Below are 57,671 nucleotides of genomic sequence, written 5' to 3'. Positions count from 1 at the left end.
CATTGAGAGTGGCAATGACAATAAAGGATGATACAACGTTCGGTAAAATATACTTTTTAATAATTCGATAATCACTCGCACCAATTGCTCGGGCCGATTTAACATAGTCTCTTTCTTTTATACTCAATGTTTCACTTCGGACCATTCTTGCATAAATAACCCAAGTTGTAACACCTAATACGATTATAATTGAAGTTAAACTTGGTCCTATAACTGCCAAAATAATTAACATAAATAAGATGTTCGGGATTGCTAAAAAAGAATCCACTAACCTCATAATGACTTGATCAATCCATTTTCCGTAATAACCAGAAACTAACCCTAAAAATAGACCAATTGCCCCAGCTACAATTACAGAAGCAATTCCCACTAGCAGTGACACCTTAGATCCAATAATAATACGACTTAATACATCTCTCCCTAAATTATCAGTTCCTAATATATAATTGAATGACCCACCTTCCATCCAAAATGGGGGTAGCAGTCTAGCTGATACATTCGTTTCTGTATGATCATAAGGAGCAATAATATCAGCAAATACAGCCATCAATATGACGCACAGTACAATAACTAGTCCAACCGTTCCTGTTTTGCTTTTCCATAATTGTTTGAATACCTTGCTTACTCTAGACTGTTCTTTATGATGTGGTTTGACATCCATGTTTTGTTCGACTTGTGTATTAGCATTCATTAGGTATCACCTCCTAATCCTCATATTTAATTCGAGGATCTAAGAATCTATAAGTTAAATCAGCTGTTAAATTACTAAGTATAACTAAAATCGCAATGATAAATGTTGCCGCCTGCACAACAGCCATATCTCTTGCATTCACTGCTTGAACTAATAATTGTCCCATACCTGGCCAAGAAAAGACCGTTTCTGTTATTAATGTTCCACCAATTAATGTAGCCGTTTGCAGGGCCATAATCGTCACAACTGGTATCAGAGCATTACGTAAAGCATGTTTATTGACAACAATTGTTTCTCTTAAACCTTTACTTCTAGCCGTTCGAATATACTCTGAACCTAGCACCTCTAACATACTTGAACGAATTAACCTCGTCATCTCAGCCGCAATAGCAGTTCCTAATGTAATAGATGGAAGAACGAGATGTGCAATCGTCCCTGACCCGGAAACCGGAAAAATACTAAATTGAACAGCAAGTATTAGTATTAACATAATTCCTAACCAAAAATTAGGCATGGCTTTTCCTAAAACTGAACTACCTGTAATAATTAAATCTGCAAATGTATTTCGTTTAATAGCAGAATATATTCCTGCTGGTACAGCAATAATTGTGGCGATGATCATGGATGAAATAGCTAACGTGAAACTAGCCGGCAACCTTTCTAAAACGATATCAATCGCTGGTTGATTATAACGGAAGGATTCACCAAAATCTCCTTGAATAACATCTGCCATATAGGTGAAATATTGTATGTAAATTGGATCATTTAACCCTAAAGATTGACGTAGGTCCTCTCGTTGTTGGTCAGTTGCTGTTTCTGGGAGCATGAGGGAAACAGGGTCACCAGTTAATCTCACCAAAAAAAACACAATAAAAGAAATCATCAATAAAACAGGAATAACTTTTAAAATACTTGATAAAAAATATCTCATATTCCCCGCTCCTCCTTAAAAACCAATTAAATAAGTTGAAAGCTGTCTGCAAGCTTTATTTACAGACAGCTTCTTGAGTTAATACTTAAAAAAGCTTAAGAAAAAACATTAATTTTTGGAAAGGTCATCAACATAAAACATTTCATCTAATCTTGGTTCAAAATCCACATTCTCTTGAAGGCCATAAACAGAATCCATTTGGAATAAGTAGATATGTGGGCGATCTTCGGCAATTAATTCTTGTGCTTTTTGATACTGTTTCACACGTTCTTCTTGATTCATATTACTTTCAGCTTCTGTTAAAAGCTGTTCAACTTCATCATTAATATAATCTGTTTCTCCTTCGTTTTGAGCTTGAGTTAATCGATCTAATGCTAATGCAGCATCAAACATGGAATTACCATATGCGATCATAAACATCTCTCCAAAACTTCTACTAGAATATTTATCTGTAAAAGTACTCCATTCGTTAAATTGAAGATCAACTGTAATTCCTACCTCTGATAGCATCGCTTGAATTAATTCCGCAGTTTCCCGATCTTTTAAGTAGCGCCCGCTTGGAGCATCAAATGAAATTTCAAGCCCATCACCATAACCCGCTTCTTCAAGAAGTTCAATAGCTCGTTCTGGGTCATAATTACTTTGTCCATATAAATCTTCATTTGCACCGTTATTACCTGGGGTAACTCTAGTACGAGTTGGAGTGGCTGCACCGTTATATAAGTTCTCAACAATTGCCTCATTATCGATCGCTAAATCAATCGCTTCCCTTACTTTAGGATCTCCAGTCACTTCATTTTCAGCTGTACGTAAAACTAACATCATGACCCGTTGCGATGGACTATCGGCAAGTTTCACGGCATCGTCACCTTCTATACGTTCCCAGTCTTCAGGCGGAATATTGGCTGCGATATCTACACCACCCGTTAATAATTCGGAAACACGGGTAGAATCTTCAGGGATCGATCTAAAAGTCACTTTATTCCACTTTGGAGCCTCTCCAAAGTAATCTTCATATGGTTCTAAAACAACTCTGTCATCTTTCACCCATTCAGTGAATTGATATGGTCCAGTTCCGACTGGTTCTTCTAAGAAAGTATCCCATCCTTCTTCATCTATATAATCAGAAGGAAGCATTCCTGAACCTAGACGAGACAATCGATTGAGTAACGCTGGCTCTGGATTTTCTGTAATTATTTCTAGTTCGTAATCATTAATCACGTTCACTTCAGCAATTTGATTATAATTACCATGTTCTAACAAGGTATCATCATTGGCCACTCTCTCTAGAGTGAATTTGACATCGTCTGCTGTAAATTCTTCTCCGTTATGGAAAGTGACACCTTCACGCAATTGAAACTTCCAAGTTCGTTCATCAATATTTTCCCATTCCTCTGCTAAGTCCCCAACAAATCCTCCGTTTCCATCAGCTTTAACTAAATAGTTAAATAAATTAACGTGGATAGCTTCAGTCGATGTGTTATTGTGATCATGAATATCAAAAGTAACCATATCTGAACCATTCGCTATAACTAATTCGTCATCTTCTGCTGTCTCTCCACTTGACTCTTCATCGCCCGTATCGACTTCCGAACTATCCGGGTTACATGCAACTAAGAAAAACATCATCATTAATGCAAAAATACTAAGTTTTAATTTCACTCATTTTTCCTCCTTCTAATTTGAATTTATATACTGTAGAGCAAATCGTGCTAGCATCGCAGATCCATAAGGCAATGCTTTTTCATCTATATCAAACATTGGATGATGCCCTGGATATCGAGTCATATATTCATTTCCGACTCCCAATCGAAAGAATATAGATGGAACTTTCTCTGAATAAAAGGCGAAATCTTCACCACCTAACCCCGATTTTTCACGAGTACAATGTCCTTCACCTAACACTATATCTGCAACTTCTTCCACCAGACTTCTTAACTCATAATCATTTAATATTGAGGGGAACTTGTATTCATAATTAAATTCATACTTCGCCCCAAACGCTGATGTAACACCAGATATGACTTGCTCCATTTTTTGAGGAATTTCATGACGAACATCAGGATTAAGTGTTCTTACCGTTCCAGACATTTTGACAGAAGGGGCGATTACATTACTGGCAGACCCACCTTCTATTGTTCCTACTGTAACAACAGCCGCATCATTAGGCGCCACTTGTCGACTAACAATTTGTTGTAAAGCAGATATGACTTCACTAGCGACTGTTATAGCATCGACAGTTTGATGTGGGTGAGCTGCATGTCCACCACTTCCTTTAATTTCAATATCAAAAAAATCTGCAGACCCACATCCTACCCGATCTCTCGTAACCGTTATATGTCCTGTGTCAATTCCTGTGTTTACGTGTAGACCTGCCATGATATCTACTTTTGGGTTCTCTAAACATCCTGCTTCAATCATTGCTGTAGCTCCACCACGACCTTCTTCTGCAGGTTGAAAAATAAATTTTATATTCCCTTTTCCTAGCCCTTGTTTTGTTAAGATCGTGGCAGCACCCATAAGAATGGTTGTATGAGCATCATGACCACAAGCATGCATCTTCCCTTCAATAATTGATTTATAAGGAGTATCTTTTAAATCTTGGATTGGCAAAGCATCCATATCCGCTCTCAATCCAACGGTAGGCCCAGGTCTATCACCTTCCAATAAAGCTATAACCCCAGTCCCAGCTACTTCGCGTTGAACTTCTAAACCTAAAGTTTCCATATAATTTGCTACAATGGTTGAGGTTCTGACTTCTTCAAAACCCAATTCAGGATGTTGGTGAAAATCACGTCGCCACTCTATTAATTTTTCTTGTATATTTTTGGCTTCAATAAGTAATTGATCTTCTTCGATTAATTGGTCCACAATATCCCCCCTAATGTTTTGCAAAGTCATCAATGACTCTAGCAATAATCTTAATTCCATCTATGAAATCTTTAATGTAAATATTTTCATTAGGTGCATGATTATTAGATGCAAAATTTCCAACACCAACAGAAACTGCCGGAATACCTAGCTTCTGACATAATTCATACATAGGTCCTGTCCCAGGTGACATTGGCATGACGGTTGGTTCCATTCCCATTACATTTTTAGTAGCAGATATAACACTTTTAGCGAGAGGGTCGTCAGGTTCAGTTCTTGCTGGATACTCCAGTCCCATTGGAGTAATATCAATATCCTCAAACCCATGATGATCTAAATGGGTTCTAAGTTGTTCAACAATTTTATAAGGGTCTTGATTAGGTACCAAGCGAAAGTCTATTTTAACTTTTGCCTCAGATGGGAGGACTGTTTTCGCACCTTCTCCTGTGTATCCACTTTCAAAACCACAAATATTACATGTAGGTGAAAAAATCAATTGTTTTTTTAGCTCTTCACCTTCAACACCATTAACGAATTGATTAATATCCAACTGCTCTTTCATTTCTTGCTCGCTATATATTAGTTCACTTATTAACTGTACATCTTGATGTGTCAGATCTAACACATCATCATAAAACCCCGGTATTTTCACTCGATTATTTTCACCCTTTATGGATTGAAGTGCCCAAATTAATCGCCATGCAGGATTCTCAATAACCGCTGCATTAGCTGAATGTAAATCCGTATTCGCCCCTTTACAAGTTAGTTCAACATAAGCCATTCCTTTTACCCCTAAGCTAACCTGTTGTCGTCCGTCAGCATTTTTATAACCGAATTCCCATATACACCCATCTGCTTTAATTAAGTCAGCATTCTTTTCCGCAAAACCTTCTAAATTAGGACTCCCTATTTCTTCTTCTCCTTCAACGATAAATTTAATATTGATTGGTAATTCACCATAAACTTGTTGATAGGCATGAACAGCAGCTATACGAGCAATTAAATTACCTTTGTTATCTGCCGATCCACGTGCTATTAATTTGCCATCTACTATTTCACTATCAAACGGAGGAGTATCCCATAGATCAACAGGATCTTCAGGTTGGACATCATAATGGTTATAAAAAGATAGCACTCGTTTACTTTTACCTTTTACTTCTCCAAAAACAACAGGATATCCGTCCGTATCAATGAGTTTAGTGTCGGCCTTATTATGTAAGTTCAGATGTTCTAAAACTTTTTGTGCAGCTTCTTCCATCCCTCGATTTTGAGCAGCCACACTCGGTATACGACATAAGTCTTGCAACCATTCTACATACTCGTTTTGATGTTCCTCGATATGCTTATACAGTTCTTCCAAACGACCACTCCTCAAAAAAATTAAATTATTTAAGGAAATTGGCTGAAAGTGTTCCTTAAATATGTTAGTATTTACTATAATTTAATCTAAATATTTTGTCAATTTAAAATTTTTAGATTAGTTTTGTCGTAAACAGAAAGGATGATTTTATGAGTAAAATTGAAAAGTATTTAGAAGAACACCATGAAGATATGTTAGATAGCTTACATACTTTAGTTAGTGCTGAATCACCATCAGATCAAAAAGAACTTGTAGATGAATGCGGTCTAACCTTACAAAATATTGCACGACAATTAATTGGAGGAAATCTTGAAGTCTATAAACAGTCTAAACGTGGTGATCATTTTAAAATTACCGTAGGAAATGGAACTAAACGTGTTTTAGTATGTGCGCATTTTGACACCGTTTGGGACGAAGGTCGACTCCCGATTAAAATAGTAGATAATAAGTTTTACGGGCCAGGCGCCATCGATATGAAAGGTGGGATTATTCAGTCACTGTGGGCTGTCAATGCTCTACAAGAAGAAAATGCATTTCCAAATATCGAACTAACCTTCCTATTCACTTCAGATGAAGAGCTTGGAAGTCAAACGTCTCAAGAATTAATTGAGCAAGAGGCTCAAAACAGCGATATTGTATTAATTACTGAGCCCCCTGTCGCTAAAACGGGGGATTTAAAAACGGCACGTAAAGGAGTTGGAATTTATAATTTAGAGATATACGGGAAAGCATCACATGCAGGGAATCATCATGAAGCAGGTCACAGTGCTGTAAATGAACTTGCTCATCAAATAATAAATATAGAGAAACTAACCAATTATGATATAGGGACAACCGTTAACGTTGGAGTCGTTCATGGTGGTACAAAAAGAAATGTCGTCCCTGACCATGCAGAAGCACTTATAGATTTTAGAGTTAAAACAGTTGAAGAAGCTGATCGGATTGTTCAAGCATTAGAAAGTTTAGAGCCAGTAACCAATCATGTGGAGATAAAAGTCACTGGAGAACTCAATCGTCCACCAATGGTTAAAAGCAAGGCAACCCAAGAACTGTTTAACAAGGCTCAAGAAGCAGGAAAAGAAGTAGGTTTAGATATCGGTGAGAAACTTGTTGGGGGTGGAAGTGACGGAAATTTCACTGCTATTTTAGGTGTCCCCACTTTAGATGGGCTTGGTGCTTTAGGTGATGGACCACACGCAGAACACGAACATATCATTATAGACGAACTTCCGAAAAGAGCTGCTATGTTTGCAAATTTACTTAAAAAAATATAGTAGTTGTTAATAACTTTCAGCTATAAAGAACGTTAACGGCCCCAACAGTCATAAAAAATATCTAGTTGGGGCCGTCTTTAATTTTATTTATGAATATGTGAATCATACAGTTAAAAATTAATTCGTTATTCTCTCATATTTCCAAAGTATAATTGCAGTGACGGTCATCCATAAGTACACCGAACCGTATAAAATACGTTGTAATAATCCTCCGGGAAGGTCAAAAAACGGCTGAAAGAATAGTAATAACAATGAGGTTGTACTTATAAATACACAAACATAAGTCCAAATTGATAATTTTGGCCATTTCGTTTTAACAGAATTTCCAATCATTATTAATGCTGGAATATGAACAACCATTCCTGGAAGGGCAGATAGTGTATGCCATTTAAAGTTGATATCTGCTGGAATGATGCCCGAAACAGAATAACTCAATCCAAATATAATAAGTAGTATTGTTGCAAGTTTTATCCTTCGATGATTTGGCCAAGATGGTTGTATAAGAATAGCGCCTACAAAAATGGCAATACCAGTAAGAGTAAACGTCCAGTTCATAAGTAAGTGATTGGGTGAACAAATCAAATAATTAGCTATATCATAAGTGTTTTTACCACATGTCGTTACGCCAAGGTCACTCATCGGTTGCTTATAAAAATTATAAGGAGCTTCCGTTGTCTTTATAACGATATATTCGACAATAAAATATAGACTTAATAGTATCCAAGTGATATAGCCAATTAGAGCTGATCGATTCTGTTTTCGTCTTATTATAAATGAAGCGAAGAATGTCATTATCGTAAAAATAATCATTAAAATATACCAAAAATTCATTTTTGATCTCCTTACTTAAATAGCTTTTTTATTGTGTTTTCATATACGAATATATTTGAATTAAAGTTTCATAATTAAATTAGTTGCATTTTACAAATAATTGGGGTATAAAGTAATTAAGAGGTGATATTTATGAGTCATGAGAATCTTAGATCCCTGTTTCAACTTGTTGTACGTCACTACGGTTTACTAAATGAACAGTGCTGTGATCAGTGTTGTGGGCAAGATGTTAGTGTTCAACAAAGTCATATTCTGTTTGAAGTTGGTCGTCAGCATCATCCATCCATGCGTGATATAGCCAATACTTTAGGTGTTGATATCACCACGTTTAGCCGCCAAGTCAAATCATTAATTAATAAAGGTTATATCACAAAGACTCCTCATCCTGATGATCAACGGATTCAAATTCTTCAGTTAACAGAAAAAGGCGCTCAACTTGAAAAAGATATAGACCAATATATGAATGAAAGTTTAGATCAAATCTTTAGTCAGCTAAATGAAGATGAGCGCCAAACTGTCACATATTCTATTGATTTATTAAACAAAGCGATGAGAAGTGTTTAACCTCCTCTATATTATTAGGAGGTTTTCAAACACTAAATAGTTGCATTTTACAACTATTTTACTTTGAGGTGATGATCATGTGGATTGATATCTTAAAAAGTTTTTTATTTATTGCACTAGAATTAACGGCATTATTCTTTACCGTTACGTTTGTAGTTCATTTGATTCAAGGGTTGATTCCTTATGAGAAGTTAGAAGAGCATCTCGTTCATGCTAACACTTCTGTAGGATCTCTTATTGCAGTTTTATTAGCCTTTATTACTCCATTTTGCTCTTGTTCTACCATCCCTATTGTGGCAACCATGCTTCAAAACAGGATGCGTTTTGGATTTGTCATGATTTTTTTATTCGCTTCACCAATACTTGACCCAACCATCTTGACATTAATGGGGGTCCTACTCGGATGGAAGGTAACCATTATTTACACGTTAGTTTCAACAATTCTATCGATTGTCATTGGCTTAAGTTTGGAGAAACTTGGTTTTGAAAATGCCGTCGAGCCTTTCGTTGTCAAGTCAACTACTGAACCTCCAAATAAATTTAATGTCAAAAATGCTTGGAATGAAACCAAAACTCTAATGAAGACGGTGTATCCTTACTTAATACTGGGCGCTTTCATAGGTTCGTTAATCCATGGAGTTGTCCCAACAGAGTGGATGACTAATGCATTTGGAGGGAATGAGTGGTGGTTAATTCCGATTGCTGCTTTAATCGGAATTCCATTGTACATTCGATTATCCACCATGATCCCAATCGCTAACATTATGATTATGAAAGGGATGGCACTGGGTCCAGTGATGGCCATTATGATTAGTTCAACTGGTGCGAGTCTACCTGAGGTGACGCTATTACACTCTATTTTTGAAAGAAAACTAGTCTTGGCATTTATCATTTCAGTATTATTCATGGCCACCATGTCAGGTACTTTATTTTATCTGATTTAAAGGAAGGTGAAAAATATGTTAAAACTACTGAATAATCTTAAACCTAATAAAAAGAAAAACTGTTGTTCTTCTTCTATCATAGTCGATGAACAACAAAAAACTTCATGCTGCGACTCTGATCAGGCATGTTGTAAGTAATCATAAGAGGGAGTGCTTCACTCCCTCCTATTTTTCAATTAACTCGACATGAAAGTCTCCAACCGCTCCTTCTTTATAAAGGTTAGTAAAGGACGTCCAATAATTTTGAATCGTGGCCTGAAATTCAATGTCTTCATTAGGGACTTTAACATCAAAATTATTCTCATATAACAAAGTAGTCACATCATGATACTCTTCATGAGTCACTTTAAAGTCTAAGATGATCAGTCTCTTCTCTTCGATATCATCCAATTTATAGCTATTTACTTCTATGGCATGTTGATTGATTAAAATTTCCATTATCATCACTCCTTAACTATTAAAGTTCTGGAAACTAACCGTATTTTAACTTAAACTTAAACTATGTGTGAAACTAAAGTACTTACTTATTCGTATTAACAATTAGATCAATAACTTTTTAATGGAGGTAAACATGGATTCACAAGACTTTTTCGAACAACTTAATAAAAAGCAGGCAGATAATATTAAGAAATTAACAAAGCGTCTAAAGTTTGTTTTTCTGATTATTTTACCAATCCTTATCCTTGGAATAATCGGATTCCAAATCCTAACCAATTATATTTGGATGGAGACACTTGATTTTCAAAATGTTTATACAACGATTATGGCTAGTAAAGTAGCGTTAGGCGTTATAGGATTTGTGTTGTTTTTAGTCATTGGTATTTTTACCCTAAGCTGGATACGCAAATCTTACTTATCTTACTTGAATCATAATGCCATACCTAATGCCATCATGAGTAAGAAAATCAGTCGAAATATTATATTAGTGGTTTCGATTATATTTGGTGTTTTAGGTACGATGTTAGTTCAAGGTTTAGGCTGGGAACCAGCATTAAAAGTTCTCAATTATGAACCATTCGGTACAACCGACCCACATTTTAATTTAGACATTTCATTTTATTTGTACATACTACCATTCTTAGAATTTGTTCTAGGTGTATTATTTAGTTTGGGCATCATAGTTTTATTAGCTGAAATTGGTGCTTACTCAGTATTTGAAATGTACCGTAAAAGCCGTCGTGCTCAATTACATTTAGGATTTACTTTAGGTTTTATTGGACTAATATTAGCAGCTCAGCACCTGTTAGAACCATACGGTACGTTATTAACTAATAGCGTCAATGCTTTTCAAGACAGTGTGGTTTATGGGTTAAGTTACACAGATGATGTTGTCAATATTCCAAAAGCGTATATTCTTGCGGCTACAGCGATTTTAGCAACCGTTTGGATGATTATCTCCTTAGTACGCGGGAGAATTAAGGGTGTTCTAATCCCCATCGCGACTTATATTGCCATCGTTATATTAGGTCAGCTCGCTTCAGTAGCTGTACAACAATTCGTCGTTTCACCTAATGAGTTCAATCAGGAAAAACCATATTTAGAACAAAATCTCGAGTATACTCGTGCAGCTTATGGATTAGATAATATAAATGAAATCCAACACCCTGGTGAAGATAGTTTAGATGAAGAGTTAATTGAGCGAAATGAGTTAACAATCAATAACGTACGTCTCAATGATTCACGACCACTAAAAGATGTTTATAATCAAAAACAAACGATTAGAAATTACTATAAATTTAATGATATAGATATTGACCGATACATGATTGATGGAGAATATAGTCAAGTCTTTATTGGTGCTCGTGAGTTAGATACATCTAATTTACCAGACCAAGCCAGAACATGGGTGAATGACAAGTTACGCTATACTCACGGTTATGGAGTAACGATGAGCCATGTTAATGAGGTTGATAGTCAAGGTCAGCCTAGATACTTGTTGCAAGATTTACCGACACAAGGAGCCTTAGAGGTTTCAAGACCGCAGCTATATTTTGGTGAAGAACAAGCAGGCAATGTCATCGTTAATACGAAAGTTGATGAATTCGACTATCCTCAAGGTGAATCCAATGCTTCAACTAGATATGAAGCAAATACCGGTGTTCCGCTTCAAGGTCTGAACAAACTGTTATTCTCAATTAAAGAAGGATCATTTAGAATGTTTGTTTCGGATCAATTAACAGAAGAAAGTCAGTTACTTGAAACAAGAAATATTAAAGATCGTGTTAACCGAATTGCACCTTTCTTTGATTATGATACAGATCCATACCTTGTCGTACGTGACGATGGAACGATGGTATGGATTATGGATGCCTATTTAACAGCTGAAAATTATCCATATGCTGAGCCATATCAAAAAGATCGTAACTATATTCGAAACTCTGTAAAGGTATCCATCGATGCTTATACAGGTGAAGTAAACTTCTATGTTGCTGATGAAAATGATCCATTATTACAAACGTACCAAAACATGTTTCCTGACCTCTTTACAACAGAGGTTCCAGAAGATATAAGAGCTCACTTTCGTTATCCTGAGAACTTATTCCAGGTGCAAGCAGATAAATGGGGAACATACCATATGTCAGATTTAGAAGTATTTTATAACCGAGAGGATACTTGGCAATTCCCTACAGAGAAATATTACAACCAGGACATTGTTATGGAACCATATTATATTACGATTACCTTACCGGATGAAGATATGGAAGAGTTTATCCTTTCGATTCCATTCACTCCTAAGAACAGGCAAAATATGATCGCTTGGATGGGAGTTAGAAATGATGGGGACAATTACGGGGAATTATTTGTGTACAGATTCCCTAAACAGAAAAATATATATGGACCACAACAAATCGAAAACCGAATCAACCAAGATAGTTATATATCACAACAATTAAACTTATGGTCTCAAGGTGGCTCAGAAGTCATCCGTGGTAATTTACTCACTTATCCAATCGAAGATACGGTTTTATACGTTGAACCAATTTACATTGAATCGTCTAATGAAACTTCATTACCAGAAGTGAAGCAGGTTATTGTCGCATATGAAGATTACATCGTTATGAAGCCAACCTTTAAAGAAGCATTAGATGAAATTGTTGCAATGGTTGAAGAAGGAGCGCCAGGAAACGCACCAGAACTTGAACCAGATCCAGACACGGACACTGATCCAGAAAATACTGAAGAAGAAGGTACAGAGACAGAGGATCAACCAATCTTAGATGCTGAGCAAACATTACGTGATGTTTCTCAATTATTCGATCAGTATCAAGATGCCCTATCAAACGGACAATGGGAACGTGCTGGTGAAATCATGAAGGAAATTGAAGATCGCCTAAACGAAACTCCTTAAAATAGCGAAAAAATAATACATCAAAACGAAGAGATTATACAACTTCTTAAAGAAAAGTAAAAGCAGATGGGCCGTTTAATTTGGCCCATCTGCTTTTTTAATGACGGATTAAGAAATATTTCTTTTTACCTCTTCTAATGACCGTGAATGCATCATCTAGTTTATCTTTCTGATCAATGACATATTGCATATCTTGTTCACGTTCACCATTAATATAGATAGCTCCATTTTTAATATCTTCTCTAGCTTGACGCTTGGATGATGAGATTCCTGCTTCAACTAATAAATCGACTAAGCCCTTCTCGTTTTCTTCTAATGTATGAGAAGGAACATCTTTAAACCCAGCTTCGATTTCTTCCTTATTTAATGCTTTAATATCCCCTTTAAATAAGGCATTTGAAATACGTATCGCTTGTTCTAAGGCCTCTTCGCTGTGAACCAACTTCGTCATTTCTTCTGCTAAACGTCGTTGAGCCGCACGTTGTTCAGGTCGTTCTTGGACTTCTTTTTCTAATTCTTCTACTTCATCTAATGATAAGAATGTGAAGTACTTAATGAATTTTATAACATCACGATCATCAACGTTTAACCAGAATTGGTAAAATTCATATGGAGTCGTTTTTTCAGGATCTAACCATACAGCTCCTCCTGCGGTTTTACCAAATTTTGTTCCATCTGCTTTAGTAATTAAAGGGAATGTTAAACCAAATGCCTTTGCCTCTTCCCCTTCCTCACTTGTACGGCGAATCAATTCTAAACCAGCTGTAATATTCCCCCACTGATCACTACCTCCGATTTGTAGGGTACAGTTTTGTTTTTGGTTTAACTTTTGAAAATCAAGAGACTGTAATAGCATGTATGAGAACTCTGTAAATGAAATTCCGTTCTCAATTCTTGATTCAACTGAATCCTTCGCTAACATATAGTTAACACTAAAATGCTTACCAACATCTCTTAGTAGTTCAATAACGGACATTTCTTTTAACCAATCAAGGTTATTAACCGCTACAGCTCCCTTCTTCTCATCATTAAAATCTAGGAGCTTGGCTAATTGTGACTTAATTCGATTACTGTAATGTTCCACAACACTCTCTTCATTTAATTGGCGCTCTTCATTACGACCACTAGGGTCACCGATCATACCGGTTCCTCCACCGACTAACGCAATCGGCTGGTGACCAGCTTCTTGGAAACGTTTTAATATAATAATCGGTAACAAATGCCCGATGTGCAAGCTATCTCCTGTTGGATCAAACCCACAATATAAAGAAACCCTCCCTTCACTTAAATGCTTTTCTAATCCTTCTTCATCTGTAACTTGATTAACAAGTCCTCGAGCTCTTAAATCTTCCAATATGTTCATTGTTTCTACACCTCCAAATTTTATAGAGACTAAGTCTTATTATGTGTGAACATAGTCTTAAAACACAAAAAAATCCATCGCCCAATAATAGGGACGAAGGATTCGCGTTACCACCCTAGTTGTAGTGTATTCACTACCACTTCATTGCAATATCGGCCAACTAACCGCTCTTAATAAGAGATGCTCCAAGTCGTAATTCGTCCTATGCCTTGTACTGATTCACACCAACCACCAGCTCTCTGAAACATTGGGCATATTCCTACTTCAACCGTTCATAGCGTTTTATATTCATTCATGTATGATATGAGATATTTTTACCATATCTTTTTAAAAAATGCAACAAAAAATCTACCATATCACGAATAGGATGATTGAATAGATTATGCTATAATAGATTCTGAATTTAGGAGGTTCGATCATGAATAAAAATAAATGGCTATCTGTCTTTCAAGAAGGTAGATTCGTTTCAACGACACGAATTACTTTAGACGTCATTTGGAATATTATATTATTCTTTCTTGTTTTAGGTTTTATTGTTGCTTTTTTCTTAGGTGGTCTAGGAGTCGGTTACTTTGCCTCACTTACCGAAGACCTAGAAGCATCTGATCGAGAAGAAATGGGTAAACAGATTTACAATTACGAAGAAACTTCTAATATATACTTCGCAAATAATGTACATATGGGTAAACTTCGTAGTGATTTACATCGTGAGGAAGTTAAGTTAGAAGAAGTTTCTGACCATTTAAAGGATGCAATCAAAGCAACAGAAGATGAATACTTTGAAACTCACAACGGGGTTGTCCCAAAGGCGATTTTCAGAGCACTCTTTCAGGAATTTTCAAATGCAGATATGCAATCCGGTGGTAGTACATTAACTCAACAGCTTATCAAATCTCAGATTCTAACAAATGAAGTTTCATTTGAACGTAAAGCAAAAGAAATCTTAGTAGCCTTACGTCTTGAGAGATTCTTTGAAAAAGATGAGATTTTTGAGGCGTACTTGAACATTGTACCATTTGGGCGTGACTCCTCTGGTCGAAACATTGCTGGTGTTCAAGCGGCAGCACAAGGATTATTTGATGTTGATGCGGATGAGCTTAATATTGCTCAAGCTGCCTTCATTGCAGGTTTACCTCAAAGTCCTTCTGTCTATACTCCTTTTGATAATGGAGGAAATTTAAAATCTGAAGAAGATTTGCAACCAGGTCTTGAGCGCCAACGTATTGTTTTATCCCGTATGCTAAGGGAAGAAATTATTGATGAAGAAACGTATGAAGAGGCATTAGATTACGACGTGATTGGTAATCTTACTGATAAAAAAGAATCCACTATCTCTGATTATCCATTCTTAACGTTTGAAATTGAAGATCGAGCAATTGAACAAATGACAAAAGTATTAGCTGAAGAAGACGGCTATACAATGGAAGAATTACAGGAAAATGATAAATTACTAGAACAATATGAAATAAGAGCAGAACGTGATTTACGTCAAAACGGTTATGAGATTCACACAACTATTGACAAGGATATTTATGACGCTTTCCAACAGGTGACAAGAGAATATCCTTACTTTGAACCTACAAGAACTGTATATCGTTATGACGAAGAAAATGATGAACAAATTGAAATTGAAATGCCAGTAGAAGCAGGTGCAATGTTAAAAGATAATCGTACGGGTGCCATCTTAGCTTTTACCGGTGGCCGTGATTTTGAGCGAAGTGAAATTAACCATTTCTCTTATCACCAACGACCAAACGGTAGTACGATGAAACCATTTTGGTATGCATCTGCTATAGACATGGGAATTGCTAGTCCAGGTTCTCCGCTTGCCGATGTGAAATTTGGTAATCAATTAGTAAATGAACTTGGTGGCTGGAGTCCTTCAAACTATATTTCAGGATCACAAAGTGGAATTGTAAGTGCTCGCGAGGCGCTAAAAGATTCAGATAACCTTCCAGCTTCAAGACTAGCTATAGATATGTTAAACCGAAAAGGAAGACACGAAGAACTGTCTAACTATCTAAATAATATGGGATTTGACGGTAATGAGTTTGCACCAAATCGCCTGTATGCGCCTGGAGTTCTTGGACCTGTATATGTCTCACTTGAGGAGACTACCAATGCCTTTTCAGTATTCGCAAATGGTGGTAAGTTTAAAGATTCTTATATGATCGAGAAGATTACTGATGGTGATGGAAACACAATCTATGAACATGAAACAAATGAACTTGATGTCTTCTCGCCACAGACAGCATACCTGACTCTAGATATTTTACGTGATGTACTGACTCAAGGTACTGCCACTTATGCTAGAGGTCAACTCTCTAACCCGTCCGTTGACTGGGCAGGTAAGACAGGAACTTCAAATGGATGGATGGACGCACTCTTTGTTGGTACGAATCCGAATGTTACACTAGGTACTTGGATTGGTTATGATGAGTACGATATTAATGGAGACGGACAGGTGTCTGAACACGAGAAAGAAGTAATGAATCTAAATAATTGTAGAAATTGTAGTTTAAGTTACAGCCAACGTAACTTAGGGTACTGGTCTAGTTTAGTTAACGCTGCAACCGAAGTTAATCCAGACTTAATGGCACCTCAAGAACGACATGAAAGTCCAGGAGGTATTGTATCAAGAAACTACTGTCAAATTTCTGGATTATTACCTAGTGAGGCTTGCCAAGAATTAGGCCTTGTTAAAACTGATTTATTTAACATCGATCACGTTCCTACAAAGAAAGATGATAGTGTAACAGAAGGCGAATACGTACAAATTGGTGATGAGTACTATGAGGCCATTGACAGCACACCTGAAGAGTTTGTCGAAGAAGGTTTCTTCCTCAGACCAGGATTCGTCGAAGAACAAGGCTGGGATGATATTGAGGATATTAGTCAATTATTACCTGATAATGAAGCTTGGGCTAATTTAGTCGTTCCTGAAGATGGACCTCCAGAAGATGATGGTTCACCATCTGCGCCAAAAGGTGTACAAATGAATGGTTCAAAATTAACTTGGAGTGAATTAGACGGAGATGTGATTGGATACAAAGTCTATATGAAAGAATCAGAAGATGATGATTTCGAATTGATAGACTCCACAAAAGAACCAGGTGTTGAAGTATCTAAAAACCGTATTTATGCCGTTAAAGCTGTCGACTTCTTTGGTAACGAATCTGACCACTCTTCTTCAGTCACTTATGGTGAAATTGAAGAACCGGAAGATGATGAGAAAGATGAAAAAGACAAAAAAGATAAGGATAAAGACAGGAAAGATAAACGCAAACGAGATAATGACGAAGATCAAGAAGATGATGAAGGCGGAGATGAAGAAGATGGAGAAGATGGTGAAGATGGAGAAGATGATGAAGGCGGAGATGGAGACAGTGGAAATGGTAACGGAAATGGCGACGAAGAAAGTAATGACGAAACGGCTTTTCTAAATCCGATAACCAACTCTAAATTTCTTTTATTCTAATGTAAACCATTATTAATTTCATCTAATACAGTGTTCAAAAGACAAATAGAGCATTTCAGCTCTATTTGTCTTTTTTATATTAATTCCATTTAGTCAATCATGTTATACTTAACATAGATGTATCATTAGGTTAATCAGGTGGTGACGATTTGGAACATCCGAAAAAATATCATAAACAGGTAATAAATAAAAACGGTCGCTCCGTCGTTGTTGAGGGTCCAGTTACAACTCAAGAGCTCGATCATTATTATTTTGATGAAGGTTTAAAAGCATTTAGACCACCTAAGAAACAATATGAGGCCATCAAATCTATTGCTGAGTTTCCAGAAGGTCGGATCATTATTGCACGCGATCAAGATAAAATAGTGGGATATGCGACGTTTTTACATCCTGACCCTTTAGAAAGATGGTCCACCATAAAGATGGATGATCTCTTAGAACTAGGAGCTATTGAGGTATCTCATGATTATCGTGGTTTAGGTATTGGCTCTACTATTCTAAAAGTTGCTATGATGGATGAACAAATGGAAAACTATATTATCATCACGACAGAATATTATTGGCATTGGGATATGAAATCAACAGGTTTAAATGTATGGGAATACAGAAAACTAATGGAAACAATGATGGGGTATGGAGGACTAGAACCTATGTCCACAGATGACCCAGAAATAATATCTCACCCTGCCAATTGTTTACTTGTTCGTATTGGTCAAAATGTTCCTGAAGAGTCCATCAAAACTTTTGATTCACTAAGATTTATGGGACGAAATGATTTATATATGTAAATGAGGTGAAACCATTGTTAGTTGAAGAAATCATGAAAAAGGATGTCATCACCTTAGAACCTCACCATACCATTAAACAAGCATTAGAACTATTAAACAAGTATCATATCAGACATATTCCGATCGTTAATGAACATCACAGTGTCGTTGGAATTATTTCAGATCGTGATATCCGAGATGCTGCTCCATCTACATTAGAAAAAAACCAAAACCAAGAAACACTAAATCACCAAGTTAGCTCCATCATGACAAGCCCAGTTATTACTGTTCATCCATTAGATTTCATCGAAGAAATAGCCTCTATTTTCTATGAGCACGAGATTGCATGTGTCCCTGTTACAAAAGATAATCAAATAGTCGGGATTGTTACCGAGAAAGACTTACTATACACCTTGATTCAATTAACAGGAATTCATGAGCAAAGTTCTCAAATTGAAATCAAAGTCCCTAACAAAGTAGGAATGCTTCCTGAAATTACACAAATTATTGGTGAAAGAAAAATTAACATATCATCCGTTTTTATTTATCCATACGATCAAGATCGAACGCAAAAAATTATTGTATTAAGAATTCAAACGATGAATCCTATGCCATTAATTGATCAATTGAAAAATAGAGGGTATGAAGTACTGTGGCCAAACATACCGGGGTTATCACCATGATTTGTCATTCAGCATTTGTTTACTCAAACGATTTCAATCAATATAAATTTCGAGAAGATCATCCTTTTGATCAATTACGAGTGACACTAACATATGAACTTCTTAAATCTGCAGGAACCTTAACAGACGACCAAGTGATTCCACCAAGAATGGCCACAGATGAAGAAATCAAAACCGTTCACCATCCCAACTATGTTGATGCAGTTAAGAGAGCTGGAATTAATCAATTAACCGAAAGTGAAGCGCTGGAATATGGCATAGGAACAGAAGATACACCGATTTTTCCTAAGATGCATGAGGCAGCGTCCTTATTAGTTGGAGGAACTTTAAGTGCTGTAGATGCCGTTTTAAAAAATGGTTTTAAGCATGCCGTTAATTTAGGTGGTGGCCTACATCATGGATTTGTTAGGAAAGCCTCTGGTTTTTGTGTATATAATGATGCAGCGATTGCTATAAAATATATTCGAGAACTAACAGATTATAAGGTTTTGTATATAGACACAGATGCCCACCACGGAGATGGGGTTCAATGGATCTTTTATGATGATCCAAATGTCTGTACTTTATCCATTCATGAGACAGGCCGATACTTATTCCCTGGAACTGGTACTACAAATGAGCGAGGTCGATTAGACGGCTATGGTTATTCATTTAATATTCCACTAGACGCTTTTACAGAAGACGAATCATTTTTAGAAGTTTATAAACGATCCATAAAAGAAATTGCCGAATATTTTAAACCAGATATAATCATTACGCAAAACGGTGCAGATGCCCATGCATACGACCCTCTTACCCATTTATGTAGTACGATGGAAACTTACGAGATTATACCAAAACTAGCACATGAAATAGCCCATACTTATTGTGACGGTCGTTGGATTGCCCTTGGCGGCGGAGGCTATGATATGTGGCGAGTAGTTCCTCGTGCATGGGGTCAAGTTTGGAATATTGCGGCTAAATCAGAAATATTAACAGGCGACTTGCCACAAGACTGGTTAAAGAAATGGCAAGAAAAAAGTCCCGTCACATTGCCTAACCAATGGCAAGACACGGATGGCATATATAAAGAAATTCCTCGTAAACCTGAAATTACAGAAAAAAATAGATTATCTCTTGAAAAGAGTTTGCAATTCATCACGAACCAACAAAAATACATGTAGCTTTCTTTTTCTCTTTGCCTACTATCTATGGTAGGCTTTTTTATTGTTTAAAAATAACGTTAACCTTTTGAGATTAACGCCTAATATGATGTATTAAAATATGATCTTTATTCCAAATCAACCTCATTGAATCAGTTAAAAAGCACTCGATTTTCTCGAGTGCTTTTTGTGATTAAAATTTTAGATCAAACCATTCAATTAGTCAGATTCCAATATAATAATTTCAACACGTCTATTCTTTTTCATATTTTCTGAAGAATCATTTGGAACAATCGGTCTCGTATCTGCAAAACCCGATATTTGAAACCTTTCTGCCTCCAAGTCCTCTTCTTCTGCAAAATATCGTACAACACTACTTGCTCTAGCACCACTCAGTTCCCAGTTTGAAGGAAAGCGATTGGTTCTAATAGGTCTCGGATCCGTGTGCCCTTCAACTTTCACTTGGTTAGGAATATTTTCCAATAACGTTGCTACTTTTTGTAATAGTGGTAACGCATCTCCAATTAATTCCGCTTCACCAGATTCAAACAGGACATTTTCTTGTAAAACTAATACAACACCTTGTTCTGTTCTCGTAGCTGAAATGACATCAGATAATCCTTCATTCCTTATGTATTCTTCTATTTGTTGAAGTAAACGTTCTAATTCATCTACTTGTTCTTCTAAATCATGTGGAGTTAATTCTTCTGTTTCTTCAATCTCTGTCATGCCTTCGAATTCATTTTCATCTTCATCATCTTCTAGGTTGCTAGCTTGATCTAATTCAACCGCAGATGGATAGTAATCAAGAATAACTCTCTGTTGATAGGATTCCGTAACGGTTTTTAGCTTTTCAGCATCAATTTGTGACATTGAAAACAATAATATAAAAAATACTAAAATGAGCGTAACCATATCAGAGTACGTGACCATCCAAAGTGGTGCTTCTTTTTTTGGCCGTTTTTTACGATTTCGATTAAGATTCATTGGCCGTCTCTCCGATGACTTCTTCTTCAACTTCATCTTCTTGCATACTTAGCTCTTCATTAGAAAGAAAAGCACTCAATTTCTCTTCTAGTATTTTAGGGTTTTGACCAGATTGAACCCCGATGACGCCTTCAATAATCACTTGTTTCATAAAAACTTCTTCTTCAGTCATATTGTATAACTTTCCTGATATAGGAATAAAAACGAGGTTAGCAAGTACCATCCCATAAAACGTCGTTAATAGGGCCACTGCCATACTTGGTCCAATCGTTTCAGGAGTAGTTAAATTATTTAGCATAAGGACTAAACCAATAAGTGTACCAATCATCCCCCATGACGGAGCATACTCCCCTGCTTTTTCAATAATTGCTCGACCTTTTCCATGTCTTTCTTCCATTGCGGTAATCTCAGCGTTCATGATGTCATTAATAACTTCTGGCTCAATACCATCAATGGCTAAATAAACGCCTTTTTTAATAAATTCATCGTCTAAATCTTCAAGCTCACTTTCTAAAGCTAGCAGTCCTTCACGTCGTGCTTTTTCCGATAAACGAATGAATAATTGAATTAACTCTCGTAAATTGTGATCCGATTTACTGAACGCTTCCTTAAATACTTTTCCAGTCAATTTCATTTCTTTTAAATTAAAGTTAATCAGTAAAGCTCCAGTTAATCCACCTAACACGATAATAAATGATGACAATTGGAGAAATGTTGAGAAGCCATCTAGCCCACTATTAAAATAAATCCCCATTAATATCATCGTTGCACCTATTCCGATTCCAATCGGTGTCAGTATGTCTCTTTTTTTCATTAGCCTCTCACCCTAATTGTACAAGTTTGTCTATATATTTATTATCGGTTGGGTTATTGAATTGTTGAGCTTCTTTTTATAATTCGATGAGGAAGAACGACTTGATCTTCACTCACTTCTTCATTTTTAAGTAATTTAGTTAATAATCTCATCGAGACGGCTCCAATATCGTACATTGGTTGTACAACTGTTGTGAGTTCAGGACGAACCATCACAGATAATCTTGTATTATCAAAGCCGACAACGGATAAATCTTCAGGAATTTGTACGCCTTTATCTTGAGCCCCATGAATCACACCTAACGCCATTTCATCAGAGGACGTCATAACCGCGGTTGGTACTTCATCAAGACCCAAGAAATATTCAGCGGCTTTTAACCCAGATTGATACGAATCATCGCCTTCATAAATTAAATGATTAGGGACATTTAATTTGTGTTGCTCTAATTTATCTTTAAAACCTTGTACTTTCGAAAGCTCTATACTGGAACCTGTGTTATTTGAAGCATACCCAATAGTCTGATGTCCACCTTCTTCAACTAAATGTTGAACGGCATCTTGAATAGCTAAATAATAGTCAATATTAACAGAAGCGATTTCATTGGATTCATCGACCGTCGCAGCTAATACGACTGGTACATTTGAATTTTTAAAGGCTTTAACATGCTCTTCCGATACAGAACCTCCAATAAAAATAACACCGTCTACCTGCTTTTCTAGCATGTTATCAAAAAGGTCTAATTCCTTATTTAAGTTTTGATCTGAACTACTTAAAATAATATGGTATTTATACATGGCTGCGATATCTTCAATTCCTCGTGCTAACTCAGCAAAAAACATATTTGAAATATCCGGTATAATAACCCCAACAGAGGTTGTTTTTCGACTTGCTAAACCACGTGCTACCGCATTCGGTCTAAAGCCGAGCTCCTCGATTGCTGCTAATACCTTTTTTCTAGTAGTTGGTTTTACGTTCGTATTTCCGTTAATGACTCGGGAAACCGTCGCCATTGAAACATTTGCTTTTTTTGCTACATCGTAAATTGTTACACTCATTTAAACCCCTCATTTCACACCGATATTCGTTTTAATATTGTTAGCATACGACATTCTAAAAATTCTATCAACAGATAATACCGCCTATAAACAACTATTTAATAAACCTTCACAAAATAAACAGAAATACTATGAAGATAGTATTCCTGTTATTGGCGTAACTCATTAATAAAAGATTGAAATGTTGGAATGTCCATTTGTTGTTGAGAATCGGATAATGCTGTTGCCGGATCAGGATGGACTTCTGCCATCACCCCATCTGCTCCAGTCGCAAATGCAGCTTTAGCAGCAGGCAATAATAAATCTCTTCGACCTGTAGAATGGGTTACATCGACAAACACAGGTAAGTGAGTTTCTTTCTTTAGTATTGGCACTGCCGTAATATCTAATGTATTTCTTGTTGCTGTCTCATAAGTACGAATTCCTCTTTCACATAAAATGATTTGTCCGTTACCTTGTGAAATAATGTATTCTGCAGCATTTATAAATTCATTAATAGTAGCTGCTAAACCGCGCTTTAGGAAAATTGGTTTACTAGCTCGTCCCGCTTCTTTAAGCAATTCAAAGTTATGCATATTACGAGCTCCAATTTGAATGACATCAACATAATCATGCGCTAATTCAATATCGTTAGGGTTTACAATTTCACTGACAGTTTTAAGCCCGTGCTTGTCACCGACTTCTTTTAAAATTTTTAATCCTTCAAGTCCTAAACCTTGAAAGTCATAAGGGGAGGTTCTCGGTTTGAAGGCTCCTCCTCTTAACATGCTTAATCCTTCTTCTTTTATCGCTTGAGCTACAGCGTCCACTTGCTCATACGATTCAACGGAACAAGGTCCAAACACAAACTCTTGATGTCCATTCCCGATTTGAATCTCTTCACCGATATTAACGACTGTGTCGGTCGGTTTCTTTTGTCTCGAGACTAATAAGGCGTTTAATTGATCCTCTTCAATTAACTCTTTTGCTGCCTTAAAAATTTCTTTAAACAAATGCTCAATCGTGGAATACTCGAATGGGCCTTCATGATTTTTCAAGATGAGATCCAACATTTCTCTTTCTCTAATAGGATCAAACACATTGATACCTTGTTCTGTTTTGATATCACCGATTTGTTTGATTAATTCACCTCTACGATTTATCAAATCTAATAAACGCAAATTGACCTGGTCAACTTCTTTTCTTAAGTCATCTAATCGGTTAGCGCTCATGTTGATTCCTCCCCTAGTTTATCGAAATCTATTTTTATGATACATTATGCTTAACTAAATATTCTTCCTAGTATTATAAATGACCAAACACTAGTTGTCATTCAATCCATCACAAAAGGGGCTTAATCAGATGAGCGAAAAACTATTTGCCTTGGATATAGGTACCAGAAGTGTCATAGGTTTAATTTTAGAACATAATCATTCACAATATAAAGTTCTAGATATGGTCACGGAAGAACATGAAGAACGCTCTATGTTAGACGGTCAAATACATAATATATTAAAAGTCTCTGACGTGATTCATAACGTAAAAAAACAACTAGAAACTAAGCACGGTCCACTATCAAAAGTATGTGTGGCAGCGGCAGGCAGAGCGTTAAAAACAAAACGAGCTTCTTATGAAATATCTATTTTAGAGCAACCTTTAATGACTGATGAAGATATCCTACATTTAGAGCTATCAGCCGTTCAACAAGCTCAATATCAATTAGCTGAAGAAGAACAGTCCAACCAAATGACGCATTATTATTGTGTCGGATACTCGGTATTGCACTATTTATTAGATGAATCGGAAATTGGTTCGTTAGTCGATCAACAAGGTGAAAAAGCTAAAGTCGACATTATAGCCACTTTCTTACCTAAAGTTGTCGTAGATTCACTATTATCTGCTTTAAAAAGAGCTGACTTAGAAATGGAAGCTTTAACGTTAGAACCAATTGCAGCGATCCAAGTCTTAATTCCTGAGTCGATGAGACGTTTAAATGTATCATTAGTTGATATCGGAGCCGGAACGAGTGATATCGCTATTACGAGTGAAGGAACCATTACGGCATATGGGATGGTACCAAAAGCTGGAGATGAAATCACCGAAGCTCTTAGTGAGACATTCCTTTTAGACTTTCACAAAGCGGAATTCGCGAAACGACAATTAACCAATCAACAAACAATTGAGTTTGAAGATATATTAGGAATTCAACATCAATATCAGTATGCTGAAGTTGTCAATGAAATTGATGATTCAATCTCAGACTTGGCAGCATCTATTAGTGAGGAAATTTTATTGTTAAACCAAAAATCACCTCAAGCTGTCATGTTAGTTGGAGGAGGAAGTTTAACACCGGAGTTACCTAGAAAAATAGCTAAAATCCTTAATTTACCTGAGAACCGCGTGGTCGTTCGTGGAATCGATGCAATTCAACCATTAACTAATAAAGAATGTTTACCAGATAGCCCAGAATACATTACACCAATTGGGATTGCTATTGCGGCTAAACAAAATCCTGTCAAATATATTAGTGTAACCGTAAATGAACGAACCATCCGATTATTTGATCTAAAGCAACTAACCATTGCAGATTCCTTATTAGCTGCTGGCATTCAAGTTAATAAATTATATGGAAAACCCGGAATGGCCATAATGGTTGAATTAAACGGTAAAAACATGACCTTGCCAGGCACACTTGGATCTGCCCCTATCATTAAAATAAATGGTCGCGAGGCATCCATTCAAGATCCTATCAAGCATAATGATCATATTGACGTTATAAAAGGAGAAGATGGCCGTACACCTATTTATACCGTTGAAGATGTTTTAGGAAATACTCCTAAAATGACGGTACATATCAATCAAGAGGTTTATCAATTGCCACTACCCGTTTTAGTGAATGGACACGAGGTTCCATTAGATTACACATTATCAGACAATGATCGTATTATCTGGCACTCTCATTATTCATTAGAACATGTTCTAAAACAATGTGGATTTGACCATGTATTATCCAAAATGCGTCCGTTTAAAATTACCTTAAACCATAAAAATATAAAGATTTTTGATTACATTATTCAAGTTCAAAAACAAGGGAAAGAGTTACAATTAACTGATAGAATCCATAACCATGATCAATTAACGATCAAGCAAAACGAATCTATTACTGTCGAAAAACTATTAGAACAAGTTGATAAAGAAAGTGACCATTCAATTCAAGTTTATTTTAATCAACAACCAGTAAAGTTGACCAAAAGACTTACAAAAGTATATCGAAATGGTGAAATAATTGACTTCAATACTATGATTCAACCAGACGATGTAATTATTTACGAAGATCAAACAGAAGAGCCTTTTATTTTCCAAAATATATTTCGCTATATTGATATTGACTTTGACCAAATTCAGGGTAATCGTTTTAAATTAATTAAGAATCATAAGGAAGTAGGATTCTTAGAAGAGATTCATGGTGGAGATCAACTATCAATTGAATTCGATAAAACATCAAACCCTAAGCTCCCTCAATAGGAGCTTAGGGTTTTTATTGCAATGCTTTCTCTACTTTTTTAGAGGTAATCTCCCAATGAGAAGCATGATAATCAACTTCACCATTTTTAATATAAAAAACTTGAGGTGATTCATGCTTAATACCAAAGTGCTCTTCTACAAAATTTGAAACATCACGATGATCTTGTATATGGATTATATAAGTAGGTACATCATGAAAGGACTGGAACTCCTCTATTTGTCCTTTCGTTTCACGACTAATTGGGCATGTTAAGCTATGTTTTAACAACACTAATTCGTCATGTTGCTCTATAGCTTTTTTAAAATCTTCTATTGAGGTTAATTGCTCCACCTTCTACACTCCTTAAATTTCAAAAAAAGTTGTTGGATATCCCCAACAACTTTTTCGACTAATTTTTATTAATGGTTTCTTCTAACGCTTGATCTGCTTCAAGACGTTCTAACTCTTCTGCAGCTTCTTCAATTGCTTCTGCAACCTCTAGTGCTTCTTTATTATCTTTATTTAGTTTCTCATCTTTAAATTGATTAACACGTTCTTGAAGTTCGTCAGTCTTATCTTTTACACGATCTGTTATTTCACGGCTTCTTTCTTGAATTTGTGATGACCACTCTGTTCCTTTTTCGTAAGCTACATCTTTCCATTCACTTGCACGTTCACGTACTTGTTGAGCTCCTGAATTTATATCTTCTCTCATTTCACGGCCAGATTTTGGTGCAAATAACAGTGCTACTGAAGCCCCTACAATACCACCGATTAAGCTTCCAATTAAAAAGTCCTTACTATTAATGTTTTCCTGATTATTTTTTGCTTCCTGTTCATTTGACATAAGAGATTCCTCCTCTAAAAATTATTTTTCTTTGTATTTTTTCCATAAATGAATCGCTGCCTCACCCCATTTAATGGTCTGAGAAGTTTTTTCAGCATGTTCATTTGCCTGATCTTGCAACTCTTCTGATAACTTCTGCAAAGAGTCATTAAAATCCTGCACTGTATACCCTATTCCTTTAACACCATCAAATAAAACATTCACTTTATCTGTTTTCTCAGAAATGTCTTCTGCTAAATGATTGGTCTTTTTTAACAATTCTGTTGTTTCATGGGTAATTCCTTGCATTTGCTTTTCAATACCCTCTACTGTGTTAGCCACATGATGAAAGGTTTTACGTACAGATATTAGCGTATAAGCAATATAAATGACGAGGATTAAAAAAGCGATTGCTGCAATCAGTGCTGAAATATGTAATAGATTCAACATTAACACAACCTTCCATGTACTATTACTTACTAATCTATACCCCATATTGCCCAATGTCAAACAAGTCTGAGTATAAACCGTTAAACTTACACCAAAATGTGATAAAATATTCATATAAATTCAAAAAAGGTGAGGTAGGGAATACATATGAGAGATCCACGAATCGATAAATTAGCAGATTTATTAGTGAATTATTCAGTACAACTTAAAGAAAATGAAAAATTACTTATTGAGAATACAGGCCTTCAACAAGAATTAGTATCTGCAATTATAGAAAAATCATACGAAGTTGGCGGTCAACCTTTTGTCACGCTTAAAGATCCAAAAGTCATGCGATCACTATTAATGGGAGCTAACGAAGAGCAGTTAAAAGCATGGGAAAAATATGAGGCAACAGTCATGGAAGATATGGATGCTTACATTGCCATTCGTTCTGGCGATAACATTAATGAACTATCGGATGTACCCAGCGCTAATAATAAACTATTTGGACAGACGGTTGGTCGAGTACACCGTAATATCCGCGTTCCTAAAACAAAGTGGTGTGTCCTGAGATACCCTAATGCTTCAATGGCTCAATTAGCCAATATGAGTACAGAGGCTTTTGAAGACTTCTATTTCGATGTATGTACGTTAGATTATGCGAAGATGGACAAAGCAATGGATGCTTTAGTTAATAAAATGGAACAAACCGATGAAGTTCATATTAAAGGGCCAGGAACAGATTTAAAATTCTCTATTAAAGATATTCCTAAAATTAAATGTGCTGGGAATATGAATATTCCAGACGGAGAAGTTTATACAGCACCGGTTAAAGAATCGGTTAATGGTACCCTAACTTATAACACGCCATCACCTTACCAAGGGTTCACATTTGAAAATGTAGAGCTAACGTTTAAGGATGGTAAAATCATTGATGCCAAAGCGAATGACAGTGACAGAATCAATGAAGTTCTTGATTCTGATGAAGGTGCTCGTTATATCGGTGAATTTGCCATCGGCATTAACCCTTACATTTTACACCCAATGAAAGACATTTTATTTGATGAGAAAATCGATGGCAGCTTCCACTTCACTCCTGGCCAAGCTTACGATAATGCTTATAATGGAAATAATTCCTCTATCCACTGGGATATGGTTGTCATCCAACGTGAAGATTACGGTGGAGGAGAAATGTATTTTGATGGTGAATTAGTCCGTAAAGACGGACGATTTGTCCTTCCTGAATTAGAAGGCTTAAACCCTGAGAATTTGAAATAAAACGTCAAAAAATAAAAGAGTATAATTAAAATTATTTAATATAAAATCCGAACCTTTTGATTAATTCTTAAATAGAATTCAAATCAAGGTTCGGATTTTATTTACGAAATATCATTTTGTCATTTGTTGCATTTACCTTAAAGGCAGCCAATCTACTTGCGGAAGATTTACTCTATTTCAATGTCGATATGAGCTTTCATTTCATTGGAAAGTACCTCTAACTGAATCCATCCATTTTTTAAAGCTGTTAACTCTCCATTCACTGGGTTAAATGTAGCAGTATATTTACCAGAACTTTTCGCACTTTCTAAAGCATCGCCTGTCCCAATAAATACATCCTCACTTCCTTCCCAAGAAACCGATGCAGGATAACTAAGTGGGAACGTTAGATTTCCAGCTTGATGTCCTTCGGCAGAGATAGTAGCCGTCTCACCGACTGAGATTGAACCTGGACCGTCGATCGAAATGTCTTCTAAAATTGGTCGAACTTCTGCTTGAACCCAATCTGAATTTTTATCTGATGACTCTGGTCCGAACATTTTCTCTGGCATTGGAGTAGGATCGACCCCAAACATCGTCCAAGCATAAAAGCCACCTTTAGCTGGTGATCCATAAGGAGATTTGCCTGCTGAACCTGTTACCATATAAGGAACCCCTTCGACACGCTCTAAATGAACCGTATGGGCATGGCCACTTAAATATATGGCCCCTTTTCCATTAGAAGTTTCTCGAAAGTCAGTTAACCAATTTTCAATCAACTCAGCTTCTTTCCGATCTGATAGCTGACTATTATTCGTCGGTAGAGGATCGCGTGTAGGATGATGTCCCAATACGACGACATTCTTAATCTTTGGATTGGTAGCTGCATCATTTAATGATTCCTTTAATTCAATTAATTGGTCAAAATCACTAGTCCGGAAGCTACCTGTTGAGGAATCAAGTAATATAAAACGTGTTCTTTTATGGTCAAAGGTATAACGATTTTCGCCAAATACCTCTAAGAAATTATCCAATGAGCCACTACCTACAATTTCGTGGTTACCTGGCGTATAGTAAATTGGAAAAGCATCCCCAACTTCTTCATCTAATACTTGTTTGGCAAATTCAAAATCTTCTTCCCATGCCGTATCCACAAGATCACCGTTAATTACAAGAAACTCAGGATCCTGTGCTACAATTTCACGTAAAGCTTTTCTAGCCATTTGAACTTGCTGACTATTCGGCGAATCGGCAACAAATTGAGAATCATTTAATACGGCAAACTTCCAACGATCCTTGCCAATGCCTTCATTTTCAACAATAAGTGAATCAGGTGTTACCTCTTCACTCTCCACCTCATCCACGGCAGGTGGGACTTTTACAGTTAAATCATCAAAAATTAATGAACCAGTATATTGACTATTTGGATCCGTTTCTACTGGATAAATGCGCCATAACTTCACTGGATATTGTATACCCTCTGGTAAATTCGTCTCCACATACTGCCAACCCGTCCAATCCACTTCATCTGCCAATGTCAATGTATATCGTGTACCTGATGCATCTTCTAAGACTGTTCTTAGCCACGCACCATTTCCATCACTATGCACCCAAAGTCCAAGCTGTTGAACATCTCCTGGGAGCTCCAACATCGGTGAACCTTGTAAGTAAGCTGCTCGAGTAGCTGTAGTGGTAGTAAAATCATAACTAAGTTGAATTCCGTTACCATTTCGACCTTCTACCAGCTCCATCGATGCTCCAACATCAGCCGGATACTTCGTAAATTCCCAACCATCTTCCGTTTCAAATTCAGAAATGTCCACAGTCTCCAATCCAATAGTTACTGGTAGTCGCACGACTTTATCCTGAACAGTTACCTCAATTGTTGTTGATTCTCCATTTTCTAGTGGAATAACTGTGAACTTGCCGTTTTCATTTTCTTCTACTTCAATCACCGTTTGATCATATTCTAAATTAACATCACGTGCTTCAATAGGTGCTGAATAACCATTTTTGTCAAAGCCATTTATAGAAAAGTCAGCATTTCGTCCAATTTCCATTCCTAGATAAGAGGAAGTTGTCTCAATCCGATCTAATTCACCAAGAACCCTGATTTCCTTAGTACCCTTAGTTGACCGAACTTGAGCTTGTGCCACAGCTTTACCAGACTTTCTAGCATAAAAGATGCCATCCTCATCAAAAGAACCGACATCCGCTGGGAGGGCCTTCCACTTGATTGAATCAACATTTACAGGAGAAAAATTTTCATCGTACCCTTTTCCAATAAAACTTCTTGTCAAACCAGGAAAAACACGATGACTATGTTCTTCCTCCATAACCGTTTCCACTGCAAAATGATTTAGTTCACCACTTCCATCTTCGACAAATATACCAATACCATTTGGCACCGAACGCTCCATCCCATCAGACGGGCTGTTCACTACTTCCACATCTGATTCACCCGGCATACGCGCAACCATGGTCGAAGATCCGCCACCATCAATATTTAGAGCTTGGTAAGAACCGAATTCTACCATTAATTCACCTAGTTCGTGTAAAGTCATCCCACGACTATCCGTTTGACGTCCGTCAACTACAACTAAAAACATCTTTTTCCCATTTTCTGATAAGCCTACTGCAGATCGAGGAGCTGTAGTACGATCATCTAATCCTGCTGTAACCTCACCATGATTAACTAAAATAGCATTTCCTCCAATCGCATAGTCCATAATCGAATCATTATCGACTTTTGGAGCGTACGAAACTGTTACCGATTCACCAACAGAAAGTTCTTGTAACTGTAGTGCACCCTCTTCTCGTCCAACTAGTACAAAGCTATCTTCATCGATCGGACCGCTACTCACTTGGTCGGAAACAGACTCGACTACGCCATCACGGACCAGTACTTCATAGACATGATCCGCACTTGGACGCTGTGCTTGTCCCCAAACAGAGGTATATAAGCCAATACCATCGGCAGGAATACTAGATTGATTCAATGCAGCCAATTCCACGCTGCTAGAAGGTAATTGTACGGTTCCTTCTAAAAAAATACGGGACAAATTCCCAAGGCCATTTTCATCAACACCAAACGTCAAAGTATGAGATCCTTGAGGGCCTTTTAACATCTCACCATCTTGAATCATTGTGCCTAACGGTGCATTCGTATTATTAATATCAAAGAAGTCTCCATTTACTCCGGCTACTGCTCCATGTTGTTTAGCTAATTCTGAGACGGGTTTTGTATCCGATATCTCTCCCGGGTACAATAAATCGGTTGAAACGGCTTCATTCTCCAGATCAATGGTCATCACTTCACCATTTAACCAACCACGTCCATCAAACCGTTCAAATGTAGTTAATTCTAATCCTGGGCCTATTTTTGTCGTTTCTTCGTTTGTGAGAATGGTTTTTCCACTCGGACCTACTGTGACAACCGGTTCAGATTTGTCGGATGAAGCGGACCGAGTATCTCCAATTGGGCTTGGCTCAGCCTGTACCACTGGACTAAATGTACAAAATATCAGTACTCCGACTAAGAAGCTCATCAATCCTTTTCGACTCAATATAAACCCTCCCTTGATTTTGACGAAAACTTGTCTTGCCAACTTAATTGTACTAATAGTCAGAAACTAGCAACACTAAGCAATAGAACTAACTTTTCTAGAAATTTCGACAAAATAAATCATTTATTACCATTCAAACTATGTATTTATAACCACTTTTCGATAAGATTTAATTTGTCATTATAATAAAAATAGTTCAGTTCAGAATACAAAATAAAATTGCATTCCAAACTGAACTACTAATCATTATCAATATTTTTTAAATTTAAGATTAAGCTAGTTGCTTAAACTCTTCTTCATATTTTTGAATATCCCCCGCACCCATGAATAGTAAAACACTATTCTGATGCTGTTGTAAAATATTTGTCTCGCCTTCTAAGAGCAGTTGAGCACCATCGATTTTTTCTTTTAAGTGGTCAATTGTTAAATTTCCCGATTTTTCACGAGCTGAAGCAAAAATATCACATAAATAAATATAGTCTGCTTGTGATAACGCTTCTGCAAACTCATCAATAAACTGCTTCGTTCGAGTAAATGTATGAGGTTGGAAAACAGCTACAATGTCTTTATTCGGATATTTCTTTCTAGCTGAATCAATCGTCGCTTCAATCTCTTTGGGATGATGGGCATAATCATCAATTAAAATTTGACCATTCTTCCATTCTGTTTCTGTAAAACGTCGTTTAACTCCTGGGAAGGTTTTCAAATCTCTAATCTGTTGAGCTTTAAAGCCTTCATATTGCATAAGAGCTATTACGCTTAAAGCGTTTAAAACACTATGGTTACCATAGGTTGGGATCGTAAATGTTTCATAATAAGTACTTCTTACATAGACATCAAAAGTAGTCCCCTCTTCTGACTCCTGGATATGTTTTGCTTGAAAATCATTGCCTTCTGTAAATCCGTAATAGACGACTGGCACTTTTGCTTGAATTTGTTGCAGATACTCATCGTCTCCACATGCAATAATACCTTTCTTAACATTTAAGGCCATGGATTGAAAAGCATCAAAAACATCTTCAACACTTCTAAAATAATCTGGGTGATCAAAGTCAATATTAGTCATAATCGCATAATCAGGCTTATATGCTAAGAAATGTCTGCGATACTCACATGCTTCAAAGACAAAATACTGACTTTCTGGGTGCCCATGTCCTGTTCCATCTCCAATTAAGTATGACGTTGGAACATTATTTTTTAACGTATGTGCTAATAGTCCGGTTGTTGAGGTTTTTCCGTGAGCGCCAGTTACTGCAACACTTGTATAACGGGTAGCCCACTCCCCTAAAAATTCATGATATCGATAAAATTCAAGACCTAATTCTTTCGCCTTCACAATTTCTTCGTGTTCATCATTAAACGCATTTCCAGCGATAATGGTTAAACCTTCTGTTATATTTCCTTTATCAAAAGGTAGTATACGAATATTTTTTTCTTTTAAAGCATCCTCAGTAAAAATATGTTTTTCTATATCTGAACCTTGTACGTTCTCTCCAGAATCATGTAAAATTTGTGCTAATGCACTCATTCCAGTTCCTTTAATTCCAATGAAATGGTAAGTCGGCATTAATCGAACCTCCGCTTATGTCTTCCTGTGTATAATATATGCATAATAAATTGATTTTGCTTTTATACATTATAGCAGAAAACCTTCATAAAAACATTAATCAAAATGTGGCTAATTTGTTTTTTAATTAATCCTTAATTGAAACGTAATTTTTTCTGATTGTCGTGTTGCTTACTTAATTCTTTTTAAACAAAACAAAATTGATTGCCCATGGACAATCAATTTTTGTTTACAGGGTAATCTACCTTTTCAAGACGTGGATTATAATTAAATCGACGACCTTCTTTTGCTTCATTTTTACCGTTTAGTTTTACATTATCACCTGTAAAACCAATGTTTACCTTCAACAGGTTACTCCCGACACCGTACATATCAACTGGGACACCCATTGATTCGAAGCGTTTTATTTTATCTTCAGTAAAGCCACCACTTGCCATGATTTTAACATGATGGAATCCTTCTTGATCTAATGCGTCACGTAAGGCAAAAATCAATTGTGGATTCACACCGCGTGGATCAAAGGCCCCCATAATTTGTGGGTTGCGGAAGAAATAATGATCCACCATATTTTTAGATGTATCAATTCTAACACCTTTTAATTCGTCCCCAAACTCACGCGCAACCTTTAGTGAATCGATAATTACATCATTATTGTAATCAACTAATGCGATTAAATCATCATCAGGAAAAGTATCTTTATAAGCTTGAGCTGCTTTAACTATATCACCATTAAACATTTGGATAAGAGCATGTGGCATCGTGCCCATTCCTTGTTTACCCCACCATTCGTTCATGGCATGTGTTGCTTGAGCTGTCGAGCCACCGATATAAGCTGCATAACCATCACCAGCTTGCTGAGTATAGTGGTCATCACGGTCTCCCATAAAAATGACAGGCTTGTCTGAACCGTTGGACTTTGCAGCTTTAACCACTTTATAAACATTAGTCGCAACAGATGTACGTCTAGAGAGAATTCCGTCAATAATTCCTTCTAAATAACCAAAGTTTTGGTAAGGTCCTGTGACCGTTAAGACAGATTCATAAGGGCTTACTTTATCTCCATCTTGTAACGAATATATCTCTAAATCTTCTGGATGATCAGCAAACGTATGTAAGAGTGCGATTGCTTCATCTGTTCCGCATAATACGGCATCTTTCTTTTGAAAAAACTGCATCGTAACAACGTTATCTCTTAAGTGTTCTTCTACGATTTTTTTCGTTTTTAAAAAATAAACAGCTGAAAACCAACCTTCTCCAACACGCTTATCAAATTTAAATGTTTTATTTGTCAGGCGTTTAATCTCACCTTGTTGTTTTAATGTAAATTCTTTCATCGTATATCCCTCACATTTTATGAGATTAGCCCGCCTAGAGAACGGGCAATATTGATCATTTATGAATAGAAGTTAAATGGAGACCCTACTTCGTAATCAGCATCTAATACTAGAATACCTTTTTGCTCACTGGCATTCGGTAAGTTTAACTCTTTTGCAGAGCAAATCATTCCGCTTGATTCGACTCCTCTTAAGCTCGAGTCTTTAATTAACATTCCGTTTGGCATCATCGCTCCAACTTTTGCGACAACGACTTTTTGTCCTGTATCAACGTTGGGTGCTCCACAAACAATTTGTAATTGCTCGTCTCCTACATCGACTTGGCAAACACTAAGTTTCGATGCATTTTCATGAGGAGCTTTTTCCTTAACATAACCAACTACGAATTTAGGTGTCAAATCTAAATCTAATGAATCTTCAACTCCATTTTTCTTAAATATATCTTTGACTTGATTGACCAAAACTTCATCAACCTGCAGGGGGCCATTGCCATTCATATAAATGTACTCAGACACATTAAAGATATTATAACCTACAATTTGACCGGATTCATCCAATATTTTTACAACATCTCCGTGATTCTCATATGTCACATTCGACTCTGTTTGATTTAAGGTAATGATTAATACATCGCCAATTCCTTTTGAGTTATACACAAATTGCATGGTTCACTACTCCTTATCTTTTGGTTTGTTTTGAGCTAATATAAAAATAGGCTCTAACTTTTTATCTTCATATAGAAATGGTAATGACGTAATCGGAATTTGACCTTCCGCAAAGAATTGCATCATCATTTGAGCTAAAATGTCATAGCCCGTTTTATTTTTCACGTCAACAAAAATCAATACATCTTGATGTGGGACGCCGACCGCTAGCTCGCCTTCAACTTTACCTGCCATTTCTTCTAAAAGCGCCTCATTTAATATTCGACTCGCATCGTAACCATCTTTCGTCGATAAGAAATAAAACGTGTTCCCAGCGACCTCTTCAGATTTCATTTCAGTTGAGCGACTACGGATGTTAAACATAGCCACTTCCTTGACACGCTCTTCTTCCCAGTTTTCTTGTTTCAACATTTTAGCATCTATTAATCGATAAGATTTACCTAAGTCTAGTGCGTAATAAATACGAGTTTCGGCTGTATGGTCCGTATAAATTAAACGTTCTCCACTTTTAGACTCTGTAGGGAAAGAGCCAGATCGAATCACAGGAAATATATTAGCTTCTTTACCTTCTAAATTCTGTTCTTCATTCATAATCTTTAAAGCTTCTTTAATATGATTCTCGATTTCGTCTAAAGCTTCTTCTTTTCGATCTTCCCATTTAGAAATAACACCGGGTAACGAAATCGTTACACCTTGTTTACTCTCTTTCCACTCGATTCGGAATGTATCTTGATCGCGGTCAAAATGGGTTTGCCACTCTTCCCGGTTAAATCGTTCTTCTAGTTTTCTTTTCATTTTTATAGAAGTCATTTTCATTTAATTTCGCCTCCTTTACGAAAGCCACACTAGTCATTATTTTACCATTTTATCAAAAAAGAAAAAAGCATGACCCCCTTATATAGGTCATGCCATATGCTATACGTCCAATTTCATATCTCCGAATTTAATCAATCCTTTTTTCCGAAGCCATTCTGAAATTATTAAGCTAATTAGAGCTGGAGCAATAAAGTATAATATGATGACAATCATCAATATTTCTTGATTAAATCCCATCGTCTCAAGTGTCATAATCGGACCAACTAGCCCGCTCGTTCCCATACCAGCACCATAGGCATTGTTTTCAAGCTGTAACCATACGGTTGCCAAGGGGGCTAAAACAGCTCCAGCGACCGTAGGGGGAATCAGGATCATAGGATTTCTCATAATATTAGCCACTTGCAACATAGAAGTTCCTAGACCTTGCGAAATAACACCACTAAATTTATTTTCTCGATAACTACTAACTGCAAAACCAATCATCTGAGCTGCACACCCAACTGTTGCAGCACCTGCAGCTAACCCTTCTAACTCTAACATAATTGCGATCGCAACACTTGAAATCGGTGCAGTTAAGGCTATACCCATTAATACCGCTACGATGATTCCCATGAGAAACGGCCTTAATTGGATGGCCCATTCTATGACATCACCAAACGTCGTTAAGAATTCTGCAATGGGCACACCAACTAAATTAGCAACAAAATACCCTACCATAATGGTAACGAATGGTGTGACAATAATATCAATTTTAGTTTCTTTACTAACTAATTTCCCAATCTCAATGGCAACTAACGCAGCTATAAAACTTCCCGCAGGACCTGAATTAATAAAATCAGGGTGAGCTGCAAAAGAACCTGCAAATAAAGCACTAAACATGACTAACGGCGGAGCTTTTAAACCGTATGCCACAGCTACACCAATCGCACCACCATATACACCACCTTGAGTCGCATATCCCCCTGCTTCAACTAAAAATGCTGGCATATAAGGAATCTCAGTACCTATGGTTTGAATAATAACTCCAATGATGAGCGAAGAAAATAACCCTAAAGCCATGTAACTTAAGGCGGTTATGGCATAAGCTTGAAAACTTACCTCTACTCCCTTACGTTTCAAAAACTCCTTCATGTTAATACTCCTTAATCACATCTATTTCTTTTCAATTGATTTAACCATTTTCATCATTTCTTGGACATCTTCTTTAAGGTCACTAATGTTTGTTAGTGTAGCCATTTTCACGCCACCAATCCCTACTTGAACCTCAAATTGATCGTCTTCTTTTTCTTCTGCACTAAAATATGCAAATTCATCATCCGTTTCAAAGGTTCTAAGGTGTAGTTCATCATCTTTCTCTTGTAACTCATTATAGTACCATTTACTATTTGGCGCTTCTAATTCATTAATAAATAGAATAAATGGTTGACTATTTTCATAGAAAATTAGATTTTGGTCACGTGCCTCTGAAAATTCAAGTGAGTCCGGTTTATACATCTCTAAACGATTTAATTCGAAATTTTTGTCTAAAACTTCATCTGAAAGAAATACATCTTTCACCAAAGTATTAGACTCTTCTAATACATCTTCTTCTGAATCTAAACAACCCGTCAACAATATAAAAAGTGGCAGGGTTAGGAACACTAACAAAACTTTTTTATCAATCACTTTCTCTCTCCCCTATATGAATAATTTGACAAATTTTTCTGTTCATAAGATGATAATAGAAAAACAAGTCTTGGAGGTATCTTAAACTATGAGTCTATCTATTTATTTAGCTGGGCAAATCCATGATGATTGGCGTCAACAGCTTAAGCAAAAAGCTGCTGAAAAGAATTTAGACATTGAATTTACAGGACCTCAAGAGAATCATGGCTTATCAGATGACATTGGTGAACATATTCTTGGTGAACAACCTAACCAAAAATATCGTGATGACACTGGAGCTAGTGTGAATAATTTCAGAACCGATATTTTAATGAATAAAGCAGATGCTGTTATCGCATTATTCGGTGAGTCCTATAAACAATGGAATACCGCTATGGATGCTGGAATCGCTATTGGATTAAATAAACCATTAATATTAGTTCGACCTGAATCTTTAATTCATCCTTTAAAAGAACTATCTAATAAGTCAACTGTAACGGTTGAAACCATTGAACAGGCATTAGAAGTCCTAGACTATTATTTTAAATAAGCACTATTAGAGAGATGACTACATTTGTCATCTCTCTTTTTTGATAGCCTAACCATTTTCTCTAATCGAATCAACCGTAGATTGATCGACTGATTTAACTAGATTAACTAATAATTCCTTAGCTGCTGCATAGTCATCTACATGAACGATTGATGAGCTTGTATGAATATAACGTGAACATACACCAATAACGGCTGAAGGAACCCCTTCATTCGAAATATGAACACGTCCTGCGTCTGTACCACCTTGAGAGATGAAATACTGATATGGAATATTTTTTGTTTCAGCCGTATCAAGAACAAAGTCTCTCATACCTCGATGTGTGACCATAGAACGGTCGAAAATTCGTACAAGAGCACCTTTTCCTAAATGACCAAATTCCTTATCCTTACCTTCCATATCGTTAGCTGGTGAAGCATCTAAAGCAAAAAATAAATCAGGATTAATCATATTCGCCGCTGCTTGAGCGCCTCTTAAACCAACTTCTTCTTGAACTGTCGCTCCTGAATAAAGTTCATGATTCAATGTTTCACCTTGTAATTCTTTTAAGAGCTCGATGGATAGCCCACAACCGTAACGGTTATCCCATGCTTTAGCCATAATTTTCTTTTCATTAGCCATAGGTGTAAATGGACAAACAGGCAAAATCGGTTGACCTGGTTTAACACCAATTCTTTGCACATCTTCTTCATCGTCTGCACCAATATCAATTAACATATTTTTAATCTCCATCGGTTTTTTACGTTGTTCTGGTGTTAAGTTATGTGGTGGAATGGAGCCAATCACTCCATCAACTGGTCCTTGATCTGTGATCACTTGGACACGTTGAGCCAATAGCACTTGGTTCCACCATCCACCTAATGGTTGAAACCTTAACATACCATTTTTCGTCACTTGCGTAACCATAAACCCTACTTCATCCATGTGACCTGCAACCATGACTTTAGGCCCATTCCCTCGACGAACTCCAAACACACCACCTAGACGATCTTGGATGACCTCATCTGAGTATTTTTCTAGCTCTTGCTTCATATAGTGACGGACTTGATGCTCATTCCCTGGCGCACCAGGCAATTCAGTTAACGTTTTAAACATTTGTAACGTTTCTTGATTCATATGTATCACTCCGATCCTATTATGTTTCCTTTTCTATTTTATCGAAAAAGCAAGAATTATTCCAATCTCTATTAAAGATATTTTAAAGTATGAAAAAGAATCGTATAATATCCATAACATTATAATATTGGAGAGGATTAAATGAAGTGGTATAAATTAATCGCCCCCGCTGCGATTGGGATTACAGTTGGCTCTATTATTGGAAAGAAAGTTAAACAACAATGGTTGTTTCCAGAAATTGCATTAAAGAAAGTTAAGAAACAGTTTGAGGAAAAAGGTCCTATTACAGGTTCTTGGATTTTAATGAAACTAGAAGAAATAGAAATTAGACAAGAAACCTACAAAGTATACAGAGGCGGGATCACACAAGAAATTAACGGGCAGAACATCCAAACTAACTTCTACATTGATGCTTCTAACGGAGAAATATTAAAAACTGAATCATAATCAAGGTTAGAAACTTACCAAGCTATTATCTGGTAAGTTTCTTTTTTATTACATAAATTAACCAAATACGACATAAAATAACGGTACATTTAGGATAAGGAGGTTAAAAACAAGATGAGTGAGGAAGAAAAACATAAAACAGATGAATCCCGCCGCCAATTTTTAAAGAATAGTGGTTATTTTGCTGGTGGTTTAGTCGGTGGTGGGATTATCGGTTCGGTAATCGGCTGGCAAATTGACGATACAAATGAAACCAAGAATCAAAACGAACAAGCCAATCAAGGAAATGGGCCGAATTTCAACCGAGCCTTAAAATTTTTCAAAAACCGAGGAGTATTTGAACGATTAGCCGTCGCGACCGAACGTATTTTTCCCGAGGATGATCATGGTCCTGGGGCTATTGATTTAGGTGTTCCATACTTTATTGACCATGAATTGGCGGGTGATTATGGCAATAATGAACGTATATATATGTCTGGGCCATTTCATGAGGGGACTCCTTATCAAGGATTTCAAAGTCGCTTGAGACGAAAAGAAATTTTTATGGAAGGTTTAAGAGTGATTGAAAGTGAGAGTCAAAAAGAGTTTGATGATTCATTTGTTAATTTAGAAGGAGAGCAACAAGACGAAATCCTAGCGAAATTTGCAAATGATGAAGTAAACCTACGTGGGGTTCAAGCTTCAACGTTCTTTGGACTTTTAAGAGAAGCAACGCTAGCAGGCGCCTTTAGTGATCCATTATACGGTGGAAATACCAATATGGAAGGTTGGCGCATGAAAGAGTTCCCTGGTAGTCAAATGAGTTATATGAACGAAATTGAGAATGAAGATTTTGTAGAGATGGAACCACGTGCACTTTATGATCACTTACACTAAGGAGGATACACATGGCAACGACAAAAGATAAAGTTGATGTTGTAACCATTGGCGTTGGTTGGACTGGCGGTATTATCGCTGCAGAATTATCCAAAGCTGGTTACAATGTCGTAGGACTTGAACGAGGTGAAGATCGTTCGACAGAAGATTTTCAAATGATGCACGATGAGTATCGTTATGACTTGAGACATGGCCTTATGCAAGATACGTCAAAGGAAACTATTACTTTTCGGAATAACCTTGATGAATTAGCTCTACCAATGAGACAACAAGGATCATTTTTACTCGGTTCAGGTGTAGGAGGAGCTGGTGTTCATTGGAACGGTCAGACGTGGCGCTTTTTACCTTATGATTTAGAAATCAAATCGATGACAGAAGAAAAATACGGAAACAAATTAGGTGATGAGTATACATTACAAGATTGGGGAATCACCTACGATGAATTAGAACCTTATTTTTATCAATTTGAACAAGTCGCGGGAATTAGTGGTGAAGATAATCCAAAAGGGGCTCCCCGTAACAATGATTATCCGACACCACCTATGAAAAGCACTCCAATTTTAGATCTTTTTAAAGAGGCTACCAAAAATATGGGGTTACACCCTTTCCAAATGCCATCAGGTAACCTATCAGAAAACTATGAGAACCCTGATGGTGAAACCATTGCTCAATGTCAATATTGTGGTTTTTGTGAACGATTTGGCTGTGAGTATGGAGCTAAGTCATCACCTAACGTCACGGTCATTCCAACAGCTAAAAAAACTGGAAACTTTGAACTCAGAACGCACTCTAATGTTGTTGAAATCATTCAAGAAGGTGGTAAAGCAACGGGTGTAAGATACGTTGATGTGTTATCAGGTGAAGAGTTTATTCAGCCAGCAGATGTCGTCGTATTAACGAGTTATGTTTTAAATAATACTCGACTACTTCTTCAATCAAACATTGGACAACCTTACAATCCTGAAACAGGTGAAGGAGTAATTGGTAAAAACTATTGTTATCAAATTCTACCTGGGGCAGCTGGCTTTTTTGAAGAAAAGAAGTTTAATACATTCATGGGAGCTGGTTCGTTAGGGGCAACAGTAGATGATTATAATGGTGATAACTTTGACCATTCAGATCTAGACTTTATTCACGGCGGTTCTATCTCCATTACTCAAACAGGAAGAAGACCAATCGCTTCTAACGTCACGCCTTCTGGAACTCCTTCATGGGGGGCTGAGTTTAAGAAAAACGCTATAAAATATCATAACAGAACCTTAAATGTAACATCACAAGGGGCTTCCATGCCTCACAGAAATAACTATATGGACTTAGACCCAACCTATAAAGACTACTATGGGAATCCTCTATTAAGATTAACATACGATTTTACTGAACAAGACCGTAAACTTCATGAGTATATTACTCAGGTTTGTGCGGAAATTATGGGTGAAATGGGCGCTGATATTATAGAAGAAGCTGAGATGTCTGAGCATTATGATATTGTTCCTTACCAAACCACTCACAACACTGGTGGTGTCATAATGGGGGCAGATTCTCAAACATCAGCTGTCAACAACTACTTACAAATGTGGGATTCCGAAAGTTTATTTGTGGTTGGAGCATCTGCTTTTGCACATAACGGCGGATACAACCCAACAGGTACAGTTGGAGCACTGGCATACCGTGCAGCTGAAGGGATTCAGAAATACCTGGAGAATGGTGGCGGACAACTCGTTAAGAGTAAAAGCAAAAGCCGCTTAACTTAATGGAAAGGAGGAGATCCTCCATGGGAATTTCCACTATAGGGATACCCGGATTAATTCTTATCCTAATTATTACTCTAATCGTTTTCGGACCAAAGAAATTACCCGAAATCGGTTCAGCAATCGGCCAAACATTATCAGAATTCAAAAAATCAGCTAATACTTTGATTGAAGAACCATCAAACAAGGAGGATTCGAGTAAGGATTAGTTTATAGTTAATCCTGAACTGTAATTACAACAGACCAAAAAATAAAAGGCTTGGGTTGAGACCCAAGCCTTCCTTATGAATATTCATAATGTGGTCGTTTAATAGCTTCATCAATCTCTTTATTTTCATTAAACTTAATGGCACGATAATAGGCATCATGATAAAAGACGAACCAACGATTTTTTTCATAAGATTCATCTTGTAGTTTTTTCTTTTCATGAACACTGGTTACGGGATAATCGTCATAAGCGAGTACCCACAATGGATTTTGGTGCGCGTGTGTCGGCATTAAATCGGCCATATGAATAAACGATTCTTCATCATCTTCAAATTTAATGACGGAATGCCCATCACTATGACCGCCTGTGTGATGCATCGTTAATCCTGGCACCACTTCAATAGATGTTTCAAACGTCTTAACTTGATGCTGAATAGGTTTCCAGTTTTCTTCCCAATACGTGTTCTTTGAACGCATATTAGGATTTCTCATTTCGTCCCATTCAACTTTTGAGGTGAAAATAATTGCGTTTGGAAAGGCACTGACTAACTCACCATTATCAGGTTTGGTTAGCCCATTAGCATGATCGAAATGCAGGTGAGTCATCAAGACATAGTCAATATCCTCAACAGTTAAACCTAGCTCATTTAGCGACTCATCAACTTTTGACTCTTCAAGCACCCCAAAATTACGCTTCTGTTTATCGTTTAACTTGGATCGTCCAATTCCAGAATCAATTATCATGTTTTTGCCATCCAATTGAACTAAAATGACGTCACATCTTAATTCAATCTGGTTTTTATCATTGTGTGGATATTTTTTGCTCCACAATGGATAAGGAACAACGCCAAACATAGCACCTCCATCCATATGAGTGACGCCCCCATTTAACCATGTCAACTTCGCACGTCCAACAGTTAGTGTTTCCATTGAATCCACTCCCTTTAACCATTACTGAAATGTAGCTATGCAGCGATAAATAGGTTGTCCTTTACTAGAAAACTTCTCCTCATACTCTGTCATCACGTTGGATTCATCTTCTAAGGCATGTAGATCTAGTGAGACATCTTCCAGCTTCATTCCATATTGGGAGAAGCTAGTAAGTGAGTATTCAAATAGTCCACGATTATCTGTTTTTAAAACAATTTTACCGCCGTCTTTTAATACATTCTCATATTGCTCTAAAAATGACTTATAAGTTAAACGGCGTTTCTCATGCCTAGTCTTCGGCCATGGATCTGAGAAATTCAAGAAAATGGTATCCACTTCATTCTCTGCAAACATGTCCCTCAGATCTTCCGCATTTTCATGCACAAGATGAACATTTGATGCCTCAACCTCTTTCACCTTTTGAATGGCTGTCACAACAATACTTTCAGCTTTTTCAATTCCTATAAAATTCATCTCAGGGTGCTGTTTTGCCATATTCGCAACGAATTGACCTTTCCCAGTTCCAATCTCAAGTCCAATCGGCTGTGCACGTTCAAACAGCGTCTGCCAATTCCCCTTTTGTTCAAATGGTTCTAGTACCATTAGGCCTTCATGTTCTTTGATATAATCTGCTGCCCATGGTTTATGTCTTAAACGCATGTTGTCACTCCTAGTTAGTCTTATTAATTCTTTATTATACTAAAAAAAATCTATATCCAAAAGGTCACCTTTCGGATATAGATTACGAATTTTATGAATATATGGCTAATTTATGCTCCATTAATCGTTCTTTCCATTTATTCGAGTAGTCGAGATTGCCTTTTTGTAAATACCAAATATAAAATGAGAGCGACGAGGCAATCATATACCATTGTATTCTTAAAAATAAATTATCATCAAATTCTACACCGTATAACTTCAACCAATCTGACCATTCATCTTGAGGTACATATTGATAAAGTAACATACATAAATCTAAAGCTGGATCAGCTATCACTGCTTGATCCCAGTCGATTAAATATAAATGATCATCCTCACCCTGTAACCAGTTTTCATGATTAATATCAGAATGACAAACGACCATCTCTTGTGTTCTTACCGCATCTAAATGTTTATGTAAAAACTCTAACGCGTGCGCGATTAGTGCTTGATCGACATGTTGATTTCCGCGATATTGATTGATTAATCGTACTAATAGATTAGAAGGTTCTAGTGGTTGTTTTCCCATTCTCATAAATAAATGCAAGATTTCTGATGAGTGGTGAATTTTACTTAATAATTTAGCAACTTTTTCTTCCTTCATCTCTTCTTTTGAAAGAACTCGACCTTCTAACCATTTCTGTGCAGTAATGACATCACCATTCTCTAAGCGTTTCGTCCAAACAAGCTTTGGAACAATTCCCTCTGCCGACAATACAGCAAGAAAAGGTGAAGAATTACGTTTCAAAAACAGTTTTTGATTATTCTCATTTTGTGCCAAGAAAGCTTCTCCTGAGGTACCACCTGCTGGAGAAATTGACCAGTCGGAACCTAATATATGTTCCAATTCACTCACCCACTTTTTGCACATGATGTTTTAGTTCAAGATAAAAGGAGACTAAATTAGATTAACCTATAAACCTATTATTTTTCAAGGGGAAACTATAAAATTTCCTATTTTTTTCTTTTTACAAATCTAGGAGTTGTCTCTTTATGAACGCTACAATGATAGCACTGACCCGTGTATCCATCTGCATGATAAGTCAACTTCTCTTGTGAATTAATCATAAGATGTGACGCCCTGAAGGTTTCAACTTCTTTAAGTTTTGTATGCTGACCAAAGAATACCGTCATAAACAATAACAATAATTTCCATCTGGATATTTGATGGACAATCGTCACGTAAAAAGTATGTTTATTTATTGTAGCATTAGGAGCTATTTTCATGCCACCACCAAAATAAGGATGATTCGAAATTGTTAGCATCCAAATTTGATCCAAAACCCGCTCTTGCCCGTCCACGACTAAAGTTAACTGTTTTGGTTTAAATTTAAAAATAGTTATAATGAGTCCTAATACATACACCAAAACAGACAAGTGTAGACGATTAAACCATTGTTTCCAATTTGATTCATTCGAACGTTCTGCAACTTCTGCATCAAAGCCAAACCCTAGACTAGAAGCAAACAAACTTTCTAATCTAGGGGGTTTATGATCTGTCAAATAAGCTCCGGCCCAATATGGTTGAAATGAATTATCTTTAAAGATCTGATTCAGACAATCCTTCGGGTTTAAAGGCATATCGCAGCCACGAGCAAAATCATTCCCAGAACCAACTGGTACAAATGCTAGTGGTAGTTGATTAAAATTCTTGGCTCCATTTAACACTTCATAAAAGGTCCCATCCCCGCCAACAACGATTAACATTGTTATTTTATCTTTATTTAAGGATGCAATTTGTTTCGTCAATTCGATCGCATGTCCCGGGTAATCCGTGTAATAGGTTTTATAGTTTTTCTTAGAAACATTATTTTCTCGTAAAAAATGCTTAACGACTTGAACGCCTTTTCCTTTACCAGCTACTGGGTTAATCATAAACACATACATCTTATGAACCCTCATCTACTGGGCTCTCGTCCTCTACCCAAACTGGCCTTTTCACATAAGTTCTTTGTGTGTGTTCTAATAATTTCTCACCTACTTTTAGTTGTTGCGCTTTAATAGGATAAGTAGACTGTCTTTGTTTTTGAAACCATGACTCGTAATCATCTTGATCAATAAATTCAGTCTGATATGGAACCGATTGATGAGCAATTTGATTACTCTTAGCAAATAAATATTTTTTGACTGGAAAATCTAACTCATAGTAATCTAATATACTCTTAAGCAGTCTTTCCATCCGTTTCAAATCTATCACTGGATTCACGATTGTTTTCTCTTGTCCACCTTCAATGGCTAGCCATTTCCTATCATCAATTGGTTTAAAAGTGGTATTAGAATAACGTCGATCTAGAATGGATATACACATCAACTCAGTTGGAGTTAAAATAATAACTTCACCTTCAATAGTCGCTTTCTTCAATTTAAAAATAGGTTGATAGAATACGAGATATGTATCAGGAAAACGTTGTAAAAAATATTTTAGCCAAGGGTCACGCTCGTACGATTGATCAAAATAAGAAACCTCTTGAAGAGTACTAGACGCCCATTTAAGTTGTGTAGAAAAGACCTCATCCAAAAAATAATATTTCAAGTCTTGTTCATTCTCAGGAAGGTTGGTCTGCTCTTCCTCATCATCCCAAACATCGATCACTTTTTTTCGATTAAAAAGACGGTTAAAGAAAGATTTTTTATCTTCTTCTAAATCCGTAGAAATCGATTCTTGAGAATCTATTTCGTGTTTTTCTTGTTCCCAACGATAAATTAACTTATCATATTGCTCTTTTTTCATTCTAATAAATTGTCCCGGATAGCGGAACATACCCGTTTCATACCTAGATATATAGTCTTTTAATTTTATTAGTTGAGCCATAACAACACCTTACTTTAAGTCATAGGATTCTATAATGTGATACTTCTGTTCACGGTCAGGATGGACGCGATACAAATTGAATTGATGAACGTCTAAATTAAATATTTTTTGTCCTTCTATTTTATGTTCTAATGCCTCTTTGGAAAGGTGTAACTTACCTTTCGCCCATTTTTTAGCCAGCGTTATATGAGGTCGGTAAGGACGCTTTTCTCGTTCGATATCCAAGGCTGACAAATGTTCATCTATCTCCGTTTTGAACTCTAATATTTTTTCATCTCGCTCAATTTCAGCATACATAACACGAGGTTGATCTTCTTTTCCGAAGAAGTTAAGACCATTTACTTTCAAATGAAGTGGTGTGCCTTTGATCGAGTCAAGTTCTTCTTTGATACGGTCAAGTTTCTCAGGAGGAACTCCACCTAAAAAACGTAACGTGATATGAAAATCATTTTGATGAACCCACTTTCGATAATCCACAAATGATTTTAATGTTTCTTGCCACTTGACTAACCATTCACGATATTCCTCTTGTATAGGAATGCCAATAAAATAATGGGCGTCGTCAGACATTTTACTCGTCACTTCTCTTTCTTTTTAAAATTTTTTGATTTTTTTATTTATTTTATAGTACAATATTTTTAAATCAATCATATCATGTGTTCAAAAAATTTCCAGAGGTGGTTTTTTTGAGTTACCCTTCAGAAACGATGTTAAACCGGATTAAAGACATCTATCTGTATTTGAATGAAAAAGGGACCGCTACGACCAAGGAACTATCAGAACAATTTGGTTTATCAGATCGTACCATTCAACGTGACATTAACATCTTACAATATAACGGTTTAGTCGAAAGTTATAAAAAAGGTGAATGGACAACAACTGATAAAAAGGTCAAACTTCCAAAGTAGATTAGTGTGCTTGTAAATGTTTCAACTCATCCTCTGTCAATTCACGGTACTCACCAAGATCTAAAGCACCATCTAATACCAAACTTCCCATTTGTAACCGCTTTAATTCTTCAACTTTATGGCCTAATGCAGAAAACATCCTACGAATTTGATGAAACTTTCCTTCAGTAATATTTATTCGAACGTACGACACATCATTAGCATCTAATATCGTTAATTGAGCTGGCTTCGTTACATAACCATCATCCAGTGTAATCCCTTCTTTAAAAGCCTGTACATCTTGTTCGGTAACCAAACCTTTTATTTCGGCTTCATAAATTTTTTCAACATGATGTTGTGGAGATAATAAACGATGAGCAAGTTCACCGTCATTGGTTAACATTAATAGTCCCACCGTATCTTTATCTAATCGTCCCACTGGAAAGAGTGAAAAAGGCTGATACTCTTCATCCAGCAAATCGGTCACACACGTTTCAACTCGATCATGAGTGGCTGAAATGACACCTTTAGGCTTGTTCATCATTAAATAGATATAATCACGATAATTTAAAACCTTTCCATTTACTATTATTTCTGATTCATTTGGATTAACATGGAAAGACGAATCTTTGATCGCCTTTCCATCCACTTGTACCTTCCCTTTTTTAATCAACTTCTTGACATCTTTTCGAGATCCAAACCCTTGATTGGCTAAAACTTTATCTAATCTCATACGAACCACCTTTCGCGTTTATGGAAATAACTTAGATAAACGCTTCACTCGGTCTCCTAGTAATCTTTCTAATAACGTTGTCTTATATGCAAGCCATAGGTATACATACGCACCAATTGGGATTGTTACAAGCAGCTGCACTAAAAACTTTGTTTTACTCGCTTCTATTCCAAATGGTAAACCGACTAACCATCTTACAATCAGAACGACCACTGCCATAATAAATGTTAATATCGCTATTAATAACGATTTTCTATATAAAGGTCTTATTTTAAAATGCGTCACCTGGTGTATTTTATAAAAGTTCAGTATAGAAGCAACCAAAACAGCAATACCCGTTGCAAAGACAGCCCCATTCTCTTCAAATATAAAAATCAATGGGAAGTTTAAGATGACTTTTAGTAATAAGCCAACACCTAAACTTACGACAGCAAAATTTTGACGATTAATCCCTTGTAACACGGCAGCACTCACCGTAAACATAGCAAAAAATAACGACACTGGGGCATAATAACCTAAAAGAGAACCCCCGTAATTCACGGCTTTTTCCACATCATATAACGTTCCGTAAGCCTGTTCCGATAAAATGGATAAACCTACCGCTGCTGGTAAAACTAATAACACAACAATTAAAATCGCTTGATTAATATAATGTTTGTAAAGCCGAGTGTTATCTTCCGTATAGGCTTTGGTTATAGCAGGTAAAACAGCCATCGCTAGTCCAATAGCCAATGTCACTGGAATGATGACTAATTTATGGCCATAAACCAGAATGACTGATAATAAATCCTCTGATACTTCAGCTTTACCAATCCAAGACATAATTCTATTGAATGTAAACTGATCGATCATTTGATACATCGGGGTTGCGACCCCTACTAGGATGAATGGTCCTGCATATGATAAAAGTTCTTGATATTTATCTCGCTTAGGGAAAGTTAACGTTCCTTGACTTGCTTCTAATTCATGTTCCATCTTAGGTTTATGTTTTCGGTAAAATGCAAGTAATACTAAAGCAGATGCAACGGCACCAATGAACGCCGCAAAAGCAGCTACTCCAACAGCTTGTCTAATCGTCCCATTTAGTACTTTAATCACAATAAATGCTCCGGCTAATAAGAACGCAATCCGGACGATCTGTTCAACCACAATCGAAACAGCACTCGGTTCCATTGATTGATGGCCTTGGAAATATCCTCTGATTAAACTCATAGGAGCTACTATGATTAATGAAAAGCTCACCATTTTAATCACAAACGCTGCATCTTCTACGGAATTGGTTAAATCATCATCCGGAAGGAAAAGTTTAGCTAACCATTCAGCACTAAAAAACATAGTTAAAAAGGTTACTAACCCCATTAACATCATAACCATCATACCTGACTTAAACATCGATTGCTTAGTCGCATGGTCTTCTAAAGCATCATATTTAGCAACGAATTTAGCCATTGCCATAGGTATTCCTAATGAAGATAAGGTTAAAAATATTTGATACGGATTATAAGCATATGAGTAAAGCGTACCACCTGCTTCACCAACTAATGCATAAAAAGGGATGACGTATAACATCCCTAGTACTTTTGAAGTATAATTAGCACCTGTTAATAGCATCGTGCCTCGTAGCATAGAGTTTGACATGGTTTCACCTACAATTGTTGTTCAATCTAACCATTATATTTTATCATATAATAGACTCAGATAAAGAAATAGAAAGGCTTGAAACTAAATTGAAATATGATGTCGTTGTAATAGGTGGAGGCCCCTCTGGATTAATGGCTGCAATTACAGCCGGTCGAAATGGTGCTAACACCCTACTCATTGAAAAAGGAAATAAACTAGGTAGAAAACTCGCGATAAGCGGTGGCGGACGTTGTAATGTTACAAATGTTTTACCAGATGAAGAGCTCATCGCTCATATTCCTGGAAACGGTAAATTCTTATATAGTGCCTTCTCGATCTTCAATAATTACTCCATCATCGAATACTTCGAATCTCTTGGAGTGAAATTAAAGGAAGAAGATAAAGGGCGCATGTTTCCGGTCAGTGACAGTGCAAAAACCGTCGTAAACACGTTAGTAAAACAATTAGACGTATATGGAGTGGATAAACGTTTAAACACAAAAGTAGAAGCTGTTCATTACGGTGATGAGACACATGAAATCATTTTAGAAAATGAAAAAATCCCTACATCATGCGTGGTCATTGCAGTCGGAGGAAAGTCGGTGCCAAACACTGGGAGTGAAGGCCAAGGCTACGCATGGGCGAAGAAAGCCGGACATACGATTACAGAGCTTTACCCAACAGAAGTGCCTCTTACATCAAACGAACCGTTCATTAAAAATAAAACATTACAAGGCTTATCACTTTATGACGTTGAAGTCACAGCTTTAAAACCAAACGGAAAACCCATTCAATCACATAGATGGGATCTACTATTCACTCATCAAGGATTGTCTGGCCCTGCTGCATTAAGACTGAGCCAATTCATAGTCAAAGCTTTGAAAAAATTTAAGGTCGATACAATTGACATTGCCATTGACTGCTTTCCAGATGAAGGCGAACAAAATTTAGTGAACCGACTCATGAAACAAGCAAAAGAACATCCAAATAAATCCATCAAACAAGTTTGGAAAGGATTGGTTCCTGAGCGTTATTTACTTTTTTTAATGGAACAAATCAATCTTGACCCAACTACGACCTATCATCACTTAAAGAAAAAAGAAGTACTCGATCTCGCTCACGCGATGAAGAACTTTAAATTAAAGGTTAACGGAACTTTATCGATTGAAAAAGCCTTCATTACTGGCGGAGGTGTGTCACTTAAAGAAATTGTTCCAAACGAAATGGCTTCTAAAATGATGGAACGTCTTTATTTTTGTGGTGAAATATTAGACATCCATGGTTACACAGGTGGATTTAATATCACAGCGGCGTTTTCAACTGGTTTTGTTGCCGGCCTTCATGCTGCTCAGAGGGCTAGTGAAGCTAAATATTAGATTAACATGACAAAAAGCTTGTGATACTTAAAAAATGGACTTAGCTTCGTCTAAGTCCATTTTTCTTATGGAAATCTGTATGAGTAAATTTTTTTCTATTAACTATGACTAGGTAAACCACAATCCCTATAGTCATTAAACAAAACGTAATATTTTGGGCCGTACCGATCATATTATTCCAACTACTTGCACCATTTACAAACAGTTGTAGGATTAAACCTAATAGTACGATGAATAATACATTGGGCGATTTTCTATATAAATAACCGGTGCCTCCCCCTAAACAACCCCCGATAATGGATGCACCATACCAAATTAAGTATACTTTGATCTGATGAAAAATTGATACTTGGATCAGAGAATCTATAAAATAATGCCCAATTAAGAAGTAAAATGTTATAGCTGTAACTGTATAGATAGCCCCTTTCAACATACCTTCTTTAATATTATTTCCAAATAAATAACCAACCACCATGGAAGCGATAAACCACACAGGCAAAGAATTGATCATGATGGATATATAAGCTATAACCATTTCAACAATAGAGAGGGTACCATCCTCACCAACATATAATAGATGGTCCGATTTAACAGAAAATACACCAACCATTAAGCCAATGATAATAGTGAATAGACTAAAAATTTTCCAATTACTTTGATAACCATGATTAATCTCCACAATGCGCCTCCTCCCATTAAATATCATGTTTTAAAGAGAGTCCACTATCTTTTTTAGTTAAAATAAACACGTGAATTCAATATCAGAATTCACGTGTATCTAGCATGAACTTTTTATTATTCAAATCTCATATCATCAAATCGAACATTTTCCATGTCGATTCCATCATTCGAAGAGATCTCACCTTCATAAACCGTTTCACCTGATTCAACATCGATGACTTTTAGACTATTGTTTTCAAGGGTATATAATAATTGGTCTCTAACTTCATATATCGTTGGTCTCAATTGTTCTACATGTTGTGACTGATCTAATTCATTCTCATTCTCAATCTTATGTTGAACAATTTCAATTTCTTCCTGAAACTCTTCTTTTTCTAGGTCATATGGACGGATCGAAATAGTATTTTCATCATTTGGTTGTTCAAAATAAATATATTGTCCGTCATACCGATCTGCATAACCATAATCTTCTACCGGTAAATCTAACTCAGTGATTTCTCCTGTTTTGAGTTCATATTGAAATAATTTTTCTTCTCTACCCACTTCTCGTAATCCTTCTTCAAACTCTTCCATCTCAACTTCTTCAGCTCTAAAAATTAAGCTCTCCATTGGTTGATAAGGAACGGATTCGTATAACTTATTTATCTGAGAATAATCGACCTCATTCTCATTGGATCCTTCACTTTTTAATATTTCTTTTTCACTAATCAATTGTTTAGATTCAACATCATACACATACTCCATTAGAACTCGCTCATTTGAATTCGCGTGGTCAGAGAAAACAAATATTTCTCCATCTACATATTGAACTTCAATAACATTTGCATAGTTCCCATCTTCTAAATCAATCGTAAACTTTTGTTCTTCTTCTGTTTCCTTATTTAAATAAGAAACTTTTAAATCCGTTTCCATCTGATTATAACGATGGTTCCAATCCTCTTCCACGATGACTAAAGCATCGTCCCCGTCATAATAATTTTGGTATAGATAAGGAGCTCCTCGCATAAAATCCCGATATTCATCAATTAACCTTTCTTTTACAGGGTCATAGCCACCTATCATATCTTCAAAAAAAGTTGAATCACTGCGATAGTTTGTGTCTTCACCATCAAAATCAAATGCGTTATGATATTTGTCATCTATATACACACCTGCAACACTCATTGAATCAACTAAGCTTTCATCTCCGCTTTTATGTTCAAGTTCAAATCTAGGTAACTCACTGGCTAGCAATGCCGAATGTATCAAATAGGAACTTAACCCTATAATGATAAAAGATAATACAACAACTGACTTCCAATATTTCTTCATCATGACTCCCCCCTACACTCTAATTCGATCGTTTAATAATTTTCGACTAATCAAAATGGACACAAGTCCAATCACTATTGCTATTGCACCTGAAATAGCTATTACTTCAATTTCATATAAATACGCATTAGGTAATAATTCAAAATTGATCACGCCTGGTGCAACCACTAATACGATACTAGCGATGGCATATAAAACCCCTAACACTATTCCTTTCATTCGATAGCTTCTCTCGAGCAATATGATCGTAAAAATCAACGCCACTGATATGGCTCCTGCCCCGTATATAATGAAAAATCCATCAATACTTTTTGGAAGAATCAAATAGGTTAATGGGAAGTTTTCTAGTAAGATGGTTAATAAGGTATCCACTCTAAATTCTTCAGGCAACATCATCTTGAATACCGCTCGCTCAAGTAAAAGTGCAACAAACTGAAATGCAACAAGACATAATGTAGACATTAAAATTGTGGCTAATTTAGAAAAATAAATATTTAGCCTTTCAGTTGGTAACATGAGTAGTCGATAAATAAACGTGTTTTTACCCAACCAATCTCGATACCAAATTAAAAAGATATAAAACAGAATGGCTCCCACACTGATAAAGACTGGACCAAGAAAAAACATGTTGTACATAATCGTATCAAAGGATAGCTGACCTATAGAATTAATCGCTTGCTCTTGCGTCATGTGAGCTTCTGTTATTAACTGATTGATCCGACTTTTATAGCTCAATACTTCATAAAATACACCTATCATTTGAACCAAAAAGACAAACCCCATTAATACAAACAACAACTTACTCATACGGTTAAATTCAAAATTCGTTAACTTTAGAAAATTCTTCATCCGCGATACACCTCCCGCATAACGTCAATCACTGATTTACCTTCATTTTCGCGAATTTCTTCTGTATTAAATTCTTTATAAATTTTCCCTTCATCTAATAACACAGCTTTATCAATTAAATGCTCAATATCATTGATTTCATGAGTGGTAATAATCACGCCACGATCTTCAATTAAATGGGTCGTAAACACCTCTGCAATCTGTTCTCGGCTAAAAATGTCAATGCCAGAGAACGGCTCATCCATTAAGACATAATCCACATCTAATGCAAGACCTAATAATAAGTTTGTCTTGGCCGTATTACCTTTTGAAAGACTTGAGATTTTGTCTTTCTGATTTAAATTAAAAAACTTCAGTAATTCATCTGCACGTTTTTGATTCCATACTTTATAAAAGTCATTCATGAAATCCATGGCCTCTTCTATTGTTAGATTTGGCAACATCGTGGTTGCATCAGGAATAAATGTCACTTTTTCGAACGTTTCTTTTGTTACCTTTTCATCATCTACTAAAATTTCACCGGATTGAATCGGTGTTAACTTCATAATGGCATTCAAAATAGTGGTTTTACCAACACCATTCACCCCTATTAGGCATGTAATTTCACCTTTACTCGCTGTGAAGCTAACCCCTTTTAAAACTTCTTTACGCCCGTATTTCTTCACAACGTCTTTTAATTCAATCATCTGAATCCCCCTTTTCACCTTCATATTTTTGCTTGACTAACGTTAACGCATCATCTAACGGTACGTTAATGGATTTGACCGATGTCACAAATTCATTGACCGCTTGTATAATTAATTCATCTCGTAAATCCTGTAATATAGATTCATTAGACGTGACTCGACTCGGCTGATTCTTCTCTGTCTTAATCAAACCCTCTTCCTCCATTTCCTTATAAGCCCGCTGTGCCGTATTAGGGTTAATTTTTAACTGATTCGCCAGCTCTCTCCTTGAGGGAATAGCCTGACCCGGTTGTAAAAAACCCTTCGCAATTTGATTCTTAAAGTGACGAACCACTTGCACATAGACGGGATCTCGGTTATTGAATTGTATGTTCATTTAATACACTCCCGTTTTATAAGTAAGCTTACTGTTTATAGTGTATTAATACCTTAATACACCTTGCGCAAAAAAATATGTATTAAGTGCTTAATACACCGATAACTGTATTATATGGTTAATACAGTCTGGAAGTCAACTCTTTTTTAAAAATAATTTTTATATATGGTAAAATAATGGTCATAAATAGAGAGGAGACTACAGCTATGAAGCTAATATCTTGGAATGTCAATGGACTTCGTGCGGCCATTAAAAAAGGATTTTTAGATTACTTTAATGAAGTTGATGCGGACATATTTGCTGTACAAGAAATCAAATTACAAGAAGGACAAATAGATTTAGAACTTGATGGATATGAACAATATTGGAACTATGCCGAGAAAAAAGGATACTCAGGAACCGCTGTCTTCACAAAGAAAACACCTATTAGCGTATCATATGGAATGAATAACGATTCCCATCCAGAAGGCCGAATTCTTACGCTTGAATTCGAAAACTATTACTTTGTCACAGTCTATACGCCTAACGCCCAACGCTCCTTAGCAAGGCTACCTTTACGACTTGAATGGGAAGATGAATTCTATCAATATATTCATCAACTTGATCAGGACAAGCCTGTGATCTTATGTGGTGATATGAATGTGGCACATCAACCGATTGATGTAAAAAATGATCAATCCAATCGAGGAAATTCAGGATTTACTGAGGAAGAACGTGGCAAGATGACACGTCTATTAAATAGTGGGTTCATCGATACATTAAGATACTTCCACCCTGACCGTGATGACATTTTTACTTGGTGGTCGTATATGAAGACTGTGAGAGAACGAAACATCGGATGGAGAATTGATTATTTCATCGTGTCTGAACGATTAAAAGACAAGCTGATAAATTCACAGGCTCACACAAAAGTTATGGGAAGCGACCATTGCCCGATCTATTTAGAAATAAATTTATAATAAAAGCTACACGGGATCTTGAACTGTACCCTCAAAAGTGGACAGTTTTAAAAAAACTAGGCAGCTAAAAGATGATCTCGATATTGATTCGGGGTCATCTTTTTTAGTGTCCA

At 36.5% G+C, this 57,671-nt stretch carries 54 protein-coding genes and 1 other annotated feature (1 of these 55 running past the window's edge); of the genes, 18 read left to right on the top strand and 36 right to left on the bottom strand.

The genetic code is table 11. The annotated features are described in order from the left end of the window. The 5 genes from BMY57_RS07585 to BMY57_RS07565 form a co-directional block, all read right to left on the bottom strand. On the bottom strand, positions 1 to 661 hold the 5' portion of the coding sequence (locus BMY57_RS07585; protein WP_439895792.1) for an ABC transporter permease. 224 nt of this gene lie to the left of the window's left edge; only the first 661 of its 885 coding nucleotides appear in the window; the start codon lies at positions 659 to 661; its stop codon lies off the left edge, out of view. A 43-nt stretch (positions 662 to 704) separates the two neighbouring features. Next, entirely contained in the window at positions 705 to 1,622 is a 918-nt protein-coding gene (locus BMY57_RS07580) for an ABC transporter permease (protein ID WP_091773418.1), read from the bottom strand. Positions 1,623 to 1,730: 108 nt separating this feature from the next. Continuing rightward, the gene (locus BMY57_RS07575; RefSeq protein ID WP_369678855.1) at positions 1,731 to 3,284 is read right to left on the bottom strand and encodes an ABC transporter substrate-binding protein; all 1,554 of its coding nucleotides are present in this window, start codon (positions 3,282 to 3,284) and stop codon (positions 1,731 to 1,733) included. Between the two features lie 15 nt (positions 3,285 to 3,299). Continuing rightward, positions 3,300 to 4,493 carry a M20 metallopeptidase family protein gene (locus BMY57_RS07570; RefSeq protein ID WP_369678854.1) on the bottom strand — a complete coding sequence of 398 codons (1,194 nt, stop codon included), beginning with the start codon at positions 4,491 to 4,493 and terminating at the stop codon, positions 3,300 to 3,302. A 10-nt stretch (positions 4,494 to 4,503) separates the two neighbouring features. Continuing rightward, entirely contained in the window at positions 4,504 to 5,853 is a 1,350-nt protein-coding gene (locus BMY57_RS07565; RefSeq protein WP_091773416.1) for a M20/M25/M40 family metallo-hydrolase, read from the bottom strand. A 149-nt stretch (positions 5,854 to 6,002) separates the two neighbouring features. On the opposite strand from BMY57_RS07565, the gene BMY57_RS07560 reads away from it, so the two are divergent. Further along, positions 6,003 to 7,127, top strand: a complete 1,125-nt coding sequence (locus BMY57_RS07560; protein WP_091773415.1) for a M20 family metallopeptidase — start codon at positions 6,003 to 6,005, stop codon at positions 7,125 to 7,127. A 117-nt stretch (positions 7,128 to 7,244) separates the two neighbouring features. Here BMY57_RS07560 and BMY57_RS07555 read toward each other — a convergent pair whose 3' ends face one another. Then, positions 7,245 to 7,958, bottom strand: coding sequence for a DUF998 domain-containing protein (locus BMY57_RS07555; RefSeq protein WP_091773414.1), 714 nt, complete (start codon positions 7,956 to 7,958; stop codon positions 7,245 to 7,247). Positions 7,959 to 8,090: 132 nt separating this feature from the next. On the opposite strand from BMY57_RS07555, the gene BMY57_RS07550 reads away from it, so the two are divergent. After that, positions 8,091 to 8,522, top strand: coding sequence for a MarR family winged helix-turn-helix transcriptional regulator (locus tag BMY57_RS07550; protein ID WP_091773413.1), 432 nt, complete (start codon positions 8,091 to 8,093; stop codon positions 8,520 to 8,522). Positions 8,523 to 8,599: 77 nt separating this feature from the next. Beyond that, entirely contained in the window at positions 8,600 to 9,466 is an 867-nt protein-coding gene (locus tag BMY57_RS07545) for a permease (protein WP_091773412.1), read from the top strand. 165 nt (positions 9,467 to 9,631) lie between these two features. Here BMY57_RS07545 and BMY57_RS07540 read toward each other — a convergent pair whose 3' ends face one another. Then, positions 9,632 to 9,904, bottom strand: coding sequence for a DUF3219 family protein (locus BMY57_RS07540; RefSeq protein WP_246247472.1), 273 nt, complete (start codon positions 9,902 to 9,904; stop codon positions 9,632 to 9,634). A gap of 133 nt (positions 9,905 to 10,037) precedes the next feature. On the opposite strand from BMY57_RS07540, the gene BMY57_RS07535 reads away from it, so the two are divergent. Continuing rightward, positions 10,038 to 12,815 carry a UPF0182 family membrane protein gene (locus BMY57_RS07535; protein ID WP_091773410.1) on the top strand — a complete coding sequence of 926 codons (2,778 nt, stop codon included), beginning with the start codon at positions 10,038 to 10,040 and terminating at the stop codon, positions 12,813 to 12,815. Positions 12,816 to 12,912: 97 nt separating this feature from the next. Here the strand turns inward: BMY57_RS07535 and tyrS are convergent, their stop codons facing one another. Continuing rightward, complete coding sequence (gene tyrS, locus BMY57_RS07530; protein ID WP_091773409.1) at positions 12,913 to 14,178, bottom strand: tyrosine--tRNA ligase; 1,266 nt, start codon at positions 14,176 to 14,178, stop codon at positions 12,913 to 12,915. An 86-nt stretch (positions 14,179 to 14,264) separates the two neighbouring features. Next, positions 14,265 to 14,463: a binding site (T-box leader), on the bottom strand. 133 nt (positions 14,464 to 14,596) lie between these two features. On the opposite strand from tyrS, the gene BMY57_RS07525 reads away from it, so the two are divergent. The 4 genes from BMY57_RS07525 (at position 14,597) to BMY57_RS07510 (ending at position 20,269) form a co-directional block, all read left to right on the top strand. Further along, on the top strand, positions 14,597 to 17,656 hold the full coding sequence (locus tag BMY57_RS07525) for a transglycosylase domain-containing protein (protein ID WP_091773408.1): 3,060 nt from the start codon (positions 14,597 to 14,599) through the stop codon (positions 17,654 to 17,656). A 149-nt stretch (positions 17,657 to 17,805) separates the two neighbouring features. Beyond that, positions 17,806 to 18,444 carry a GNAT family N-acetyltransferase gene (locus BMY57_RS07520; protein ID WP_091773407.1) on the top strand — a complete coding sequence of 213 codons (639 nt, stop codon included), beginning with the start codon at positions 17,806 to 17,808 and terminating at the stop codon, positions 18,442 to 18,444. A 14-nt stretch (positions 18,445 to 18,458) separates the two neighbouring features. Then, positions 18,459 to 19,106, top strand: a complete 648-nt coding sequence (locus tag BMY57_RS07515; RefSeq protein WP_091773406.1) for an acetoin utilization AcuB family protein — start codon at positions 18,459 to 18,461, stop codon at positions 19,104 to 19,106. Further along, positions 19,076 to 20,269, top strand: a complete 1,194-nt coding sequence (locus BMY57_RS07510; RefSeq protein ID WP_305728828.1) for an acetoin utilization protein AcuC — start codon at positions 19,076 to 19,078, stop codon at positions 20,267 to 20,269. Before BMY57_RS07515 ends, BMY57_RS07510 begins: the two co-directional genes overlap by 31 nt. A gap of 198 nt (positions 20,270 to 20,467) precedes the next feature. Here the strand turns inward: BMY57_RS07510 and motS are convergent, their stop codons facing one another. The 4 genes from motS to BMY57_RS07490 all read right to left on the bottom strand — a co-directional run bounded on the left by motS (position 20,468) and on the right by BMY57_RS07490 (position 24,315). After that, complete coding sequence (motS, locus tag BMY57_RS07505; RefSeq protein ID WP_091773404.1) at positions 20,468 to 21,235, bottom strand: flagellar motor protein MotS; 768 nt, start codon at positions 21,233 to 21,235, stop codon at positions 20,468 to 20,470. Then, positions 21,225 to 22,049 carry a flagellar motor protein MotP gene (gene motP / locus BMY57_RS07500; protein ID WP_091773403.1) on the bottom strand — a complete coding sequence of 275 codons (825 nt, stop codon included), beginning with the start codon at positions 22,047 to 22,049 and terminating at the stop codon, positions 21,225 to 21,227. Before motP ends, motS begins: the two co-directional genes overlap by 11 nt. 53 nt (positions 22,050 to 22,102) lie before the next feature. Then, entirely contained in the window at positions 22,103 to 23,104 is a 1,002-nt protein-coding gene (gene ccpA, locus BMY57_RS07495) for a catabolite control protein A (RefSeq protein ID WP_091773402.1), read from the bottom strand. A gap of 149 nt (positions 23,105 to 23,253) precedes the next feature. After that, positions 23,254 to 24,315 carry a bifunctional 3-deoxy-7-phosphoheptulonate synthase/chorismate mutase gene (locus BMY57_RS07490; protein ID WP_091773401.1) on the bottom strand — a complete coding sequence of 354 codons (1,062 nt, stop codon included), beginning with the start codon at positions 24,313 to 24,315 and terminating at the stop codon, positions 23,254 to 23,256. A gap of 130 nt (positions 24,316 to 24,445) precedes the next feature. Here BMY57_RS07490 and pilM point away from each other — a divergent pair, with 130 nt between their 5' ends. Then, a complete protein-coding gene (pilM, locus tag BMY57_RS07485; protein WP_091773400.1) occupies positions 24,446 to 26,608 on the top strand; it encodes a pilus assembly protein PilM in 2,163 nt (720 codons plus the stop codon). 13 nt (positions 26,609 to 26,621) lie between these two features. On the opposite strand, the gene ytxJ is transcribed toward pilM, so the two are convergent. From ytxJ to BMY57_RS07470, 3 genes are read right to left on the bottom strand one after another with little or no spacing between them, the layout of a single operon-like run. Then, positions 26,622 to 26,939, bottom strand: a complete 318-nt coding sequence (gene ytxJ, locus BMY57_RS07480) for a bacillithiol system redox-active protein YtxJ (RefSeq protein WP_091773399.1) — start codon at positions 26,937 to 26,939, stop codon at positions 26,622 to 26,624. Between the two features lie 58 nt (positions 26,940 to 26,997). Continuing rightward, the gene (locus BMY57_RS07475) at positions 26,998 to 27,435 is read right to left on the bottom strand and encodes a YtxH domain-containing protein (protein WP_091773398.1); all 438 of its coding nucleotides are present in this window, start codon (positions 27,433 to 27,435) and stop codon (positions 26,998 to 27,000) included. A gap of 21 nt (positions 27,436 to 27,456) precedes the next feature. After that, complete coding sequence (locus tag BMY57_RS07470; protein ID WP_175615459.1) at positions 27,457 to 27,864, bottom strand: DUF948 domain-containing protein; 408 nt, start codon at positions 27,862 to 27,864, stop codon at positions 27,457 to 27,459. Positions 27,865 to 28,011: 147 nt separating this feature from the next. Here BMY57_RS07470 and BMY57_RS07465 point away from each other — a divergent pair, with 147 nt between their 5' ends. Further along, positions 28,012 to 29,124 carry an aminopeptidase gene (locus BMY57_RS07465; protein ID WP_091773397.1) on the top strand — a complete coding sequence of 371 codons (1,113 nt, stop codon included), beginning with the start codon at positions 28,012 to 28,014 and terminating at the stop codon, positions 29,122 to 29,124. A 167-nt stretch (positions 29,125 to 29,291) separates the two neighbouring features. Here the strand turns inward: BMY57_RS07465 and BMY57_RS07460 are convergent, their stop codons facing one another. The 7 genes from BMY57_RS07460 to BMY57_RS07430 all read right to left on the bottom strand — a co-directional run bounded on the left by BMY57_RS07460 (position 29,292) and on the right by BMY57_RS07430 (position 38,716). Further along, positions 29,292 to 32,669, bottom strand: coding sequence for a phosphodiester glycosidase family protein (locus BMY57_RS07460; protein WP_091773396.1), 3,378 nt, complete (start codon positions 32,667 to 32,669; stop codon positions 29,292 to 29,294). Positions 32,670 to 32,940: 271 nt separating this feature from the next. Next, entirely contained in the window at positions 32,941 to 34,236 is a 1,296-nt protein-coding gene (murC, locus tag BMY57_RS07455; protein ID WP_091773395.1) for a UDP-N-acetylmuramate--L-alanine ligase, read from the bottom strand. A 218-nt stretch (positions 34,237 to 34,454) separates the two neighbouring features. Further along, positions 34,455 to 35,570, bottom strand: coding sequence for a nicotinate phosphoribosyltransferase (locus tag BMY57_RS07450; RefSeq protein WP_091773394.1), 1,116 nt, complete (start codon positions 35,568 to 35,570; stop codon positions 34,455 to 34,457). Positions 35,571 to 35,629: 59 nt separating this feature from the next. Next, the gene (gene ytpR / locus BMY57_RS07445; RefSeq protein WP_091773393.1) at positions 35,630 to 36,235 is read right to left on the bottom strand and encodes a YtpR family tRNA-binding protein; all 606 of its coding nucleotides are present in this window, start codon (positions 36,233 to 36,235) and stop codon (positions 35,630 to 35,632) included. A gap of 6 nt (positions 36,236 to 36,241) precedes the next feature. Then, complete coding sequence (locus BMY57_RS07440; RefSeq protein ID WP_091773392.1) at positions 36,242 to 37,051, bottom strand: DUF1444 domain-containing protein; 810 nt, start codon at positions 37,049 to 37,051, stop codon at positions 36,242 to 36,244. 99 nt (positions 37,052 to 37,150) lie between these two features. After that, entirely contained in the window at positions 37,151 to 38,182 is a 1,032-nt protein-coding gene (locus tag BMY57_RS07435) for a PTS sugar transporter subunit IIC (protein ID WP_091773391.1), read from the bottom strand. 21 nt (positions 38,183 to 38,203) lie between these two features. Next, positions 38,204 to 38,716 (bottom strand): hypothetical protein, encoded by a 513-nt coding sequence (locus BMY57_RS07430; protein WP_091773390.1) that lies wholly within the window; start codon positions 38,714 to 38,716, stop codon positions 38,204 to 38,206. 88 nt (positions 38,717 to 38,804) lie between these two features. Between BMY57_RS07430 and BMY57_RS07425 the strand changes: the two genes are divergently transcribed. After that, positions 38,805 to 39,245 carry a YtoQ family protein gene (locus BMY57_RS07425; protein ID WP_091773389.1) on the top strand — a complete coding sequence of 147 codons (441 nt, stop codon included), beginning with the start codon at positions 38,805 to 38,807 and terminating at the stop codon, positions 39,243 to 39,245. Positions 39,246 to 39,293: 48 nt separating this feature from the next. Here BMY57_RS07425 and BMY57_RS07420 read toward each other — a convergent pair whose 3' ends face one another. Further along, the gene (locus BMY57_RS07420) at positions 39,294 to 40,361 is read right to left on the bottom strand and encodes a M42 family metallopeptidase (protein WP_091773388.1); all 1,068 of its coding nucleotides are present in this window, start codon (positions 40,359 to 40,361) and stop codon (positions 39,294 to 39,296) included. A 141-nt stretch (positions 40,362 to 40,502) separates the two neighbouring features. Between BMY57_RS07420 and BMY57_RS07415 the strand changes: the two genes are divergently transcribed. From BMY57_RS07415 to tatA, 4 genes are all read left to right on the top strand, one after another. Next, entirely contained in the window at positions 40,503 to 40,808 is a 306-nt protein-coding gene (locus BMY57_RS07415) for a PepSY domain-containing protein (RefSeq protein WP_091773387.1), read from the top strand. 114 nt (positions 40,809 to 40,922) lie between these two features. Continuing rightward, positions 40,923 to 41,684 (top strand): gluconate 2-dehydrogenase subunit 3 family protein, encoded by a 762-nt coding sequence (locus BMY57_RS07410; RefSeq protein WP_091773386.1) that lies wholly within the window; start codon positions 40,923 to 40,925, stop codon positions 41,682 to 41,684. An 11-nt stretch (positions 41,685 to 41,695) separates the two neighbouring features. Continuing rightward, the gene (locus tag BMY57_RS07405; protein ID WP_091773385.1) at positions 41,696 to 43,435 is read left to right on the top strand and encodes a GMC family oxidoreductase; all 1,740 of its coding nucleotides are present in this window, start codon (positions 41,696 to 41,698) and stop codon (positions 43,433 to 43,435) included. Positions 43,436 to 43,455: 20 nt separating this feature from the next. Beyond that, positions 43,456 to 43,641 carry a twin-arginine translocase TatA/TatE family subunit gene (gene tatA, locus BMY57_RS07400; RefSeq protein WP_091773384.1) on the top strand — a complete coding sequence of 62 codons (186 nt, stop codon included), beginning with the start codon at positions 43,456 to 43,458 and terminating at the stop codon, positions 43,639 to 43,641. Between the two features lie 73 nt (positions 43,642 to 43,714). On the opposite strand, the gene BMY57_RS07395 is transcribed toward tatA, so the two are convergent. The 6 genes from BMY57_RS07395 to thpR all read right to left on the bottom strand — a co-directional run bounded on the left by BMY57_RS07395 (position 43,715) and on the right by thpR (position 48,650). Then, the gene (locus tag BMY57_RS07395) at positions 43,715 to 44,569 is read right to left on the bottom strand and encodes a YtnP family quorum-quenching lactonase (RefSeq protein WP_091773383.1); all 855 of its coding nucleotides are present in this window, start codon (positions 44,567 to 44,569) and stop codon (positions 43,715 to 43,717) included. Between the two features lie 21 nt (positions 44,570 to 44,590). Continuing rightward, positions 44,591 to 45,229: a tRNA (guanosine(46)-N7)-methyltransferase TrmB gene (gene trmB, locus BMY57_RS07390; protein ID WP_091773382.1), complete on the bottom strand. Its 639-nt coding sequence runs from the start codon at positions 45,227 to 45,229 to the stop codon at positions 44,591 to 44,593. 91 nt (positions 45,230 to 45,320) lie between these two features. Continuing rightward, positions 45,321 to 46,115 carry a phosphotransferase gene (locus BMY57_RS07385; RefSeq protein WP_091773381.1) on the bottom strand — a complete coding sequence of 265 codons (795 nt, stop codon included), beginning with the start codon at positions 46,113 to 46,115 and terminating at the stop codon, positions 45,321 to 45,323. 107 nt (positions 46,116 to 46,222) lie between these two features. Next, positions 46,223 to 47,170, bottom strand: coding sequence for a diacylglycerol/lipid kinase family protein (locus BMY57_RS07380; RefSeq protein WP_091773380.1), 948 nt, complete (start codon positions 47,168 to 47,170; stop codon positions 46,223 to 46,225). Further along, the gene (locus BMY57_RS07375; protein WP_091773379.1) at positions 47,157 to 48,080 is read right to left on the bottom strand and encodes an NERD domain-containing protein; all 924 of its coding nucleotides are present in this window, start codon (positions 48,078 to 48,080) and stop codon (positions 47,157 to 47,159) included. The genes BMY57_RS07380 and BMY57_RS07375 overlap by 14 nt, the downstream gene beginning before the upstream one ends. A 9-nt stretch (positions 48,081 to 48,089) precedes the next feature. Further along, positions 48,090 to 48,650 carry an RNA 2',3'-cyclic phosphodiesterase gene (gene thpR, locus BMY57_RS07370; protein ID WP_091773378.1) on the bottom strand — a complete coding sequence of 187 codons (561 nt, stop codon included), beginning with the start codon at positions 48,648 to 48,650 and terminating at the stop codon, positions 48,090 to 48,092. 137 nt (positions 48,651 to 48,787) lie between these two features. Here thpR and BMY57_RS07365 point away from each other — a divergent pair, with 137 nt between their 5' ends. Beyond that, positions 48,788 to 48,988 carry a DeoR family transcriptional regulator gene (locus BMY57_RS07365; protein WP_091773434.1) on the top strand — a complete coding sequence of 67 codons (201 nt, stop codon included), beginning with the start codon at positions 48,788 to 48,790 and terminating at the stop codon, positions 48,986 to 48,988. 1 nt (position 48,989) lies between these two features. Here the strand turns inward: BMY57_RS07365 and BMY57_RS07360 are convergent, their stop codons facing one another. Both BMY57_RS07360 and BMY57_RS07355 read right to left on the bottom strand, forming a co-directional pair. Beyond that, positions 48,990 to 49,700 (bottom strand): pseudouridine synthase, encoded by a 711-nt coding sequence (locus tag BMY57_RS07360; protein WP_091773377.1) that lies wholly within the window; start codon positions 49,698 to 49,700, stop codon positions 48,990 to 48,992. 18 nt (positions 49,701 to 49,718) lie between these two features. After that, positions 49,719 to 51,338, bottom strand: a complete 1,620-nt coding sequence (locus BMY57_RS07355; protein ID WP_091773376.1) for a putative polysaccharide biosynthesis protein — start codon at positions 51,336 to 51,338, stop codon at positions 49,719 to 49,721. Positions 51,339 to 51,427: 89 nt separating this feature from the next. Between BMY57_RS07355 and BMY57_RS07350 the strand changes: the two genes are divergently transcribed. Beyond that, positions 51,428 to 52,696, top strand: coding sequence for a BaiN/RdsA family NAD(P)/FAD-dependent oxidoreductase (locus BMY57_RS07350; RefSeq protein ID WP_091773375.1), 1,269 nt, complete (start codon positions 51,428 to 51,430; stop codon positions 52,694 to 52,696). Between the two features lie 40 nt (positions 52,697 to 52,736). Here BMY57_RS07350 and BMY57_RS07345 read toward each other — a convergent pair whose 3' ends face one another. The 5 genes from BMY57_RS07345 to BMY57_RS07325 all read right to left on the bottom strand — a co-directional run bounded on the left by BMY57_RS07345 (position 52,737) and on the right by BMY57_RS07325 (position 56,599). Continuing rightward, on the bottom strand, positions 52,737 to 53,375 hold the full coding sequence (locus tag BMY57_RS07345) for a hypothetical protein (protein ID WP_091773374.1): 639 nt from the start codon (positions 53,373 to 53,375) through the stop codon (positions 52,737 to 52,739). Between the two features lie 116 nt (positions 53,376 to 53,491). Further along, entirely contained in the window at positions 53,492 to 54,688 is a 1,197-nt protein-coding gene (locus BMY57_RS07340) for a hypothetical protein (RefSeq protein WP_091773373.1), read from the bottom strand. A gap of 12 nt (positions 54,689 to 54,700) precedes the next feature. Beyond that, on the bottom strand, positions 54,701 to 55,537 hold the full coding sequence (locus BMY57_RS07335; protein WP_091773372.1) for a hypothetical protein: 837 nt from the start codon (positions 55,535 to 55,537) through the stop codon (positions 54,701 to 54,703). Then, a complete protein-coding gene (locus BMY57_RS07330; protein WP_091773371.1) occupies positions 55,534 to 56,223 on the bottom strand; it encodes an ABC transporter ATP-binding protein in 690 nt (229 codons plus the stop codon). The genes BMY57_RS07335 and BMY57_RS07330 overlap by 4 nt, the downstream gene beginning before the upstream one ends. After that, positions 56,216 to 56,599 carry a GntR family transcriptional regulator gene (locus BMY57_RS07325; RefSeq protein ID WP_091773370.1) on the bottom strand — a complete coding sequence of 128 codons (384 nt, stop codon included), beginning with the start codon at positions 56,597 to 56,599 and terminating at the stop codon, positions 56,216 to 56,218. Before BMY57_RS07325 ends, BMY57_RS07330 begins: the two co-directional genes overlap by 8 nt. Positions 56,600 to 56,805: 206 nt before the next feature. Here BMY57_RS07325 and BMY57_RS07320 point away from each other — a divergent pair, with 206 nt between their 5' ends. Then, complete coding sequence (locus BMY57_RS07320; RefSeq protein WP_091773369.1) at positions 56,806 to 57,558, top strand: exodeoxyribonuclease III; 753 nt, start codon at positions 56,806 to 56,808, stop codon at positions 57,556 to 57,558. The last annotated feature ends 113 nt before the right edge of the window (positions 57,559 to 57,671 follow it).

The organism is Piscibacillus halophilus (genome assembly GCF_900110685.1).
GTDB lineage: Bacteria > Bacillota > Bacilli > Bacillales > Alkalibacillaceae > Piscibacillus > Piscibacillus halophilus.
Note: the sequence above shows the minus strand (reverse complement) of the source record. Positions and strands in the feature narration are given on the sequence as shown.

Bases quoted from the DNA above. Each gene is read 5' to 3' on its own strand.
- BMY57_RS07380 (WP_091773380.1), bottom strand. From the start codon at position 47,170: ATGAGGGTTCATAAGATGTATGTGTTTATGATTAACCCAGTAGCTGGT.
- BMY57_RS07470 (WP_175615459.1), bottom strand. From the start codon at position 27,864: ATGTTGAATCTATTACATATTTCAGCACTGATTGCAGCAATCGCTTTT.
- ytpR (WP_091773393.1), bottom strand. From the start codon at position 36,235: ATGCAATTTGTGTATAACTCAAAAGGAATTGGCGATGTATTAATCATT.
- BMY57_RS07535 (WP_091773410.1), top strand. From the start codon at position 10,038: ATGGATTCACAAGACTTTTTCGAACAACTTAATAAAAAGCAGGCAGAT.
- BMY57_RS07330 (WP_091773371.1), bottom strand. From the start codon at position 56,223: ATGATTGAATTAAAAGACGTTGTGAAGAAATACGGGCGTAAAGAAGTT.
- BMY57_RS07360 (WP_091773377.1), bottom strand. From the start codon at position 49,700: ATGAGATTAGATAAAGTTTTAGCCAATCAAGGGTTTGGATCTCGAAAA.
- BMY57_RS07540 (WP_246247472.1), bottom strand. From the start codon at position 9,904: ATGGAAATTTTAATCAATCAACATGCCATAGAAGTAAATAGCTATAAA.
- BMY57_RS07560 (WP_091773415.1), top strand. From the start codon at position 6,003: ATGAGTAAAATTGAAAAGTATTTAGAAGAACACCATGAAGATATGTTA.
- tyrS (WP_091773409.1), bottom strand. From the start codon at position 14,178: ATGAACATATTGGAAGATTTAAGAGCTCGAGGACTTGTTAATCAAGTT.
- murC (WP_091773395.1), bottom strand. From the start codon at position 34,236: ATGCCGACTTACCATTTCATTGGAATTAAAGGAACTGGAATGAGTGCA.
- BMY57_RS07395 (WP_091773383.1), bottom strand. From the start codon at position 44,569: ATGGAAACACTAACTGTTGGACGTGCGAAGTTGACATGGTTAAATGGG.
- trmB (WP_091773382.1), bottom strand. From the start codon at position 45,229: ATGCGTTTAAGACATAAACCATGGGCAGCAGATTATATCAAAGAACAT.
- BMY57_RS07580 (WP_091773418.1), bottom strand. From the start codon at position 1,622: ATGAGATATTTTTTATCAAGTATTTTAAAAGTTATTCCTGTTTTATTG.
- motP (WP_091773403.1), bottom strand. From the start codon at position 22,049: ATGAAAAAAAGAGACATACTGACACCGATTGGAATCGGAATAGGTGCA.
- BMY57_RS07425 (WP_091773389.1), top strand. From the start codon at position 38,805: ATGAGTCTATCTATTTATTTAGCTGGGCAAATCCATGATGATTGGCGT.
- BMY57_RS07415 (WP_091773387.1), top strand. From the start codon at position 40,503: ATGAAGTGGTATAAATTAATCGCCCCCGCTGCGATTGGGATTACAGTT.
- BMY57_RS07320 (WP_091773369.1), top strand. From the start codon at position 56,806: ATGAAGCTAATATCTTGGAATGTCAATGGACTTCGTGCGGCCATTAAA.
- BMY57_RS07525 (WP_091773408.1), top strand. From the start codon at position 14,597: ATGAATAAAAATAAATGGCTATCTGTCTTTCAAGAAGGTAGATTCGTT.
- BMY57_RS07335 (WP_091773372.1), bottom strand. From the start codon at position 55,537: ATGAAGAATTTTCTAAAGTTAACGAATTTTGAATTTAACCGTATGAGT.
- BMY57_RS07435 (WP_091773391.1), bottom strand. From the start codon at position 38,182: ATGAAGGAGTTTTTGAAACGTAAGGGAGTAGAGGTAAGTTTTCAAGCT.
- BMY57_RS07465 (WP_091773397.1), top strand. From the start codon at position 28,012: ATGAGAGATCCACGAATCGATAAATTAGCAGATTTATTAGTGAATTAT.
- BMY57_RS07420 (WP_091773388.1), bottom strand. From the start codon at position 40,361: ATGAATCAAGAAACGTTACAAATGTTTAAAACGTTAACTGAATTGCCT.
- thpR (WP_091773378.1), bottom strand. From the start codon at position 48,650: ATGTCTGACGACGCCCATTATTTTATTGGCATTCCTATACAAGAGGAA.
- BMY57_RS07355 (WP_091773376.1), bottom strand. From the start codon at position 51,338: ATGTCAAACTCTATGCTACGAGGCACGATGCTATTAACAGGTGCTAAT.
- pilM (WP_091773400.1), top strand. From the start codon at position 24,446: ATGAGCGAAAAACTATTTGCCTTGGATATAGGTACCAGAAGTGTCATA.
- BMY57_RS07490 (WP_091773401.1), bottom strand. From the start codon at position 24,315: ATGAGCGCTAACCGATTAGATGACTTAAGAAAAGAAGTTGACCAGGTC.
- BMY57_RS07365 (WP_091773434.1), top strand. From the start codon at position 48,788: ATGTTAAACCGGATTAAAGACATCTATCTGTATTTGAATGAAAAAGGG.
- BMY57_RS07410 (WP_091773386.1), top strand. From the start codon at position 40,923: ATGAGTGAGGAAGAAAAACATAAAACAGATGAATCCCGCCGCCAATTT.
- BMY57_RS07340 (WP_091773373.1), bottom strand. From the start codon at position 54,688: ATGAAGAAATATTGGAAGTCAGTTGTTGTATTATCTTTTATCATTATA.
- BMY57_RS07325 (WP_091773370.1), bottom strand. From the start codon at position 56,599: ATGAACATACAATTCAATAACCGAGATCCCGTCTATGTGCAAGTGGTT.
- BMY57_RS07405 (WP_091773385.1), top strand. From the start codon at position 41,696: ATGGCAACGACAAAAGATAAAGTTGATGTTGTAACCATTGGCGTTGGT.
- motS (WP_091773404.1), bottom strand. From the start codon at position 21,235: ATGAATCTTAATCGAAATCGTAAAAAACGGCCAAAAAAAGAAGCACCA.
- BMY57_RS07475 (WP_091773398.1), bottom strand. From the start codon at position 27,435: ATGTCAAATGAACAGGAAGCAAAAAATAATCAGGAAAACATTAATAGT.
- ccpA (WP_091773402.1), bottom strand. From the start codon at position 23,104: ATGAGTGTAACAATTTACGATGTAGCAAAAAAAGCAAATGTTTCAATG.
- BMY57_RS07450 (WP_091773394.1), bottom strand. From the start codon at position 35,570: ATGAAAGAATTTACATTAAAACAACAAGGTGAGATTAAACGCCTGACA.
- BMY57_RS07375 (WP_091773379.1), bottom strand. From the start codon at position 48,080: ATGGCTCAACTAATAAAATTAAAAGACTATATATCTAGGTATGAAACG.
- tatA (WP_091773384.1), top strand. From the start codon at position 43,456: ATGGGAATTTCCACTATAGGGATACCCGGATTAATTCTTATCCTAATT.
- BMY57_RS07440 (WP_091773392.1), bottom strand. From the start codon at position 37,051: ATGAAAATGACTTCTATAAAAATGAAAAGAAAACTAGAAGAACGATTT.
- BMY57_RS07555 (WP_091773414.1), bottom strand. From the start codon at position 7,958: ATGAATTTTTGGTATATTTTAATGATTATTTTTACGATAATGACATTC.
- BMY57_RS07550 (WP_091773413.1), top strand. From the start codon at position 8,091: ATGAGTCATGAGAATCTTAGATCCCTGTTTCAACTTGTTGTACGTCAC.
- BMY57_RS07545 (WP_091773412.1), top strand. From the start codon at position 8,600: ATGTGGATTGATATCTTAAAAAGTTTTTTATTTATTGCACTAGAATTA.